Here is a 56,589-nt window from a genome sequence, read left to right as displayed (position 1 = left end):
TCCGGTGATGCTTGGCTTCGTCAACGGCCTGGCGATCGTCATCGCCCTGGCCCAGCTGGAGCATTTCAAGGCGGGTGAGCAATGGCTCAGCGGCGCGCCGCTGTGGCTGATGATCGGCCTGGTGGCGCTGACCATGCTGGTGGTGTACGTGCTGCCCAAGCTGACCCGCGCCGTGCCACCGGCGCTGGTGGCGATCCTCGGCGTTGGCGTGCTGGTGTACCTGCTTGACCTGCCGACCCGCACCCTCGGAGACATGGCGCACATCGCGGGTGGGCTGCCGGCGCTGGCCCAGCCGGATGTGCCCTGGAACCTGGAGACGCTGAAGATCATTGCCCCATACGCGGTGCTGATGGCCATGGTCGGCCTGCTGGAGACCCTGCTGACCCTGAACCTCACCGACGAGATTACCGAGAGCCGCGGCTACCCGGACCGCGAGTGCGTGGCCTTGGGGGCGGCCAACATGGTTTCAGGCTTGTGCGGTGGCATGGGCGGCTGCGCGATGATCGGCCAGACGGTGATCAACCTGAGCTCCAATGGCCGCGGCCGGCTGTCCGGCGTGGTGGCGGGGGTGATGATCTTGTTGTTCGTGCTGTTCCTGTCGCCGCTGATCGAGCGTATTCCGTTGGCGGCGCTGGTCGGGGTGATGTTCGTGGTCGCCCAGCAGACCTTCGCCTGGGCGTCCTTGCGCGTGCTGCACAAAGTGCCGGTCAGTGATGTGCTGGCGATCATCGCTGTGACGGTGGTCACGGTGTTCACCGACCTGGCCACGGCCGTATTGTTCGGTATCGTCATCGCAGCGGTGAATTTTGCCTGGCAGCATGCTCGGGAGCTGTATGCCGACAGCCATGAAGATGCCGAGGGGATCAAGCATTACCAAGTGCATGGCACGCTGTTCTTCGCCTCGGTCACGCCGTTTCTCAACCAGTTCGACCCGGCGGGTGACCCGGCCAAGGTTACCCTGGATTGCCAGCATGTGAGCTTTGTCGATTACTCGGCAATTGCCGCATTGAAGACCTTGCGCGAGCGCTATGCCAAGGCGGGCAAGCAGCTGCGGGTGGTGCACCTGTCCGAGCGTTGCAAGAAGCTGTTGAAGCGGGCTGGCGAACACCACTGAGTTCTTGATGGGGCAGTGCCGGCCCTATCGCCGGCAAGCCGGCTCCCACCTGGATTGCGGCAACTTTTAGAAGTTGGGCAAGACAGTTGCTCCACGGATTGCGCTGGCTTTCAGAAATCGGGCAAGAAGGTTGCTTCCACAGGTAAAGCGCAGCCCTGAAGCGCTGCGCGGTCGGGGTGGGAGCCGGCTTGCCGGCGATCGAGGGCGCAGCCCTCGCGCGGTTCACTCCCCGCGATTCTTCTTCACAATCCCGTCTGCAATGCTCGCCGGCGCCTCGGCATAACGGGTGAACTCCATCGTGTAGCTGGCCCGCCCCTGAGTCATCGAGCGCATCGAGGTGGCGTAGCCGAACATTTCTCCCAGTGGCACCTCGGCACGGATCACCTTGCCGGCGGGCGTCTCGTCGCCATCCTGGATCATGCCCCGGCGCCGGCTAAGGTCACCCATGATGTCCCCCTGGTATTCTTCGGGCGTGACCACCTCGACCTTCATCACCGGCTCCAGCAACACCGCCCCACCTTTTTGCGACAGTTGCTTGGTGGCCATGGAGGCGGCGATCTTGTAGGCCATCTCGTTGGAATCGACGTCGTGATACGAGCCGTCGTATACCGCAGCCTTGAGGTTGATCAGTGGGTAGCCGGCAAGCACGCCGTTCTTCATCTGCTCCTCGATGCCTTTCTGAATCGCCGGGATGTACTCGCGCGGTATCACGCCGCCAACGATTTCGTTGATGAACTCCAGGCCTTCCTTGCCTTCATCACCTGGCGCAAAGCGGATCCAGCAGTGCCCATACTGCCCGCGCCCGCCGGACTGGCGAACGAAGCGGCCCTCGATCTCGCAGGTGTTGCGGATCTTCTCGCGGTAGGCGACCTGGGGCTTGCCGATATTGGCTTCGACGTTGAACTCACGCCGCATGCGGTCGACGATGATATCCAGGTGCAGTTCGCCCATGCCGGAGATGATGGTCTGGCCGGTCTCCTCATCGGTGCGCACGCGGAACGAGGGGTCTTCCTGGGCCAGCTTGCCCAGGGCGATGCCCATTTTTTCCTGGTCGGCTTTGGTTTTGGGTTCTACGGCCACGGAGATCACCGGGTCCGGGAAGTCCATGCGCTCGAGGATGATAGGTTTGTCCATGTCGCACAGCGTGTCGCCGGTCGTCACGTCCTTCATGCCGATCAAGGCCGCGATGTCACCGGCGCATACGTCCTTGATTTCAGCACGTTGGTTGGCATGCATCTGTACCATCCGGCCAATGCGTTCTTTCTTGCCTTTGACCGAATTGAGCACTGCATTGCCGGAGCTGAGCACGCCGGAGTACACCCGGGCGAACGTGAGCGTACCGACGAAAGGGTCGGTGGCGATCTTGAACGCCAGGGCCGAGAACGGTTCCTTGTCGTCGGCGTGGCGTTCCAGGTGTTTATCTTCGTCGTCCGGGTCGGTGCCCTTGATTGCCGGGATCTCGGAGGGCGCTGGCAGGTAGTCGATCACCGCATCGAGCATCAGCGGCACGCCTTTGTTCTTGAACGAAGAGCCAAGGATGGTCGGCACGATTTCGTTGGCAATGGTGCGCTGGCGCAGGGCGGCCTTGATCTCCTCGATGCTCAGTTCCTCGCCATCGAGAAACTTCGTGGTCAACTCGTCATTGGCCTCGGCCGCCGCCTCGACCATGTGCGCGCGCCATTCGTCAGCCAGTGCTTTGAGTTCGTCCGGGATTTCTTCTTCGCGGTAGGTGGTGCCATGGTCGGCGTCGTTCCAGTAGATCGCCTTCATCTTCACCAGGTCGATCTGGCCGATGAAGTTCTCTTCGCTGCCGATGGCCAGCTGGATCGGTATCGGGTGGTGCCCCAGGCGCTTGTCGATCTGTTTGACCACGCGCAGGAAGTCCGCGCCCTGGCGGTCCATCTTGTTGATATAGGCCAGGCGCGGGACGTGATACTTGTTGGCCTGGCGCCACACGGTCTCGGACTGTGGCTCCACCCCGTCGGCACCGCTGAACACCACCACGGCGCCATCGAGCACGCGCAGCGAACGTTCCACCTCGATGGTGAAGTCGACGTGGCCGGGGGTGTCGATGATGTTGAAACGGTACTTGTCGGCGAACTGCTTGGTCGAGCCCTGCCAGAAGGCCGTGGTCGCCGCCGAAGTGATGGTGATGCCGCGCTCCTGCTCCTGGGCCATCCAGTCCATGGTCGCGGCACCATCATGCACCTCGCCCATCTTGTGGTTGACCCCGGTGTAGAACAGGATGCGCTCGGTGGTCGTGGTCTTGCCGGCATCCACGTGGGCGACGATACCAATGTTGCGGTACAGCTCGATGGGCGTTGTACGGGCCATGACACACTACCTGCGGATGAGCGGATTCTCCCAAGGTAGCAGAGCGGGAGAATCCTGCTTTACCGCCGGGCCGTCAGTCGGCCTGGGCTTGCAGCAGCCACTGGCCGTCCACTTCGCGGGCAAGGCCGCTGGCGGGCAGCAGGGCCAGCAGGCGCTCATGCAACGCCGCCTCGGTAAAAGTCTTGAGAGTGGCAAGGTCCAGGGCCCCGACCAAGGGCAGGTCAGCCTTGGTGTACGACAGCCAGGCTTTTTTCAGTACCTGCGCGACGTCGCTGCCGGCGGTGCTGGCGAAACGTCGGTGCCACTGGCCGCCCTCGAACATGAAACTGTGGGCGTGGGTATAGGTGCTTTCGTCGCCACCTTCGCTGCAGCGGTGGCAGCGGCACGGGCCTTCGCCAAACGCGTTGCGCAGGTAGCTGTTGAAGTCCACGACGGGCTTGAGGGTCAGGCGTTTGTCGACCTCGAACAGGTCGGCGATCAGGGGTTCTTCGGCGCTCACTCGGTGTCCTCGTGTGGTGTGGCGTGCATCGGCGCGCACCCTAACAGATCAAGCCGGGGGAGGCCATTAGAGACAACAGCGTACAGCTGCCGTAATCTACGCGCCCGCAAGCCTGCATCCAATACCGAGGTAACCCCGCTTGAGCACCCAGTTCCCGTACACCGCCACCGTCACCATCAGCGCCGAAGACCGTGGGGGCGATGTCGAGGCCTCGGAAAACCCCAGCATGCGTGTTGGCCTGGAAGCCGTGACCGAAACCCTGAAGAAGGTGCATTTCGTCGGCACGCTCGCGGCCCCGGAAAAACCGGCCACGCATATCTGCGTGACGCTTGAGAACGGCCTGACCTACTACGGTCCGATCGTCAACGGCCACGCCGAACTCGAAGGCGGCTGGATCGCTTTCGAGTCCGACATGCTGACCCCGCAGGAGCTGGGCCTGTAAGCCTCAGTTCAACTCCGCCAGGCACTGCTCGAAGATGTTCAACCCTTCTTCGAGCACCTCGGCTTCGATGGTCAGTGGGGCCAGCAGGCGAATGATGTGGCGCGCCTTGCCGCTGGGCATCAGCAACAGGCCTTTGGCCCTCGCCGCGTCCATGACCTTGGCCAGCTGAGCGGGGGCAGGGCTGCCGTCGGCATTGACGAACTCGATCCCGCGCATCGCACCGACGCCTGTCAGGCGCCCGATGAACGGAAAGCGTTGCTGCCAGCGTTCTACGTGGCTGACGATGGCCTGCTCCTGGCGCTCGCCCCATGTGGCAATGTTCTCATCCGTCATCTGCGCCAGGCTTGCCAGCGCCGCCGCACAGGCAATCGGATTGCCCGAATAGGTCCCGCCGAGGCCGCCCTTGGGCAGCGCCGCCATCAACGCCTGGCGCCCGACCACCGCCCCCAGCGGCAGGCCACCGGCAATACTCTTGGCCAACAGCAGCAAATCCGGCTCGATGCCCAGCCGCGGGAAGGCGAAGCGCTGCCCGGTGCGGCCGAAACCCGACTGGATCTCGTCGATGATGATCAGGATCCCGCGCTCGTCGCAGAACCGGCGCAGCGCCTGGGCAAAGGCCGGGTCCAGGGCGAGGAAGCCGCCTTCGCCTTGCACCGGCTCCAGGATGAACGCCGCCACGTCCTCGACCGCAAGCTCGACGCTGAACAGGCGGTCCATGGCCTGGAGCGCCTGCTCGCAGGTGACACCGGTGTCGGCGCTGGGGTAGGGCAGGTGGTAGACCGGCCCCGGCAGTTCACCGACCCTTTGTTTATAGGGCGCGACCTTGCCGTTGAGGTTCAGGGTGGCCAGGGTGCGGCCATGAAAGCCGCCATCGAAGGCGATGATGGCGCGCTTGCCGGTGGCACCGCGGGCGACCTTGAGGGCATTTTCTGCTGCTTCGGCGCCGCTGTTGGTCAACATGCCGGCCAGCGGGTAACTGACCGGCACGAACGCGCGCAGGTGCTCCATGAGCTCCAGGTAAGGGCCGTGAGGCGCCGCGTTGAAGGCATAGTGGGTCAGGCGCGTGGCCTGGGCCTGGATGGCCGCGACCACGGCCGGGTTGCAGTGGCCCAGGTTGAGCACGCCAATGCCGCCGACGAAGTCGATGTAATGTTTGCCGTCGGTATCCCAGACTTCGGCATTACGACCATGGGAAAGTGTAATCGGATGAACGATGGCAATGGATTGGCTGATACTTTCCAGATTCATGGGCACGCAGACCTTGTTCGAGTTTCTTACTATCGAAGCGCGTCGAAGTGCTATTCCACAAACGAATTATTCGATTGCGATCATTCCATGGATTCGCGAACTTGGTCAGTCTCCCTCTGCCACGCGCTCACCAATCCACTGCACGAAGGCCCTGATCTTCGGTACCTCTGCCGCGTGCTCGGCATGGGCGATGAAGTGCCGCCCATTGCTCGCCACCGGGTGGTCCCAGGCCACTACCAGCTTGCCTTCGCTCAACTCCTCGGCCACCAGGTAGCGCGGGATCAGGGCGATGCCGCAACCTGCGATGGCCGCACGGATGCACAGGTAGAACGTGTCGAACCGTGGCCCGTGGTAGCTGTTCTGGCTGTGCAGGCCCAGCCCCAGAAACCATTCGTGCCAGGCTTCCGGGCGAGATGCGCATTGCAGCAAGCGGTGCTCGGTGAGGGCCTGGGCACTGTCGAAGCGGTGCCTGGCCTGTAGCTGCGGTTTGCACACCGGCACCACTTCTTCGCTGAACAGTTCGATGCAGGTCGCCCCCGGCCAGGTGCCCTGGCCGAAAAAGAAGGCGATGTCCGCCTTGGCCTGCACCAGGTCGAAGGGCTCCAGCTCGTTGCGGATGTCCAGGTGGATGCGCGGGTAGCGGTCACCGAAGCCCCTGAGCCTGGGCACCAGCCAGCGAGCACCGAAGGTGGGCTGGGTGGCGATGCGCAGCACTTCGGTTTCGTCGCCATAGCTGAGGATGTAGCGGCTGGAAATGTCGATCTGGTTGAGGATCTTGTTCACTTCGGTCAGGTACAGGGCGCCGGCCGGGGTCAGGTGCAGGCGCCGACGAACGCGCTGGAACAGCGAGTGTGCAAGCAGTTCTTCAAGTTGCGCGACCTGCTTGCTGACGGCGCTCTGGGTCAGGTGCAGCTCTTGCGCCGCCCGGGTGAAGCTCAGGTGGCGGGCGGCCGCTTCGAAACACTGCAGGGCGGTAGTCGAGGGCATCAGGCGTTTGGACATGGCAGGCGCGTACCGAGCAAAAAAGGAAGAAGTTCATTCCATACTGGAATCATGTGCTTCGAAAAGGTCGTTTGTTGACCTCGCCCTATAGATTAATACTGACCTGGATCAACGATTACAACCGGTACTGCGAACAGGAGGAAAGTGCACCGCCGGCAACTGCAAAACAAGAAAAACAGCATCACGACTTAGAAGCATTCTGCTCCAACTTTTTCAGCCGTCCCTGGGACGGCCGACCCATTCGAGGGTTCTCCATGGCTTCGCTAGAAAACAAGAAACAGCGTTCCCTGCAGCACGGCCTGACCTCCCGTCAGGTGTCGATGATTTCCATCGCCGGCATCATTGGCGCCGGCTTGTTCATCGGTTCCTCAAATGCCATTGCCACCGCTGGCCCGGCCATTCTCATCTCCTACGCCATGACGGGCCTGTTGGTGTTGCTGGTGATGCGCATGCTCGGCGAAATGGCCATTGCCAACCCCAACAGCGGTTCCTTCTCGACTTACGCCTCCGAGGCCATCGGCCCCTGGGCAGGGTTCACCATCGGCTGGCTCTACTGGTGGTTCTGGGTGCTGATCATCCCGGTCGAAGCCATCGCTGGCGCTGACATCCTGCATGCCTACTTCCCGGCGGTACCGTCGTGGTTATTCGCCTTCCTGATCATGTTCGTGCTGTCGGGCACCAACCTGGTCAGCGTGAAGAACTTCGGTGCGTTCGAGTACTGGTTTGCCCTGGTCAAGGTGATCGCGATCATTGCCTTCATCGTGGTCTGCAGCCTGGCTGTGTTCGGCTTGTGGCCACTGGCCGAGGTCTCAGGGGTGAGCCGGCTCTGGGACAGCGGTGGGTTCATGCCCAATGGCTTCGGTACCGTGCTCGGTGGCGTGTTGATCACCATCTTCTCGTTCTTTGGCGCCGAGATCGTCACCATTGCCGCTGACGAGACCGCCAACCCGAAAGACAAGATCCGCCGCGCCACCAACCTGGTGGTGTACCGCATCGCCATCTTCTACCTGGCCTCGATCTTCCTGGTGGTGTCGCTGGTGGCCTGGAACGATCCGCAACTCAAGGCGGTGGGTTCGTTCCAGCGGGTGCTTGAGGTGCTGAATGTGCCCGGTGCGAAATTGCTGGTCGACCTGGTGGTGCTGGTGGCGGTCACCAGTTGCATGAACTCCGGCCTGTATACCGCTTCGCGCATGCTGTATTCCCTGGGTGCCCGTGGCCAGGCGCTGAGCATGACCAAACGTATTTCCGGTGCCGGCGTGCCGACCGTGGCGGTGGTCCTCTCGACCCTGGCAGGCTTTGCCGGCTGCTTCGTCAACTACGTGTTCCCCGGCAAGGTGTTCGGCTTCCTGCTGTCGACCACCGGTGCGATTGCCTTGCTGGTGTACCTGGTGATTGCCGTATCGCAATTGCGCATGCGGGCCCGTGCCGATCGAGAGGGGCGTGCGCTGGAGCTGAAGATGTGGCTGTTCCCCTGGCTGACCTGGCTGGTGATCGGCACTATCGTAATGGTGCTGGGCTATATGCTGTTCAGTGATGCGTACCGTTACGAGACGCTGATGACGGCCGGGGTGACCTTGTTCATCCTGCTGGTTTCGCTGACTCAGCGCGGTGCCAGGGCGGTGGCGCAGCCTGCCTGAACATTGGGGCGCTTTGCGCCCCTTTGCATTGGCGCATGCCAAGCGCGGCGCTACCATGCAGCTTGCATCCCTACCCATTGCCACACGTAAAGGACGCGTATGAACGAACAAGCGCTCTGCCTGCAGGCATTGGCCGCACCCGACGGTATTTGCTACGGCTGCGGCGTTGCCCACCCCAGCGGCCTGCATGTGCAAAGCCATTGGGACGCCGACGGTATCCACCTGGTGTGCCGCCACACGCCCGACGGCACGTTCACCGGCTGGCCGGGGCTGGTCTACGGCGGCCTGCTGGCGATGCTGGTCGATTGCCATTCCAACTGGACTGCCATGGCCTACCACTACCGGGCCGAAGGGCGTACGCCGGGCAGCCTGCCACGTATCGATTGTGTCACCGGCAGCCTGGGCCTGAACTACCTCAAACCCACACCCCTGGGTGTCGAGCTGCTGCTGAAGGCGCGTGTGGAAGGCGAAGTCGGGCGCAAGACGCGGGTCATCTGCGAGGTCTGGGCGGGGGATGTGCTGACAGTCAGCGCCGATTCGGTGTTCGTCCGTGTGGATACCGAAAAGCTCAAGCTCAAGGCCCATGGCCAAGTGAGCTGACAACGGCAGGTGATGGTCAGCCGCCCGTGATGTTACTAAAGTGACAGGTCCATTCCCTTGGCACAGGTTGACCATGACCGATCTCAGCGCATTTCCCGTCACACGCAAATGGCCCGCGCAACACCCCGAGCGCCTGCAACTGTACTCGCTGCCTACGCCCAACGGCGTCAAGGTGTCGATCATGCTGGAGGAGATCGGCCTGGCTTACGAGCCGCACAAGGTGAGCTTCGAAACCGACGACCAGCTCAGCCCTGAGTTCATCTCCCTCAGCGCCAACAACAAGATCCCGGCGATCCTCGACCCCGATGGCCCTGGCGGCCAGCCTTTGCCGTTGTTCGAGTCAGGCGCGATCCTGCAGTACCTGGCAGAAAAGAGCGGGCAATTGCTCAGCCATGATCCGGCGACCCGCTACCAGACGCTGCAGTGGCTGATGTTCCAGATGGGCGGCATCGGCCCGATGTTCGGCCAGGTCGGCTTCTTTCACTTCTTCGCTGGCAAGGAGTATGAAGACAAGCGCCCACGGGACCGCTACGTCAACGAATCCAAGCGCCTGCTAGGCGTGCTGGACCGGCACCTGCAAGGGCGGCAGTGGATGGTCGATGAGTACAGCATCGCCGATATCGCCATCTTCCCCTGGGTACGTAACCTGGTGGAACGCTATAACGCCAGTGAGCTGGTCGGCTTCGATCAGTTCAAGAACGTGCAGCGCGTGCTGAGCGGTTTTCTCGAGCGCCCAGCCGTTCAGCGGGGCCTGAAAATCCCAGGTTGATGCGCTGTGACCCGGTCAGTGAATTTCCAAGCCTGTCGAAAGGCTGCGTGCCAATGCAGGAGGCGTCGATGATCCGCTGCAAGCGCGAGGTGCCACGGCCACGGTTGGTTGAGCAAGGCGGTGTGTGATGCCCATTGAGCTGATACCTGCGACCGATGCCCACCGCACCTTCGCCCGTGACCTCACGCGCCGGGCCATGCTGGCCTACTATCGAGAATTCGATCTGTTGTGGATCGAAGAGGCGTTCGATCAGGCCTGGGATTGGCGGGAGCAGTGGCTGATCGTGGAAGGGGGATCCGTGCTGGGCTTCTGCAGCCTCAGCAAGGACCGCCAGGCATTGTTCATTCGCGAACTGCACCTGTTGCCTGAGCATCGCGGGCGGGGGGTTGGCAGTTGGGTACTGCAAGCGCTGGCCGATAAGGCGGCGCAGCAGAGGCTGCCATTGCTGCGCTTGATGGTGTTCAAGAGCAACCCGGCGCGGCGGCTGTACCAGCGCCAAGGGTTTGTCGAAATGGGCGAGGATGAGTGTTTTGTGCGTATGCAGAAGGTGATTGGCTGATCCGCGTCATATGTGTGTTGTAAAAGCCATGCAGATCAAGACTTACGGCGCTTGGTGGAGGCATGATACTGGCTTGCGACTCCGGCGTGCGATGGGCATAGTGACCGAGTAGTCTGCAAAGGCCCACAGGGTTGTGAGCAGTTTTTGATGATGGCTAGGGAAGCAGGAGAAACATCAGTATGAATGGGCTCGGTCCGCGTCTTAAGGAAGAGCGTGAACGGCTGGGGATGACCCAGCGGGTGTTTGGTGATATCGGCGGCGTCGAACCCAATGCCCAGGGCAAATATGAAAGTGGCGAGCGCACGCCAAGGCTCGATTACCTAGCTGCGCTGGCGGCCAGAGGCGTGGACGCGCTCTATGTGCTCAGCGGTGTTCGCACCCCCGCGCAACTGGACAGTCTGACGGCGGATGAAACCGGTTTAGTGGCTGCGTTCAGGCGCCTGGCTGCTGACGACAAAGCCGCGTTCGGGCATTTGCTGGAGCGCCTGTTGGGCGATGGAGGGCGCAGTGATGCGATGCGGCCGCAGTGGCGTGAGCGTAGGGCCTTCCCTAAGGAAGTTTTACGCTAGGCCCGTCTTGAAAAATTTTGTTAAGGTGGCGGGATCCAATCGCCCTGTTGACGAGGTGTCTGCTTGATTAGGGTCCTAGTGGTCGACGACCACGATCTGGTGCGAACCGGTATTACACGCATGCTGGCCGACATCGACGGCTTGCAGGTAGTGGGGGAGGCGGATTCGGGCGAGTCGGCGCTCAAGCTGGTCCGGGAGCTCAAGCCGGATGTCGTGCTGATGGACGTCAAGATGCCTGGCATTGGTGGCCTTGAGGCTACCCGTAAACTGTTGCGCAGCCACCCTGATACCAAGGTGGTGGCCGTGACCGTGTGCGAGGAAGACCCGTTCCCCACGCGCCTGATGCAAGCCGGCGCGGCCGGCTACCTGACCAAGGGCGCGGGGCTGGACGAGATGGTCCAGGCCATCCGCCTGGCGTTTGCCGGGCAGCGTTACATCAGCCCGCAGATTGCTCAGCAACTGGCACTCAAGTCGTTCCAGCCGCAAGGTTCGCCGTTCGACGCGCTGTCGGAGCGGGAAATCCAGATTGCCCTGATGATCGTTGGGTGCCAGAAGGTTCAGCTCATCTCCGACAAGTTGTGCCTGTCGCCCAAGACCGTCAATACTTACCGGTATCGGATCTTTGAAAAACTCTCGGTCACCAGCGACGTCGAACTGACGTTGCTGGCCGTTCGCCACGGTATGGTCGACGCAAGCCTCTGAACCTCATGTCCCAAGCTTTTGATGCCAGCGCGTTCCTGGCAACCTGCAGCGCTCGCCCGGGCGTCTACCGGATGTTCGACAGCGAGGCTCGGCTGCTCTATGTGGGCAAGGCCAAGAACCTCAAGAAGCGTTTGGCCAGCTATTTCCGCAAGACTGGCCTGGCGCCTAAAACGGCCGCGCTGGTGGGGCGCATCGCCCAGGTCGAGACCACCATCACCGCTAATGAGACCGAGGCGCTGCTGTTAGAGCAGAACCTGATCAAGCAGTGGCGGCCGCCTTACAACATTCTGCTGCGCGACGATAAATCCTACCCGTACGTGTTTTTATCCGACGGCCAATTCCCACGGCTGGGCATTCACCGCGGCGCGAAAAAAGCCAAGGGACGCTACTTTGGGCCATACCCCAGCGCCGGGGCCATTCGCGAAAGCCTCGGCCTGCTGCAAAAAGCCTTCTCGGTACGCCAATGCGAGGACAGCTATTACGCCAACCGCACCCGCCCTTGTCTGCAATACCAGATCAAGCGCTGCAAGGGGCCTTGTGTGGGGCTGGTCGATGCAGAGGAATATGCCGAGGACGTGCGCCATTCGGTGATGTTCCTCGAGGGCCGCAGCCAGCAGTTGGGCAATGAGCTCAATGCCGAGATGGAAAAGGCCGCGATGGCCCTGAACTTCGAGAAGGCCGCCGAACTGCGCGATCAGATCGCCTTGCTGCGCCGGGTCCAGGACCAGCAATACATGGAAGGCGGCTCCGGCGATGTCGACGTAGTCGCCGCATTCATCAACCCCGGTGGGGCCTGCGTGCACCTGATCAGCGTGCGCGGTGGCCGGGTGCTGGGCAGCAAGAACTTCTTCCCGCAGGTAGGCATCGAGGAAGAGGTGTCCGAAGTGATGGCCGCCTTCCTGTCCCAGTTCTATGTGGGCAATGCCGAGCGCGAATTGCCGGGCGAATTGATCGTCAACGTGGTGCACGAGGACTTCGCCGCAATCAGCGAGGCATTGCAAACCCTGCGCGGCCGTGAACTGACCATCAGCCACCGCGTGCGCGGCACCCGCGCGCGTTGGCAGCAACTGGCGGTGACCAACGCCGAACAGGCGCTCAACGCCCGCCTGGCCAACCGCCAACACATGGCAGCACGGTTCGAGGCCCTGGCCGAGGTGCTGGGCCTGGACGAAGTGCCGCAGCGCCTGGAGTGCTACGACATCAGCCACTCCAGCGGCGAGGCAACGGTCGCCAGTTGCGTGGTATTCGGGCCTGAAGGCCCGCTCAAGTCTGATTACCGTCGGTTCAACATCGAAGGTGTGACCGCCGGTGATGACTACGCCGCTATGCACCAGGCCCTGACACGCCGCTATGGGCGCATCAAGGACGGCGAGGGCAAGTTGCCCGACGTGCTGCTGGTGGACGGCGGCAAGGGCCAGCTGAACATGGCCCGCGAAGTGATGCAGGAGCTGGCCTTCACCGACCTGACCCTGCTCGGTGTGGCGAAGGGCGTGACCCGCAAGGCCGGTTTCGAGACCCTTTACCTCAATGACGTGGCCCACGAGTTCACCCTCAAGGGTGACAACCCGGCGCTGCACCTGATCCAGCAGATCCGCGACGAAGCGCACCGTTTTGCCATCACCGGGCACCGCGCTCGCCGTGGCAAGGCCCGCCGAGTGTCCAGCCTGGAAGATGTTGCCGGGGTAGGGCCCAAGCGCCGCCGCGACCTGCTGAAACATTTCGGCGGCCTGCAAGAGCTCAACCGCGCCAGTATCGATGAAATCGCCAAAGCGCCCGGCATCAGTAAAAAGCTTGCCGAGTCGATTTATGCCAGCCTGCATAGCGAGTAGAATGCCGGGCTCAACCCGCAGCCAGTCGTACCGATGAATATTCCAAACCTGCTCACCGTTCTACGCGTCCTGCTCATTCCGATCTTCATCTTGCTGTTCTATATGCCCTATCATTGGAGCTATATGGCCGCCAGCACGGTGTTCGCCATCGCCGCCGCCACCGACTGGCTGGACGGCTACCTGGCGCGTCGCCTGCAGCAGAGCACGCCGTTCGGCGCGTTCCTCGACCCTGTGGCCGACAAGCTGATGGTCGCCGTAGCCCTGGTGCTGCTGGTGCAGGTACACGCCAACTTCTGGCTGACCCTGCCGGCCGCCGTGATCATCGGCCGCGAGATCGTGGTGTCGGCCCTGCGTGAGTGGATGGCTGAGCTCGGGGCGCGGGCGCATGTGGCGGTGTCAAACCTCGGCAAGTGGAAAACCGCAGCGCAAATGCTGGCGCTGATCATCCTGCTGGGCAATCCGCCGCTGGTGACCTTCTGGGTGATTCTGGGCTACGGGTTGCTGTTGGTTGCTGCGGCGCTGACGCTGTGGTCGATGGCCCACTACCTGCTGGCCGCCTGGCCGCACCTGCGTGAAGGTTCGGAACAAAAATAAAACTTTTTTGAATCAAGGGGTTGACGCCGTTTTAGATATCGCTAGAATGGCACCCATCACGACGCGGGAATAGCTCAGTTGGTAGAGCACGACCTTGCCAAGGTCGGGGTCGCGAGTTCGAGTCTCGTTTCCCGCTCCAGTTATAGATCTACAGAGTTCCATGGAAGTCTGTAAGTCGTTGAAAAAAGGGCCGAAAGGCCCTTTTTTCGTTCCAGCGAAAACCACCGAAAACCGGGGGTAGCCGCGCATTTTAAGGCCAGATTTGAGGCCAGAATGGGATAGACCCCAATTCGGTTTATCGATGGAACAGGGTCGGTGACGAGATGAGCATTTGGCTTCCGGCAGGTTCAGGAGGTCACCATGGCTCTTTCGGAAATGGCGATTCGGCATGCCCGAGTCACCGGCAAGGACTACACGCTTGCCGACAATGATGGTCTGATACTTCACGTCACCGCCCAGGGCGCAAAGCTCTGGCACTTTCGCTTCTATTGGGAAGGCAAGCAGAAGCGGATGTCCTTCGGCAGTTACCCTCAAGTGGGGTTGCGTGACGCGCGGACACGGCGCGACGAGGCGCGAACACTGATTGCTCAGGGCACCAACCCCAGTGAACAGCGCAAGCAACAGCGGCAGGCTGTGCGTCTGTCCAGCGACCAGACTTTCGATGCCGTGTTCAACCAGTGGATCGCGTTCCGCAGGCTAAGTCTCAAGGAAGGGCGGCAAAGCACGCTGTCACAGATCCTGCGCATCTTTGCCAAAGACATCCAGCCCTACATTGGCGAGCATTCGATCCATGAGATCAATCGGCATGTACTCATGGATCTGCTCAGTCGTATCGAATGCCGGAACGCCTTCACGACTGCGGAGAAGTGCCGGACCTGGCTCAATCAGTTGTTCCGCTACGCACTCGTACGCATAGCGGGCCTTGAGCACAACCCTGCCGCAGATCTGGATGTGGTGGCGGTGCCCAAGCCGCCGGTGGAGCACAATCCCTTCCTGCGCATGGAGGAGCTTCCGCACTTCCTGGGCAAGCTGCGAGCGTTTCGCGGCTCGCAACAGACGCAACTCGGTATACGTCTGTTGTTGCTTACTGGGGTGCGTACCGGTGAGTTGCGTCTGGCGACGCCCGATCAGTTCGATCTGGAGCGCCGTCTTTGGATCATTCCGCCGGAAGTGGTCAAGCAGCTCCAGCTCAAGATGCGCAAAACGCGCCGGCAAACCGCGAAGGTGCCACCTTACATCGTTCCACTTTCTATCCAGGCGGCCGAGGTCGTGCGGCTGTTGCTGGATCAGGTGGTCCCGGCGCAACGGCATCTACTCACTCATCGAAGCGATCTGAGCAAGCGCATCAGCGAGAACACGCTGAACAGCGCGTTGCGACGTATGGGTTTTGCTGACCGGCTCACGGGGCACGGCGTGAGGGCGACGATCTCAACGGCGCTCAATGAGATCGGCTATCCGAAGGTCTGGATCGATGCGCAGCTTTCACATGCTGATACGGACAAGGTGAGTTCGGCGTACAACCATGCGGAGTACGTCGAGCAGCGGCGTACGATGATGCAGGACTGGGCCAATCGGTTAGACCTTTGGGTGCAGGGGCATGCCAAGGCGGCGAGCTCGCCGTTAACTATTCGGTTGGAAGGGGCATCGCAACTCTCGCTCGGGCTGCAGAGTTTGCCTCCCTCTCCTGTACGAAGTGCTATGAAGCCAGAATTGAATTCAATGTCCACTGAAGGCAGCAGGGCCCTAGCAGATCGAGTCGGTGCATCGGAAGCGTCTGCAGTTCGGCTGGTTTCTGATATCCAGCGGACGCGTGCGGAGATGCTTGAGATCTACGAAGCGGCGACCAATTTACCTCTCCTATCATTTGCACGCCTGGCTGGAAAGTCGCGAGATCAAATCAACCGTGATATCAAGGCACGACGTCTGCTGTCACTGAGCTTGGGCAATCGAGGCCAGCGTATTCCTGACTGGCAGTTGGATCCGCTGAAACACAAGCTGGTTCTCGCCATCTTCATGTCGTTGCCTCAGCTGGACGCCTGGGAGATCTATCGTCTGCTCAGTGAGCCACACAATTCGCTGAGAGGGCGTACACCGCTCGATGTTGTACAGCCGGGGAATTTTGAGAGCACCTTGTCCGCATTGAGTCGGGGACGACAATCGGCGTAGCTGGGCACTTGTCCATTCTCTCCTTGCATGGGGTGCAAGGGTCGAGTGATCGAATCACTCGGTCCCGACCCAAAACTCCGAAAAATCCAGTCACTTTGCGGTGACTGGATTTTTTATGCTCGTGCGCTTTTCGGAGATGGCGTTTTTGCCCCTCCGATGATTCTGATAACCGAGTCGTTTTCTGATTGTCTCGACCATGGGGTAACCATGTGCGTCGGGCGTTAACTCGTGAGAATTTGAATTTAATAGTCTGCTCATAGAATCAAACCGGACTCAGGGTTGGCTGTGGCGACAGTTCATGGCGGGCCGACAGCCGATGTGCGCTATATCCACAGTATTCGTGACGAAGATAGTCTTTCCGAAGCTCCAGCCGCACTGGCCTCTTCGCTTGCGGAGGAGCGAAGTTGTAATCTTGTTTGTCTGCAGCGGGGGACGAATCGAAAGCACCTTTTGGACAATACCTCGGTTGGGCTTCCGAAGTTGCTTCTGAACAGGGCTGCCGAGCGGTTATCGCGTCACCATGGCCGCTGGATGTGAAGGTGATCTACCGCTGGTTGGGACCATTCCTTCGGGTATGGGAGGCGGGTGCGACGGTCCTCAAAGCCACGAAGATGGACAACGGGGCAGTGGGTCGAGCGCTGGGTGATGCCCCGCAGTACGCACTGGCTGTGATCGTCTTCGGTGATCTCCTACTGACCAAGGGCGAAGGTCGTCATTCAGCGGCGGAAGAGGTGCTGGTGATTGGCCGGCGGAGAAGTTGCCTCGCTTTGTGAGCATGCGCATGCCCGCCTATCCCGTAATATACGTACCGGATCACGCCTAAACTATGAGCGTTCGACCATGCTTAAGTTTGGATGGATAGCGTGGATGCTCACCACCGCTGAGACGGAGCGGTAGGCTGATAAGTTATGGAGTGCGGCGTTTCGGCAGAAAGGTTTGTACCTAGTCTCATAACTAAATTTTGGAGAGTGGAACAGGCGCGGACTTCAGAGGGTTTGACTTTGATTTTCCAATACGTAGATACACTATTGGGGTATGAGGCAAAGCACAACGATGTCGAACACATCGTTGTGCTTTGCCAAGTCAGCTTGTGCGATTAGTGCATACTACCAAAGACTCAAAGTGTAGCCTAGAATCAGTCTATTTTCGTCGATGGCATTAGTCAGCCCGCCTCCTGATCGAAAGCTACCGTAACGCCATGTGAATGAAGCGTTTTTGAGTGGGCCGCTTTGCACAACATAGGCAAGATCAACGTTACTTTCTCTTTCTTTGCCGCTGCTCACCGCCGCTGTACGTACATGTGAAGCTTTCACATATCGCGTCATCAGGGTAAGGCCAGGTAGGCCTAATCCAGCGAAATCATAGTCATAGCGGTATTGCATAGCATCGGTGTCTGCTTTGGTGAATGCTCCTATTAAGGAAAGGTTGTTCGAGTAGGGGACTACACCAAGGTACGGGAAATCGCCATCGCCTGATAGGTTTTGATAGCCAACCGTAAACTTATGAGCTCCCCAGGAAAGAGTCTCAAACGCAGCGAAAAAATTGTTATTAATCTTTCCCTGATCGACGCGGCTACTGCTTGCTAGGTTTTTATCGCCGTAGTCTGCGGAGTGGAAATAACGCAGGTCTGATTTTAATGAGATAGCATCGGTTAAGCGTTTAGTGTGCACCAGTCCTGCGAAGTGTTGGCGATAAATATTATCTAGCTGTGATGCGTAGTAAGACAGTGACAGATCTGGGCTTTGATTAAAGCTACCCCCGGCGAAGTCAAGGTGTGCTGCTTCTACTTTGGCATATAGCAAGTCATCGTTGCTAGTTGAATCGCGTAGATTTTCTTTTTCAATTCTGCCAGCGTTTATCGTAAAGTTATCTGATTCTTTAGAGCTTAGCATTGTCCCGGAGTACGTGGAAGGGAGCATGCGGCTGTCACTAAAGTTGATGACTGGTAACTTTGGTTGCAGTGTGCCTACCAAAAAGTCGGTTTTGCTTGCTCGAATTTTTGCTGTGATACCCAATTCACTAAACGTATCTTCAGGACGACCGGATTGACCGTAGGGCAATAGACCGGTACCTCGACGATCAGGTGAAGAGTCCAGCTTTAGCCCTGTAAGTAATAGGGCATCAACACCAAAGCCAATCACACCGGGGGTAAAGCCTGAGTTGAAGCGCAAAATCATACTCTGCGCCCACTCTTCAGCCTTATTTTGAGAGGCATTTGTTTGGCGAAAGTCTTTGTTTATATAAAAATTTCTAAATTCCGCGCTCGCTCGGCTGTCATCGAGTAAGCCGGCGTAGGCCCCAGGGATGGTGTTGAGGATAGGTAATGCAAGAAGTGCGGCTGATACAATTTTTGCTGTCATGAAAATACCTTTTTATTGTTATGGCACTTATACAGTTCAGCTTTTTCCGATGGATCGCGCGAATAGCTTTGGAGTACGCGAGCGATTACCAGATAGCGAGAAAAATTCAACCTAACTCCGTGTTCGGTCTTCCTTCTGCAACACTTATTGACGCCAAGGCCCTGTGCGGTTGCTACCTTGCTCACCTAGCGATCCAGGGCAAGTGATGGAACGGCACCTCCTCCTAGGCACGACTACCGTCGAACCACTGGATCCAGGTAACGATTAACATGTTTACAATGTGGCGTCATGTTTTTTTTAGTCCCGGGAGGGCCAGTCGTTTTATCGCGAGAAATTTTCTTGGCGATTTCAGAGGGTTTGCGTTACGTCGGAAAAGGCGAAATCGTAGAGGGGAGCTTTTTAAAAAACCATATAAATCAGATAGATGGGTTTTAGCTCGGATTCGTTCGATGCCGACGCCCTCCATTTAGCGAGGCCTTGCCTAGCGGGAATGAGGCATTGAAAGCTGAAAGCCTCCATCCAAAAATTAGTGAACATGTTGACAAAATTTCGCCAGGGGTATTTCCTAGATGTGCCTAGGCGGCTCTCAGGAGTCACCCTGAATGCCCATTCGCTGGTGCAGCAGGGGTTACGTATGAACAACAACAAAAACACCCTAAGCGGAGTACACCAGATGGATAGTGCGTCCTATGCACAAGAAAGCCGTGCACCTGCAGAAGATCGTACTGCGCTTGATGAAGCCGTGAAGCGATCTTTCAGACACCTTCTCCCCCTGCTATTTGCTTGCTATGTGATGGCTTACATCGACCGAATCAACTTCGGTTTCGCAGCTATTACCATGAACTCAGACCTGGGTGTGACACTCACCCAGTTCGGCTTGGCAGGCACGCTCTTCTACGCTGCCTATTTCTTCTTTGAGATACCGAGCAACCTGCTGCTCGAGCGTTTTGGGGCAAGACGCTGGATTGCTCGTATCATGATTACCTGGGGCTTAGCCTCAATGGCGACGTGCCTAGCTACAGGCCCGTGGGGGCTTTACATCGCACGCGTGGTTCTGGGTATTGCAGAGGCAGGGTTTGTACCCGGCGTGCTGCTGTATCTGACTTTTTGGATCCCTGCCGCAAAACGAGGCCGCGCTAACGCACTGTTCATGATCGCTCAGCCCATGGCAATCATGCTTGGCTCGCCTCTTTCTGGTGCAATTTTGGCCGCGATGGACGGGTATCTCGGGATGAAAGGTTGGCAATGGATGTTCATTATTGAAGCCATTCCAACAATCATCCTCGGTCTGATGGTGCTTAAATATCTGCCAGATGGGCCTCATAAGGCTCGTTGGCTTACCCCAGCTCAGAGCAATGCCTTGATGGCCGAATTGGCATCGGAGCAAGTCACTGGCAAGGTCGAAACGAGTCGTGTCTCGATCAAGCCGCTCCTTAATGCACCGTTTGTGTTCACCTGCTTTGCCTATTTTTCCCTGGTAGCAAGCTTGAGCACGCTTGGTACTTGGTCGCCGTTGATCATTAAAGAAATTTTCAGCGGATCAAGCGTTTTAAACATCGGACTCGCTGCGGCTATACCAGGCCTTGCTGCAATTATCATGATGCCTCTACTCAGTGGGTCGTCGGATCGTCGTCAAGAGCGCGCGCTCCACTTCGCACTCGCTGCAATTCTGTCTGCCTTTGGTTGGTTCGCTACCACTCAGATTGGGAATCCAACCCTTCAGCTTATCGGCTTGATCGCAGCAACTGCAGGCGGGTTTTCTGCCATGCCTATCCTCTGGACTATTCCACCTACGATGTTGTCCCGGATCGCTCGTCCTATGGGCATCGCTGTTATTAGTAGCTGCGGGATCCTTGGCTCAGTAATCAGTCCAACGGCCAATGGAATGCTGCGCGAAGCTACCGGCAGCTACGTTGCCACAGGATGGTTAGGTGTGTTCTGGATGGTGACGACCGCTGTGTTGCTGGTGACTGCAGTTAAGTTGCAGCAGAGCATGAAAAAGTCGAATGCAGGTTGATAGCGATATGGCCGAAGTTTGCGCGTAAAGCCACTGGGCAAACAATGGTTGTGTCAGACTTTGATTGAGCGAGGATTATTTGTGAGCAGGTATTACGAGCATCCAGAGCGGTTCAGCGAGGAAGAATGGGCAGCTCGAGTGAAACTGGCGTCCTGCTACAGGATCTTTGATATGCTGGGTTGGAGTGAGTCCATTTATAACCACATCTCAGTCAAAGTTCCTGGTGAAGAAGAGTGCTTCTTGGTCAACCCATTCGGCCTTCATTATTCTGAGGTGACGGCCTCGAATCTCGTCAAGGTCGATATCGATGGGAACATAATCGGTCACTCCGACTGGCCGATTAATCCGGCGGGATTCACGTTCCACAGCGTCATTCACAAAGAGGTTCCGGAAGCACACTGTGTGATGCACATTCATACAACACCCACCATGGCTGTGTGCTGCAGTGAGCGTGGCCTGGAATTCACAAACTTCTATTCGGCGATGCTCTACGATAAGTTGGCATACCATGAGTTTGAAGGCATCACTCTGCATGCGGAGGAGGGGCGCCGAATTCTTGAGAGCAGCAATGGGAAGCCGATACTGCTTTTGAAGAATCATGGCCCGGTCGTGATGGGAAATTCAATTGCCAGCGCGTTTTCGATGCTTTGGCGGCTGCAGCGTGCGTGTGAAGTTCAGCTTGCAACGGCCTCGCTTGGCAGTGGCATTCCGATTAATCAGGACATTCTCCTGCAGTGCGCCAAACAAACGCTCAGCAATAATCCAAAGTTTGGCGCTGGTGAGGACGTTTTCGCAGCCATGATTCGTTTGGCTGATCGTATCGATACACGGTATAGACATTGATTCTTAAAAAATAATTGTTTGCAATTCCTGAGCTGGATTTTCAATTGAACAATTATACAGGGTCAGGAATTTATAATGACTGGCCTTTTTTCTTTTGCATCGGGGCTGACGGCCCTGTGCTAAGGGCTTGTGAGGTAGCGGGATCCTAGCCTGGTGATCCTGTGCCCGCTTGGCGGATTAGTGTGAAATCGGGGTTGATATGTTCGAAAAGTACAGAAATATTAATGATTTGCGCTGCGCGACCCGGCAGTTACTTCCCAAGCCGATTTTCGAATATATGGATGGCGGGGCAGAGGATGAGAGTTCTCTGCGGGCTAACGTCCAGGATTATGATCTCGTCAAACTTAAGCCGAAAGTTTTGAATGACGTCAGCCAGATTCAGCGGCGCGTTAAGCTGTTCGGCTCTGAGATTTCAGCGCCTATCATGATCTCGCCAACGGGTCTTTCGGGTTTGTACCATCCTGACGGGGAACTTGCTGTCGCTCGCGCTGCTGGTTCTATAGGCATTCCATATTCCCTTTCCACGCTTGGTACTTATTCTGTTGAAAAAGTTGCAGCCTGTAGTGCAGGTCCGAAATTGTTACAAGTTTACATTTTCAAGGATCGAGGTCTCACGCGTGAGCTGATCGGTAGGGCATTCGAGGCTGGCTACGATGGGCTGATCGTGACCTTGGATACTCCGGTTGGTGGAAATAGAGAGCGCGATTGGCGTAATGGCATGAGCGTACCTCCGAGATTAGGGTTTTCCAACATCATGAAGTTTGCCCTCCGTCCTTCCTGGTCACTGCCTGCGCTCAAGCAGCCCTATCGTTTCAAGTTCGGGAATTTCGAGCATGCTTCGATTTCTTCAGTTGGTGAAGGCCCGAGCGTCAGCAAGTTCGTGAACAGTCAGTTTGATCGCTCCCTAACCTGGAAAGACATCGAATGGCTGAAGGGGCTATGGGGGCGGTCGCTAGCGATTAAGGGAATACTATGTTCCGAAGATGCAGCTCAAGCTGTTAAGGCAGGTTCCGATACTGTGATTATTTCAAATCATGGGGGGCGGCAACTTGATGGTGCTGTTTCGCCAATCAGTCAAGTTGCGGCAGTGGCAGACGAGATAGGCGGTTCGGCAGCCATTGTATGTGATGGGGGCGTTCGTCGTGGCGCACATGTATTGAAGGCCTTGGCAATGGGAGCTACAGCTTGCTCAATCGGTCGCCCCTATCTTTATGGGCTGGCCGTTGGGGGAGAAGGGGGGGTTAGAAGAGCACTTTCTCTTCTTATAGAAGAGTTTGACAGAGCAATGACTCTATCGGGCGTCTCGGACGTCAAAGATCTCAATCGCTCCATCATCATCAAGTAGCGAGATCTGCCGAGTGTAATGCCATGATAAGCGTCGATCATCATTCGACGCGCGACGTACGCCCATTCACCTTGGGTCGGTGCTGAGAAATACAAGGCATGCACCGTAGACGTCTGGTATCAAGATCACCAGATTGTCGATGCAAGTGTGGAACAGAGGGCAGATTCGGTAGAGGTGTCGGATGCCGGGGCGTAAACGCCCCGGCGTTGTTACGAGAGATATTAGCGGTCAACCTCCTTGGATTGATCTGAAGACCAGCAAATCCTCAATGCCAAATTTGCCATTCTCACGACCGAAGCCAGAATCTTTCCATCCACCAAAAGGTGTTGCCAGGTTCTGAGGCGCACCGTTGATGATGACCTGGCCAGTCTGCAGCTGTTCGGCCACTTTATTCGCTCGATTCAAATCGCGTGACCAAACTGCACCGGAGAGACCGTAGTTGGTAGAGTTGGCGATTTTAATCGCTTCTTCTTCGGTATCGTATGGGAGCAGGCAAACTACAGGGCCAAAGACCTCTTGCTGGGCGATTTCAGATGCGGCGTCGACGTTGCTGACTATGGTGGGAGCAACGAAGTAACCACTCTCGAAGCCTGCCACGGGCAGCCCACCTGAAGAGCGAACGTCAGCGCCGGCATCGAGCGCAGCCTGGATCATGCGCTGTACATGGCGGAACTGCTTTTCGTTGGCAACAGGGCCCAGGCGGGTGCCCGGCTGGCAAGGATCTCCGAGCTTCCATTGCTTGGCTTCGCTAAGGTAGCGCTCAGTGATTTCACCAACGAGTTTACGTGGCGCAATAATCCTCGACTGGCTGACACAGGTCTGTCCAGAGTTAGCTAACGACATCCGCACAATGTGCGGCATGGCGGAATCGAGGTCTGCATCATCCAGCACTATCGCTGCCGACTTGCCGCCGAGTTCCAGGGTCAGGCGTTTGAGGCTTTCAGCCGCCTTCACCATGATGGCTTTGCCAACCGCCGTGGAGCCCGTAAAGCTCACGTGATTGATGTCAGGATGCGTGACAAGATACTCACCCACATCGGCGCCGCCCCAGACCATGTTGAACACGCCTGCCGGCAGTGAGGTATCGGCTACACATTCGGCAAAGATCTCAGCAACACCTGGACTGACCTCACTTGGCTTCAAAACCACCGAGCAGCCAGCAGCAATTACTGCAGCTACCTTGGCGACGATCTGATGCAAGGGGAAGTTCCATGGTGTCAGGGCTGCAACAACGCCTGTACCCACACGCTGAACGCGGCCATTTCCGATGGTCTCTTCCCAGGTAATCTGGTCAATGCCTTCGATCGCTAGCTCAATCCCCTTTGTTGCCATACCCAGCTGCATGCTCTGCCCTAGAAATTTCGGGCAACCGATCTCAAGAGCCAGAGCTTCAGCAATGTCCTCATTGCGAGCAGATAGTGCAGTTGAGAGCTCAGTGAGCGCTTTTTTTCGATCCGAAAGCGAACTCTGACTCCAGCCCTGTTGACCCTGCTTCGCGCTAGAAATGGCAAGATCGACGTCCGCCAGCGAGGAGAAGGTAACTCGACCGACAACGCGACCGAGCACGGGGGAGACCACATCATAGCCGGTGTTGCCGGAGCAGCGCGAAGCGCTGCCCTGGCTGAAAAACTTGTTGTATTCGATCATGAGAATACGGCCTTCAGGGGATTGGCTGGGGTGTTAGGAGCAACGACCCCACCGAGCGGCTGCAGACGCAGCAGATGCCATGGGCTTGGCATTACCCCTACTTTGACTTCGATCATCAGTGGGCCGTCTTTGCTGATCGACTCGCTGACTGCTTTGCCCAGATCTTCTGGGTTGTCCACCGAAACGAAGTCGACGCCAAAGGATTGAGCCAGCAAACCAAAGTCAGGGTTGGCCAGCTCTACCGCAACTTCGGCACCAAACTGACGTTTCTGGATAGCACGAACGTTCCCATAGTGGCCGTCGTTGAAAACGATCAGAGTAATTGGCAGGTTGTAACGGTTAGCAGTAGCGAGTTCCTGGAGGTTCCAGCCGAAGCCGCCGTCACCAGTGATCGATACGACGCGACGGCCACCGCCACCAACTGCGGCGCCTAAAGCAACCGGGAAACCGTAGCCCAGAGTGCCCTGGTAGCCTGGGCCAATGTAGGTGCGCGGCTCGTAAACTGGGAATGCGATACGTGCCAAGTAGCCGATTTGGGTCAGTTCGTTTACGAAGATTGCGTCATCAGGCATGGCGTTGCGTAGTTGTGCGACGTAGCTCGCCTGTGGTTGGATTTCTTCGATCTGCTGCGAGGCCCATTCTTTGACGGATAGAGCTTGCTCATTGGTCAGCGCTTTACGAGCGTTGATTAGGTTAGCAATCGCAGGAACCACATCACCCACATCAGCTTCAATTGCGACGCTAGGAGTACGAGGTGCTGTCATGTCATCGGCGTCGATGTTGACGAAGATGAACTTGGCTTTGTCCATCGGCCAGGATGTGTCGGGGCTCAGCACGTCCATGAAGCGGCTGCCCAGCACTACCACCAGATCCGCGTACTCGAACACGGCACGCCCAGCGAGAGAGTTCATCGCGAGAGGGTGGCGATCGCTGATGGCGCCGCGACCGTTGTCGCTCATAACCACTGGAGCGCCGACTTTTTCGGCCAGTGCCAGCAGGCCTTCACGCGAAGCGTCGGACAGCGAACCGCCACCCGCATAGATCACTGGCAGTTTGGCCTGGTTGATTAGAGCCACGGCGTCATTGATCAGCGTCTGATCCAGCTTCGGGATGGCCAGGGTTGGCACCGCCGGGTCTACCTCAGCCAGGTCATAGCTTTCTTGAAGGAAATCATGGGGAACTTCGACGCCAACTGGACGAGGGCGACCTTGGTTGATCTGAGCGAACGCCTCGTCCACAGCGCCAGGGATGTCTTCGCCTTTTGTAACGAGGGTGTTCCACTTGGTCAAGCCAGCAACAAAGCCGGTCTGATCTTTGATCTCGTGGAGCAGACCATAGCCTTTGCCGATGCCTTTGGAGCAGATCTGTCCGGTCAGGAACATGACCTTGGAGTTGGAGGCGTAGGCGGTCGACAGACCTGCGCCTGCGTTGAGAGCGCCCGGGCCTGGTACAACCATCGCGGTGCCGACTTTGCCGGAGGCGCGGAAGTAACCATCAGCCATGTAGGTCGTAGTTTGCTCGTGGCGGGGAACATACAGCTTCACCTCGCCATCCTTCTGGCGCAGGGCGTCTACCGCCCAGTCAAGCTGGATGCCAGGGATCATGAAGAGATCTTTGACGCCGTTACGAATCAGGCTTTCCGTAAAGATCATTCCACCAGTTTTTTTCATTGCAAGGCACTCTCTAAGTATCGATTGTTTTTAAGGTTGCGAGTTTTATGGAGGCTCATGATGCAGTCCCCATTTGGAGCGCTTAGAGGCCTGGTGGGTATGTTTAAATGCTTAGCCGCTCGGATTAAGAACGACATGGTCGCATGTACGGCTCACGGAAAGCACAGCGAAGCATAAACTACCCTGGTTGGCGTCTAATTTTTTCCAAGTCTTTCAAGAGCTCAAGTAGCAATTCGGCTTTCTTACGACCGTAACGCTCAAACAAGTCGTCATAAATAGCTTGAGTCGCATCCGCCGCGCGTTGGGCTACTTTGCGACCCTCAGCCGTCAACGAGACGTTATAGGCGCGCATATCTACTTGAGACTTTTGTTTCTCCATCCAGCCCAAATCGCTTAGGGCAGAAACAATTCGCGCCATGCTGACTTTATGAATACAGCTCAGTCGGCACAGCTCAGCGAAAGGTATCTCCTCATATTCAAACGTGATGCGCATCACTCGCCACTGCTGCTCTGTGACGTTCAGCTCTTGCAAGATAGGCGAGAAGTTTGAAACCACTGCATCCCTGGCACGTAGACACGCGAGAGCTAAAGAGTGCTCGGCGTATCTGAAGTCCAGATTCTGGTCTGTGGGTGACATGCTTTATCCTGGTTTTCAAGTTGTTTTCTGGTCGTCGGAGGACGTTCCTGTGCTGAATCGTACCGCAGCAGAAAAGTCAAGAAAACCAAGATGTCAGCGTTTATGAAAAGATTGTTTTCAGATCCTGGCTGCTGTCAGGCAGCTGTCCTTTTTTCGCCACGGCAGTGCCAACGTATTTTTTGGCGAGCATGAACGCGCGCGGGTCGCTGATCGAATCGACGGCCTGCAGTAATTCGCCCTTGAAATACCAGAAGCTTGCGCTTGAGCCATCCGGAGAGATCCGTGATACGACATGGTCGTGATCAAAGCTCAGGCCAGCGATTTGCATTTTGTAGCTGTATTGGTCTGACCAGAACCATGGCTTCGGAGCATAGGTGCCGGCGAGGCCCACGATGTCGCGGGCGGTCATGTCGGCTTGTTCCAGGGCGTTCTGAACGGATTCCAGTCGAATGGTTTTGCCGTGGAAATCGAAGCTCGTGCAGTCACCGATCGCGTAGATGGAGTCGACGGATGTGCGGCACTGCGGATCGACCTTGATGGCATCCAGAGCTAGCTCGACACCTGCGGCGCTAGCGATTTCGGCATTTGGAATGATGCCAATGCCGACGACAACAACGTCTGCCAGCAGCTCTTCGCCGGACTGGAGCAAAACGCTGGATACCGCTGCGTCCTGGATGTTGTAGCGTTCAACTTCAGCGCTTTCGAAAATCCGCACGCCACGCTTGCAGTGGAAATGGCGCACGAAGTCCGAGGTTTCCTTGCAGGCCACGCGTTGGAGAATTCGCTCAGCTCGCTCAAGCACTGCTACCTCTACTTCAGAGGCGCGAGCGACAGCTGCGATCTCGAGCCCGATGTAGCCACCGCCGATTATCACCATGCGCTTGCCAGGCTGCAGGTAGCTGTTCAGTGCATCCGCATCCTTCAGGTCACGGAACGTAAAGACGTTGTTGAGACCTTCACTGGGAAGCCCGGGCAAGGGGCGTGCGCGCGAGCCCGTAGCGAAAACAAGCTTGTCGTAGGGGAAGGATTGGCCATCCTGGGTAAAAACCTCTTTACGCTGAGGATCGACGCTCTCAACCTTGAGATTGAGATGAACGTTGATCTTTTCCTCATCGTAGCTGTTGGCAGGTCGGATAAAGAGGTCGTCAATAGGTGCAAGCCCATTAAGGTATTTCTTCGAGAGAGGAGGGCGTTGATAGGGATGAACTGCCTCCTCGCCTAGGATAGTGACCTCACCTTGAAAGCCGTGCTCCCTAAGGCGGAATGCACAAGTTGCTGCGGCTTGGCCTGCTCCGACAATCACAACTTTCATTTCTTATACTCCGGACAGCAAGTAGCTATCGTCAAATTCACCAAACATGACTTTGGCGCGGATCTCCCCAACGTATCCAATCTCCAAGAAGCCTGAGCCGGATTTGTTACCAGAGTCGAGAGATTCTGCGATTTCTTCAGCAAACATGCCCGCAGTCTCCCGGTCGATCTCCCATTCAAGGCGAAGCTCTGGTGATCGGTGGAGGATTAGGCCGCGAGTCTTGTGGTCGCCCACCAGTTTGATGGTGACATCGTGAGTTGCCGAGGTGACAAAGGCGAGCTCCTTGATATCTACATCGCGTGGGTTGATCGACAGTTCGTAGAAGAATTCTTGAAGCTGCGAGACATCGCTGCGCTCCCCTACAATTAGCAGCAATGGATGAAAGTCGCTCGGCATATAGTGGAAGCGCAGCATAGCTTTAGATCTCTTCTTCAGTTACGTGTTCGACGATGTCCTGGCTGTGAATAAGCTCGCGGCCATTGGAGTCTTCAACTTCAACCCACTGCCCATCGCCCATATTTTCAACGCAGACAACGTCGCGCCCGCCTTTGATGACAAGTTTGTCGCCTGGTTTGATTTCGTAGAGATTGATCATGGTCTTAGAAGAACGCCGTCAGGTTTTTAACGAGCAAAACGTTTTGGTCGAGAATGATTTCTCGCTCGAGCACACGCCAGCCATCTTCGGTCTCAACAAGGGTGTCGTACCGCTTGCCCACCATCGTGTTCACCTCGTACTCCACTCGGTTGAGGTAAACCATGAAGCGGCAGCTGGTTTTGACGGTGCGCAGGCCATTTTCAGCCTTGCTTTGCTCAAGCACGCGAACGTTGGTGATCAGGTGAGAAATTCGCGACAGCGGCTCTTCGGCGTAGTGGACACCAGTAAGGATCTGCTCCACCCGCTTGGTGAGCGTCCACTTACCTTCGTCGAACCAGCTGATGTCCGAGCCCAGCTTGGTATTCTCTTTCTCAGCATGCTGACCGAACTTGACGTTGCGACGCATTGGCATGAAGTACTTGATGTCTTCATGGAGAAGGTCAAGCCACTCGTTGTAGCGGCGCTCGTCCATGAGATCCGCTTCGTAGTAAAAGAAGCTGGCGATCTCTGGAGTGACGTCCAAATGCTCGGTCAGGAATTGTTTGGTGCTCATGAGTGTTTACCCAATGGAATAGAAGAGCCTTGGTGAGCGAAGCAGCCCACATCAATGATGGTGCCGCTGATCGCTTGGGCATCATCAGAAATGAGGAAGCGGATGGCTGCCATCATGTCTTCACCGGTGATCGCACGACCCGCCACTGATCCAACAAAGTTGGTTGGGAAGGCAGCGCCAGCTTCCTCGAGTCGGCCTCGAGTCATGCCGGCGTCGATGCCGCCACCACCGGGGATCACCATATTCACGCGGATTTTCTGCGAGAAATGGTCAAGTGCCAGGGCTGCGTTCAGGGCAACCAGGCCACCCTTGCTCGCTGAGTAGGCGGCCATGTTTGGCTTGCCCCAGCCTGCGCCGGATCCCACATTGACGATGCTTCCGCCACCTTGGTTTTGCATGTGAGGAATGGCTGCTCGTGCCATTAGGAATGGGCCACGCAGGTTGACTGCGAAAATTTTGTCCCAGAGCTCCGGAGCAGTATTCAGCACGGTACCCAGTGGGCCGATCGCGGCATTGTTTACTACCGCATCGATTCGCCCATAGGCCTCTAACGTCGCCTTTATAACGCGATCAACGTCTGCCTCGAGCGTGACGTCAGCTTCCAGTGCGATGAGAGGCAGCTCTTCAGTTCGAGCTTCCTGGTTCATCGCCTCGATGGTATTCGTCGCAATGCTGCCCGCCTGCTTTTGGCCAATGCCGAAAGCTAATACCCGGTAACCCGACCTGGCGAGGCCCATGGCAACGCCATGGCCCAGGCCGAAAGTGCCACCGGAAACGATGACTACTTTGCTCATTTCACTCGCTCCGGTTCTGGAAGCGCGGATCGTGCTCGCCGCTGAGTACGCTCCAGTCCTTCTCGAAGATGTAGTCCTGCCAACGGAGGTAGAAACCGCGAGCCATGTGCTCGGTGACGGAGGTGCTCACGTCGCCTTTGATTCGCAGGCCGTTCACGATTGGGTCGGTGGTGTTTTTGTTCAGCGACTGTTGGTAGTTGAACGGGTAGCGTTTGGAAATTGTGCCGCCGCACGCTTTCGTGGCGTACAGCCAGTTTTCCATGTCGTCCTGTTCGGTCATGCCGGCAGGGCCCGAGTAGCGCATGTAGTAGTGGCGCAGGAAGTCCTTGACCTTTTCAGGGGCATCGGCGTCCACCAGGAAGAAGCGCCATCCTTCGGTCTCATTCGGGCTGTGCGGGTGCCATACGCAGAGGCTGCGGGGCTGGGTGCCATGGAATGAAGTGTTTGGGAAGATCGTGCCAACGAATGGGCGCAGACGATAGGCATCGCCCTTGGCAGCTTTGCGCTTGTTAAAGTTGTCGCGGAAATACTGCTCAATTTCCGGATCATTTTTGAACTGCTCGACGTATTCCTGACCTTCAGGCTGAACAGCCGAGTGCACACCGTGGCCATGCGGGAAGCTGACCCATACGTGTTTGGAGAACTCCAGTTCGTTGTCGCGGCGACCTTTCACGCCCTGTTCGGCCGATGGGCCAATGCCGATTAGGTCAACCGACCGGTGGCTTGGGTTGTGGTAGGTATCGCCGAGGAAGTTCTCAGCAGCGTATTTCCAGTTGGCAGGGAAGATCCATTTGTGGACACCAACTACTTCCGAACCGCCTGGTCGACCATCGCGGTGATCCAGTGCCAGATCCAAGTGGGTGACCGCATCCCCCAGGTAGTCCATGAACTCCGGTGCTTCCGGATCCCACGTGGCCCAAACGGTGCCCTTGTAGATCGCCAGTTTGGCGACTTCAATCAGCGACCAGTCGGCTTTATCGAAGCAGTCGCCATAGATGTCCTTCGCCATCGGCACGCCACGCAGTTGGCCATCCGTCGAGAATGTCCAGCTGTGGTAAGGGCAGGTGAACAGCGAGGTGTTGCCGGACTCGTAGCGGCACACTTTCATGCCACGATGGCGGCAGGAGTTCAGGAATACGTGGACTTTCGAGGCCTTGTCACGAACCAGGAGAACCGACTCCTCGCCCATGCGGGAGGAGAAGAAATCGCCCGGGTTCGGGATTTGGCTTTCGTGACCAACAAACAGCCAGGCGCGAGCAAAAACCGTTTCCAGTTCTTTTTTGTAGATCTCTGCATCAGAGAAAATCTTACGATCGATAACGCCGTTTTCGACGTCAACAAATTTTCCTGTTGAAGCGATGATGTTCATTTGTCATGCCTATCGTGGATGAAATATTTAGGCTTTGCTCGACCAGTTGCTGATGTGTCAGGCAGCCACGCAACGATCACACCCTTAGCGCAATGCTGGGTGTTCAGAACGTTGATCAATCAAAAGCGCTGGGCTCAGCTTGATAACCTTTCCAGGCGGAGTGATCCGACTGTGGAAGGGCAGTGGCGCAGGCTGGCTTGGTAGCCAGCGGTTCGGGGGATGTCAGACAAACGCAACGGTTCATGGCAGTCCTTCCTGATTTTGAGGCCAGGATCTTGTTTTTTTGGTTCTGCTCGCCGCCTCACTCGCTTGAGCAGGTACGGCTTGATTCCGAGGCTATTCCTGCAAAGGTTAAAAGTCAACATGTTAACTATATTGACCTTTGGTTCAGTGGTGCTTTTAGGCGTTTACTGGCTGTTTGAAAAACTGCCGAAAGTCTCGCACTCATTGGCTTTCAGGCGTTTTTTGTGATGGTTTATCGGGGCGGGATGCGGTGAGACTGGAGAAAGAAAGAGGTGACAAATGGAGGGTAAAGGGGCTTGTCAGAACCTCGCGAATAGCGTTTACTTGGTTAACATGTTAACTGTGCAAGGGCGCAAAAATGACAAAAATTACATTCATTCAGCCTGATGGGATTGAAAAGCAGGTTGAAGCCGCTGATGGCCACTCACTGATGGATGCCGCTGTCCGAAATGGTGTGAAGGGCATGGAGGCCGAGTGCGGTGGTGCGTGTTCCTGTGCAACCTGCCATTGCTACATTGAGGAGCCATGGTTCGAGAAGGTTGGGCCTGCGGATGGTGACGAAGAGGGCATGCTGGAGTTCGCTTTTGAGGCGAAAGAAAACTCTCGGCTCGGTTGCCAGGTCAAGGTAAGTCCGAGTTTGGACGGCTTGGTTGTACGACTGCCTTCCAGCCAAGGCTGAGTCATCGTTGGCCGTAGCCTTCGCTATCGATTCAATACTGCTCATTGGGCCTGAATCAGTCGGCATAGATCTGTGCCGGAGATTCAGGCCCTTGATGTTTCAGGCTATATCGCATCGCGCTTGCGGAGACCGGTACCGCGCTCGAAATCCTGGCATGCTCTCTGTGGATCCAAATGTCTAACGCAACCTATCGAATTTCCCTAACACTCGCCTTGCTCCAGGCTCGAGCTTCAGCAATGAGCTTCTTCCGGCCTGTACTTAATGCGCATGGCGTTACCAGTCAGCAGTGGAGGGTAATCCGCGTGTTACATCAGAACGGCCAAACAGAGATCTATAGACTGGCTGAGCTGTCTTGTATTCTCCAGCCGAGTTTGACAGGGGTTCTGAAACGGATGGAGGCCCAGGAATTGGTGAGTCGGCAACGTTCGGAAGTCGATCAGCGATGTGTGCTGGTAACGCTTTCTGATCGAGGGCGGGCGCTCTATGGCCTAGTCGAGCAAGACATCAATCGGTGTTATGACCGACTGGAAATGGGGCTGGGGAGAGACAGTCTTCGTGATCTTTTGGATTTGTTAGATGAGCTGAAGAGAATCAGCCCCACCAACCAGGATTGAGGGGCTGCTCAGTTAGCGGTCTGGGCAGGGGGATTAGTAGACGCCACCGCTATTCTGATCTGGAAGCTGAGTGTCTTTGAAGCGTGTCACGAGTGTCTGCAGCCCGCGCATCAAAACAGTCGTATCCACACCTACCGCGACGAACGTGGCACCGAGTTCAAGATATCGGCGAGCAAGTTTTTCATCCGCGCTGAGAATGCCGGCGGCTTTCCCTGCCTTGCAGGTTCGAACGATCGCATCTTCGATTGCAGCCTGAACCTCGGGGTGACCAGGATTGCCTCGATACCCCATCGCTGCAGACAAATCGGCGGGGCCGATGAAGACGCCATCGACGCCCTCTACTGCAGCGATCGCATCGAGGTTCTCCAGACCCTCGCGATTCTCGATTTGCACCAGAAGACAGATCTCTTCGTCAGCTTTGTTCAGGTAATCTGGCAGAGTGTTCCAGCGAGAGGCGCGGGCGAGGGCGCTGCCAACCCCTCGGATGCCGGATGGCGGATAGGTAACGGCGCGCACGAGGTGTTGTGTTTGTGCTGCAGTCTCGACCATCGGCACCAATAAGGTCTGCGCCCCGATATCCAAGACCTGCTTGATTAGTGCGGTATCGCCAACGACCGGACGAATTACAGGTTGCGAGGGATAGGGCGCTACCGATTGCAGTTGACCTAGCAGCGATCGGATGTCGTTGGGTGCATGCTCTCCATCCAACAGAAGCCAGTCGAACCCTGCATTAGCAGCCAGTTCCGCGCAGTAGGCATCTGCAAGTCCGAGCCACAGGCCAATTTGTGGCTCCCCAGACTTCAGGCGTGCCTTGAATGTATTTTTCATCACCAGGGCTCCTGTATTTAAACGAAGCGGCAGGCAATGCTGCCCAGCATGTCGTAGTCGACGTGGAAGGTGTCGCCTGGGCGTGCAGCAACAGGCCGGGTGAACGAGCCGCCCAAGATGATTTGGCCGGGCTCAAGCGTAACGTCGTAAGGCGCCAGCTTGTTGGCGAGCCAGGCCACACCTTTGGCCGGATGGTTGAGAACGGCTGCACTCACGCCAGATTCTTCGATCACGCCATTTCGGTAGAGAACTGCAGGCACCTTGCGCAAATCGATGTCGGTTGGTCGGATGGGGCGCCCGCCCATAACCACACCAGCATTGGCGGCGTTGTCAGAGATGGTGTCGAATACCTTGCGAGTTACCTGCGTCTGCGGATCTACCTGGTGAATTCGCGCGTCGATAATCTCCAGGGCCGGGATCACCCACTCGGTGGCTTCTAGTACATCAAAGACAGTGCAGTTTGGGCCTTTGAGGGGTTTGCCCAAGATGAAGGCCAGCTCGACCTCTACCCGAGGAACAATGAAACGATCAAACGGAATATCGCTGCCTTCCTCAAAAAGCATGTCATCGAGGAGTGCGCCGTAATCAGGTTCGGTAATGTTCGAGGAAACCTGCATTGCTCGAGACGTCAGGCCGATCTTGTGACCTACTAGCTTGCGGCCGGCTGCAATCTTCTTGGCAACCCACGCACGCTGGATGGCGTAGGCGTCTTCAATAGTGATGCTCGGGTAATCCAGCGAGAACTGGCGCACCTGTTCACGAGTGCGTTCAGCCTGGTCGAGTCGCTCAGCGGCCTGCTGGATGAAAGTGTTGTCAAGCATGATGGTTTCTCTTTAGAAGGTGAGCATCGCGCGGCTGATGTCAGGCAGGGCGGTTGAAGAGGGGGTGCAAGGTGCTGTGCTTGGCATCGAACACTTGCTGAGTGCTCTCGTCGATTTGCAGGGTGATGCCGATTGGGCGCTCTTGCAGCACCCGGTCTAGGCGGTTTTTCAGTACCTGCAGCAGACTGTCACCAACGCTGTTATGCACCGTCGTACTGCGGCCGCTCCCCATGCGCAGGTTGGCATACAGGAAGCCATAGTCACCGCGTCCGTCAGCCACAGCGCAGTGGGCTGCCGGGTAGGCCAGCACACGGGTGCCGCCGGTGGGGAACACAGCTTTGCCAGTGTCGTCGCGCTGTTCGAGCATGCAGTCCGCCAAGGCGCGGCATAGGCCAGGAATGTCGGTATCGCGTTCCAGGTCGGAGGTGTAGAGCAGAACCAGGTGGGGCATGACGTAGTCCTCGTCAAGGCAGCGACCTGCCGTCCTCACAGACAGCAGGTGCGGACAGGTTACAAGCGGCTGGTTGATACCACTGCGCCCGGGTTGGCAGCTTGTGCTTGCGGAATGGCCGAGCCATCCTGCGGGGTGACCGGGAAGATGGCATTGATCTGACCGGTGCCTGAAGAGCCGAAGTAGGGCGTCACGACTTCTGCGTGGCCGTCGTATTTAGACCAGCCAAGAGCACCAAGCAGCATTGCGGTGTCGTGCATAAAGCCTTCGCCGTGCCCCTTGGCCGCGTACTCTGGCAGCATTCCGCAGAACTCATCCCATTCAGCGTTCTCCCACATCTGCACTACACGATGGTCGAGCGTTTCCAGGAATGGGCTCCATACCTTGGTTGCAAAGTCCGGCGCCTGGCCGTTTTGAGCGAAGCGGTGCGAGAGCGAACCGCTGGCGAGGAACGCCACCGTGCCATCGTAGTGATCCTCAACCGCCTTGCGCATGGCCCAGCCGAGGCGGGCGCTGTCGGCAAGATAGTGGAAGGTGCAGAGGGCCGAGACCGAGATCACCTTGAAGTGTTGGTCTTGGTTCATGTAGCGCATCGGCACCAAAGTGCCGTACTCAGGGCCCAAGGTGGTCGCATGGTGGGCCATGGTCTCGACACCGAAGCGATTGCATTCCTCGGCCAGGAGCTTGCCGAGCTCGGTGTTACCGGGGAACTCGTATTCCATATTGCTGATGAAATGCGGCAGCTCATTGCTTGTATACCGGCCTTTGAAGTGCGGCCCGCAAAGCACATGGTAGCCAGCATTGACCAGCCAGTGAGTGTCAAACACAACGATGGTGTCCACACCCAGCTCACGGCAGCGGCGACTAATTTCATAGTGCCCATCGATCGCGGCTTGGCGGAAGCCTTGGCGCGGCCCAGGGAGCTCGGACAGGTACATGGAGGGGACATGAGTGATCTTGGCTGCGAGTGCCAGCTTGCCCATGATGAATCTCCTTCTTGTTGTGAGGCCACTGAGCCGGCACGTTGGCGATCCGTCAGAACTGCCTCAATTGCCGGCCCAGTGGAAAAAGTCACACCCCCCAGCGCGGGATGTGGTGGCTACCCATCGAGATGCAAACGTTCTTGATCTCGGCAAAAACCTCAAAGCTGTACTGTCCGCCTTCGCGGCCTGTGCCGGAACCCTTCACGCCGCCGAATGGCTGACGCAGGTCGCGCACGTTGTGGCTATTGATGAACACCATGCCAGCTTCAATGCCACGTGCAAGGCGGTGGGCCTTGCCGATGTCTTGAGTCCAGATGTACGAAGCCAAACCGTACTCGGTGTCGTTAGCCAGGCGCAGAGCTTCTGCCTCATCCTTGAATGTCATCAAGCACACGACCGGGCCAAAGATTTCTTCTTGGGCGATACGCATCATGTTGTCGACATCCGCGAAAACAGTCGGCTGTACAAATTGTCCTTTGGCCAAGTGCGCCGGGAGGTTTGCAGGGCGTTCCAGTCCACCTGCCACCAAGCGCGCACCCTCATCGAGGCCGATTTGGATGTAGCCGGTCACCTTCTCATAGTGCTGCTGGGTGATCATTGAGCCAACCTGGGTTTTCGGGTCGTTTGGATCGCCGACAATCAGGCGTTTGGCGCGGGCTGCAAACTCTTCGACAAAGCGTGGATAGACGCTTTCCTGGATGAAGATGCGGCTGCCGGCGGTGCAGCGCTCACCGTTCAGCGAGAAGATGGTGAACAGTGCAGCGTCCAGCGCGCGTTCCAGGTCGGCGTCTTCGAAGATTATTACCGGCGACTTGCCGCCCAGTTCCATCGAGTACTTTTTAAGGCCTGCGGTCTGCATGATCTTTTTGCCGGTGGCGGTGCCACCGGTGAAGGAAATGGCACGCACATCTGGGTGGCGGACCAGAGCGTCGCCAGCTGTAGCGCCGTAGCCCTGGATCACGTTCAGCACGCCGTTGGGGATGCCGGCTTCGACGGCTAGGCGGCCCAGTTCGTTGGCGGTCAAAGGCGACAGCTCGCTCATCTTCAGTACTGCAGTGTTGCCCAGCGCAAGGCACGGCGCGGTCTTCCAGGTCGCCGTCATGAAGGGCACGTTCCACGGCGAAACCAGTCCGCACACACCCACTGGCTGGTACAGGGTGTAGTTGAGCATCTGATCGTCGACCGGGTAAGTGTGACCGTCCATGCGGGTGCACACTTCGGCGAAGAAGTCGAAGTTGTGCGAGGCGCGCGGGATCAGCACGTTCTTGGTCTGATGGATCGGCAGGCCGGTGTCGAGGGTCTCCAGTTCGGCTAGCTTCGGCACGTTTTGGTCGATAAGCTCACCGAGCTTGCGCATCAGCCGGGCTCGTTCCTTGGCCGGCGTGTTGGCCCACTTCGGGAAGGCCTCCTTCGCAGCAGCTACGGCTTGGGCGACTTCTTTGGCACCGCCGCTGGCCACTTCGCAGATGGCGTCGCCGGTAGCCGGATTGTAGTTGACGAAGGTGTCTTTGCTTTCGACCTCACGGCCATTGATCCAGTGCTTGATCATGCTGTTCATGCCTTGTTGTTCTTGAAGAAATTAGCTTCGCTGACGATACGGTTGACCAGGCGCCCAACGCCTTCTACTTCCACCACCACTTCATCGCCCGGCACCACATCGGCTAGTCCTTCAGGTGTGCCGGTGGCGATCATGTCGCCCGGCTGCAGGGTCATGAAGCTGGAGAAGTATTCGATGAGGTGTGGGATGTCGAAGATCATGTCCGCCGTTGTACCTTCCTGCTTCAGCTCGCCGTTGATCCAGGTGCGAAGCTTGAGGCTGCTGACGTCCGGCACATCGGCTGCGTCGACGATCCACGGCCCGACCGGGGTGGTGGCGTCGCGGTTTTTTACCCGCAGGTTGGGTCGGTAGTAGTTTTCCAGGTAGTCACGGATGGCGTAGTCGTTGCACACCGTGTACCCGGCGACGTACTCCATTGCGTTCTCGCGCTTTACGTTCTTCGCCGGCTTGCCAATGACAGCAACCAGTTCGCACTCGTAGTGCATGTACTCGACGTTGTCCGGGCGCCAAGTGACCTGGTTGTGGCCGGTGTAGGTGCCCGGCGACTTGATGAATGCTAGCGGCTCGGTGGGCGGGGCGAATGCTAGCTCACGAGCATGGTCGGCGTAGTTCAGGCCCAGCGCGAACATGTTGCCGGTTGCAGGTGGTAGCCAAGTTACTTGATTCTCCTCGAGCACTTTGCCATCGGCGAACCGCACCCGATTTCCATCGATCACCTCGACGTGATGACGTTGCCCATCCACTTGAACGTGAGCGTGTTTCATGCGCTTTCTCCTTGTTCCGCTACTACGGTGTTGCTCAGGCGACCAAGGCCAGTGATTTCAACCTCAACAACATCACCGGGTTGAACATCAACTCGACCCTCTGGCGTGCCAGTGATGAGTACATCACCTTCATCAAGCGTCATGAACTCGCTCAGCTCTGCGATCAGGCGGGCGACGGAGCGCACTTGGTTGGCAGTGGTGTTTTCCTGCGCAATCTCACCATTCACATAGAGCTTGATGGTGAGGTTTTGAGGGTTCGCAATCTCATCGGCAGGAACAATGTCTTCACCTAGCGCGCAGAAACCATCACGGCATTTGGCTTTCACCGCAGGGCGGTAGTAGCTGTCTTCGGGGAGGCTGAACTCATTGACAATCACGTACCCCGCAACGTGCTGGAGGGCTGCTGTTTCGGTTACTCGGCTCGCACGTTTCCCGATGACGACTCCCAAGGCTGGGCCTGGCTGCAAGCGCTCCCCGGTAGGCTGCACCACCACGGCACGATGAGCGTTGCGCGTGTTTGGCGTCTTGATGAACAGCACCGGCTTTTTAGGCGGCTGCCTGTATGGAGGGTTTTCGAAGTCCTCAAGATTTTGCTCAAGCAGGCCTTTGTAGTTGAGCGCGATCCCGAAGAGGGTTCCATTCGCTCTAGCGTGCGGAATAGGGGGCATCAAGTAGCTCCTGGTGAGGCTGGTCGCAAGGTTGGAGCGGCGACCAACAAGGTAAACATGTTTCCTTTATAGTTAATATGTTAATAATGGTCAAGCGTCTGCTCGCTACGCTATCTGCGATTTCACACTGAGGCTGCGCTAAGCCCCTTCAATGTTTGGCTAGCCGTGGAGGGGTGGGCAATGGTTCAGGGGCTGCAGGAGAGGGTTGCACACGGGGGGAGACTTGCCTAAGCTGTGAGATATTTAGTTCACATGAATACTATATGTCTAGCCCAAGACCTTCGCTTACGCTTGCACTCCTGCAGGGGAGGGAGGCTGCAATGGCCTTCTTCCGACCTGCTCTCAATGCGCGAGAGCTCACCGAGCAGCAGTGGAGAATCATCCGAATCCTTCGGCAGCAGGGGGAGTTGGAGAGTCACCAGTTGGCGAGGCTGGCCTGCATTCTTAAGCCGAGCATGTCAGGTGTTCTCGCTAGGCTGGAGCGCGATGGTTACGTGCGGCGATGGCGGTCGACGGAAGACCAGAGGAGGGTTTTTGTTGGGCTCACTGATCAAGGCCAGCAGAGGTTTGTTGAGATGTCGGGTGATATGGAGCGTAATTATCGCCGCCTAGTCGATCAATTTGGTGAGGAGAAGCTAACCCAGTTGTTGTCCCTCCTAGATGAGTTGAAATCTGTATCGCCGTAAGTCCCCTGTCTCTCTCTTCTCTCGGTGTCGGTGATGTGCAAGCATGCCGTCGCCGCTCATCTCTCTGGTAAGCATCCCCTTTGGCAGCCTTCCTCGCCCCCATCCTGCAGGGGGTGTTGATGCTTGTTCGTCTGTCGGTTTGATTGACGATAGAGATTCAAAAGCTCATGTAAACATGTTGACTATGGTGCTCGCTGGTCACATCTGTGCCTGAACGTACCTAGGTGCCCCTTGCGCAGCTGCGTTCCATGAGCCATTCATTTTTGCGGGCGCCTCATGAGGTGGAGATAGGAAATTTCAATTTGCTGACTCTTGCGCGAGGAGTGGAAATCGCGTTTACTAGGTTAACATGTTAACCATGTGGTGGCGGTCATCCATATGAGCCTAGAGGCGCGACCATCCGGGGGGCAGTGTCATCCTCACCACGGGGGGGGGCGTCATCGACTAAGGGCGCGAGTTCGCTGGTCGTTTTAATGCCTTTTGGATCAGAGCTTGATGTTCGTGGGTTGTGACTACTTCTGCGGGCGAGGCGGGCGAGATCCAAAAGACAGGACACGCACTGCGACTGCGCCGACGGGTGCTGGCTCGAGATGGATTCATCCGTGGTTGAGCGCCTCAGAGTAGGTGTGTACTAGTGGTCAATTTTTAAAAGAAGAACAAGATATGAACCAAGTTATTGCTGGAGATCGGGCCTTCTGTGAGGACGCAAACTGCATCTGGCGTAAGGCATCTTTGCGGTTGCTACCTCTATTGATCGTCTGCTATCTGTATACGTTTATCAACCGCATTGACATCGCGTTTCCTACTGATGCCTGGGTGGTTATATCTTTCGTCTTTGCTCTTGGTGCGGGGGCGTGCGCTGCGCGCTTGATGTCTTGGCGGCTTCCTATGACCTTTATAGCTCCGGTTTTGCTTGTGGGCGGTATAGGGCTGACCAGTAGTTTTGGGGGCATGACTTCCTTTCTAGTTACTTATTTAATGGTTGTCTGGGATACAGCACACAGCTCAGCGCTCACCTTATAGTTGTTGGGGCGCCGATTTTGCTCCTGCCGGAATAGTGCTCGCTAATGCGAGAGATTGAAATCAAAGCTGAAGTCATATCCGAATTTTGCTGATCCATGATTTGGGAGGCAGTACCGGTGGTCTCTTTGCACCTGCATCATTTGAGTTTTCACGCTTCTCAGGTGGTGTAGGTGTTTTTTTATTAGTGAATTCATTTTTTTTGCACTTTCAAGGTGCGTTGATGTACCGAAATGATCGCATCTCGGTCGAGCGCTTGGCCCAGGACGAGGCCTGAACTCAGCTTATAACCTTGATGGCACTATGAGCGTGCGCTCTTGCAAAGTAGTGCCCAAAGGTGGGGCGTTGAAGGGGATTGACGTTCAATTATAAGTAGGTAGGCTAACTAACAAATACAACGTAAGCCGTAGAACAACAGCAATCCGGAGAATAATGTGAACACAACATCTGGGCTTAAGCCGTGGCGGGTAATCCTCGCAGCTACTATAGGGAACGCGCTCGAATGGTACGACTTTATCGTTTACGGTTTTCTAGCCGCGACGATTAGCAGGCTCTTTTTCCCTACTGATGATCCGTCAGCTGCACTCCTGCTCGCAACATTAAGCGTGGGGATTGGTTTTGTCGCCCGGCCTTTGGGGGCTATCATCCTGGGCTTGTATGCTGACCGGTATGGGCGGAAGCGCGCATTAAACGTCGTAATTCTCTTGATGTTCATTTCGACTGCAATGATTGCCTTCGCCCCTACCTATCAGCAAGCTGGAATCTGGGCTGCGATCCTAATTGCCGTGGCGCGCTTGATTCAAGGCTTTTCTGCAGGTGGTGAGTTTGGAAGTGCTACATCCTACTTGATTGAGAGTGCGCCTGCTCATCGGCGAGATTTCTACGGTAGTTGGCAGATGTTCGCTCAGGCGTCCGGCGCCTTATTGTCGACTATTGTAGGTGTGATGCTATTCGAGGTTTTCACGCAGGAGACAATCGATAGTTGGGCTTGGCGCTTGCCATTCCTGGTAGGTCTGCTTATTGGCCCGGTAGGCTTGTATATCAGGCGCCATCTGGATGAACCTGAAGAGTTTAAAAAGGTGCAGGGTGTTAAGGTACCATTGAACCAAGTGTTCCGGCTGTACCCCGCGCAATTGAGTGCCGGCACAATTGTAAGTGCTGCTGTAAACGTAATGTCGTATGTCATTATCACTTACCTTCCACTTTATGCGAAACAAACGCTTGGTTTGAATCAGAGTGAAGCATTCAAGGCTCTATTGATCGCAGTGCTTCTCCGAATGGCGCTAATCCCGCTGTTTGGCATGTTGAGTGATCGAGTTGGGCGAAATAAGGTGTTGGTGACGGGTCTTGCCCTATTTGCTATTACAATTTATCCAGCCTACGGATATATCATTCAGAGTCCGAGTTTTATGTCTTTGGTGGTAGTTGAATGCTGGTTTGCAGTTTTGATCGCGGCTGTATACGCCCCCAGCCCCACATATCTTTCTGAGCTCTTCCCTGTTGAGGTTCGGGGGATTGGACTTTCAATTGCGTACAACTTGGCTGCTACCGTGTTTGGAGGATTCTCTCTCTTCTTTGTTACATTGATTCAACAGTGGACTAATAGTCCGCTGGCGCCTGCTCACTACTGCGTGGTCTTCTTCGTCATGGCGGCTGTTGCAATAGTAATCACAAAGCCCAAAACCAGTCATGTGGGTGAACAGGCAAGGCCGCTAGAGGGAAAAGCTGCTTAAGCTAGTTAGTTGAGTCGTGGCGGGGCTATTTTAGACCGCTACGATGCATGTTGAGTTCTATCTTAGTTTATCGAAGATAATAAGAACGCTTTTAGTCTGTAATTGTACTTGCTGCGATTGTCAGCTTTATGCCTGTGCTTCCTAAGTATGTGCTGAGTGAGGTTTACAGTGAGTTCAGGAACAGACAGATTTCGGGGTATTACCTCCGATAGCGGTTCGATTGCAGTTTTGATGACTATGTGTGTTGCGCTGATGGTATCAATGTTCAATGCGTCAATGATTGGTGTTCTGCTTCCAGGTATTGCAGATTCAACTTCTGCTAGTCCTACTGACTTACAGTGGGTTGCAACAATTTATATGCTTGCGCTTGCTGCTTCACTAATGCCCGGATCGGCAATTGGTAAGCGTTATGGGCGACGGTTAGCGTTGCTTGCGGGACTTCTGCTTTTTTTGGCGGGGGCTTTTTTATGCGCGGTGGCGGAAAAGTTAAGTTGGTTACTGTTTGGGCGTCTAGTTCAGGCCGTCGGCGTTGGCATATACATGCCGCAAACGTTAGCGATTCTGGTTGTTGAATACTCCGATCTAAAGCGACGGGCTCGAGCTATCGGTGTTTGGTCAGGCGTGGCAAGTATAGGGCTGGTTGTAGGCCCTCTTGTCGGTGGTATCGCAGTGATGCTGGTAAGTTGGCGGGCTGGCTTTTTCTTGTCAGTGGTGCTGTGTTTTTGCGCCTTGATATCTGCATGGAGGTGGCTGTCGAAGGAGCGTCATGGTCGACCCAGTAGCGCGAATTCTTTCGATTTATTAGGAACTTTGTTTAGTGTCCTCTGGTTATCCTGCCTGGTACTTGCCGTCAACGAGTCTAGTAGGCAGGGGTGGGGCTCAGACGTGGTCGTGCAAGCGCTTATTGTGGCAGTCGCTGGATTGATGTGCTTCTTGGTCACGGAGAATTGGAAAGCTGATCGAGGCATCGAAGTACTTATGCCGCTTGGAATATGGTGCAATCGAAGATTTGTCATGGCTAATATCGGTGGTGCCGCGTTCTTCATGTCATTGTTTGGGATTTTATTTTTTTATCCGATATTTTTTTATGTTGAGCTTGGATATCACTCCGTTGCAGTTGGCGCTGCCTTCATACCCATGACATTAATGATGGCTTTATCCGCATCTGTAGGTGGTAGGCTTATGGCGCGCGTAGGGATCTTCAAGGTGTTTATTTTAGGGGCTGTCTGTGCTTCGTTGTCCTTGTCGCTTCTTTCTATTGCAACGTATTATAAATCAGAGGTTTTAGTTGAGCTGCTATTAGCGTCCGTAGGCGTCGGGTTCGGACTTCTAAGCGCATCAACCAGCAATGGGGCTGTTTCGAGCGTCGCTCCTTTGATGAGTGGGCTAGCGTCGGGTGTTCACACGACATGTAGGCAGGTTGGAAGTGCGTTAGGTATTTCTCTTTTGGGAGTATTCGTGCATGGGGAGGGAAAATCCATGGGTGCCGGATATTTCGCAGAAGGTTTAGCTACAGCAATGCAATTTTCGGCTGCAGTAGTGTTCTCTATCGCAATCTTGACTTGGCAGTTGTTACGAGAGCGATGAGGTAATTGCGTGGTGCTTGAAGTTTAATTTAATAATAATTTCAGAGGTCAACTTTGATGAAAGGCTTCAAAAATTGTGTGCTATTGATGATGCTTGGCTCCGGTGCTGTATTCGGTGCTGACGGAAGCGGGTCTGTGATTGAAGACATTAAGTTGAGCATACTTTTGCGTAATGCTGTTTTTGATCGGGACTTTAAAAATGGTGTACAGGACAGGCGCGAGTGGGGGCAGGCGGCTATTGCAAAATTCACATCAGGATATACTCCAGGATTGATTGGTGTATCGGCTGATGTTTTCGGTATGTATGCTATTCGGCTTGATGGCGGTGGTGGGCGTACTGGCAGTAGCTCCATCGATATGTTCAAGCAGGACAGCAGCGGTAATCCGGCTGATGATTTGGCACGAGCGGGTGCTGCCGTCAATCTCAAACTGTCGAATACGGTCATCAAGTATGGTGATCAGATGCCTGACTATCCGGTTCTGAGTTATTCAAATACCCGCCTGTTACCTGAAACTTATACAGGTGTTTCAGTTAACTCCAAGGAAGTTCAGGGGCTGGAGCTAAACGCTGCTCACTTTACCGCTGAGGTTCGAAAGGGGGCAGAGGGGCATGACAGTGCTGGGCTAAAGCAGATCGATCTGCTCGGTGGTACTTACGCATTGGCTGATAATCTGCAGGCGACTGCATACCAATCTTGGGATAGAGGCTATTTCAAGAAGTCTTATGGGGCTGTTTTTTATACACAACCTCTGGACAAGAGCTCCTCTATTACATTCGATTTGCGTGGTTACCATACCTCGTTGAATGATGACTACGCCGCTCGCTTGGGGAGAGGAGATGAGAATACTATATGGAGCTTGGCCACGACTTATAAGCTGGGTGGACATTCGCTGATCTTGGCGTATCAGAAGAGCAGTGGTAGCGTCGGTTATCCCTATGGTGGATATCAGAGCCTTGGTCGTCCAGGCGATGGTGGTTCAACATTTCTGCTAGCGAACTCGTTCTTCTCAGATTTCAATGCTGAGGACGAATCGTCTTGGCAGCTAGGATATGGTTATGATTTTGCCGCGATAGGTGTGCCAGGGCTTTCATACCGTTTCGCTTACGTGATGGGTGATAACATCCGTACTCCGACTGGAGATGGGGACGAGCGTGAGTTGTTCAACCAGGTAAAATACGTTGTCCAAAGCGGCAGTATGAAGGACTTGAGTTTTAAAGTTAGAAACTCAATTGTACGTGTTTCAAGGAATGCCGCCGCCTATAATGTCAGCGCGAACGAGGTTCGAGTATATTTAGAATATCCAATTAATATTTTCTAATACAGTTGCTTGGCGCCGCTTTGTGGCGCCAAGCAGGATGGGAAATCAGCACTTCGGAGCCCCCATCAGCTTATCAAGAAGCGTCAGGGTTGATTGTAGATTATCCAAATCTGCATCGCTCAACGATCTGAACCGTTGCTTGAGTGCTTGATTGCGTTTTGTTCTAACTTCCTCGCACATAAGCTTACCAGCGGTCGTCAAGCAAATTGGTTTTCCTTTGCCCGACCCTTGGGGGCGTGCAATCCAGTCTGACTCTTCCATCCGAGAAAGAATCTGACTCATGGTTGGTGTTCTGATTCCCTCTGCCGCTGCAAGCTCGCTCACCGTCATGGGGGAGACTTGCAGCAAGCTGAGTACAGCGCCCTGTGTCGTTGTAATCGGCAGCGCTTCCGCTTCCCGTCGCATAATTTGGCTTATGACTAAAAGTCTCTTGCGGGTTTCATCGATTAATCTGATTTGCTCAGAATTCAAGCTTTTCTCTCCAGTGTAATGGGTGTATAGTTAGTCTAGCTAACAAAAGTATTCAATCTCATATCATCGCATAATCGATGACTGAAATGAAGATCCTGGTTCACTGATGATCCATTGGCTTACGCTTTTGTCTGCTTTCTGCTCAGCACACAAAAATCTAATCCTGCTGGAGGATTTCGCATGCTCGAAGTGCTTAAAGAATTGCCAAGCGACTCTGTGCTCGGCTTGATCAAATTGTTTGCCGCCGATCCCAATGCCAATAAAATCGACTTGGGGGTAGGTGTCTACAAAAATGAGCAGGGCAAAACGCCCGTCATGGCTGCGGTCAAAATGGCTGAAGCTCGGATCCTCGAGACGGAAAACTCTAAAACCTACTATGGATCGGATGGAAATAGCGCTTTTCTGGAGGCGATCGCGCCACTGGTATTTGGGCCTTCGACGGAACTCGCTGATCGAATCGTTGGTTGTCAAACGGTGGGGGGGACTGGAGCTTTGCAACTGGCCGCGAAGCTAGCTATCAGTTGTAAAAAAGATGCGGCCATCTGGGTGGGCACGCCTACCTGGCCCAATCATCTACCTTTGTTTGCAGCCGCTGGCCTTGAAATAAAGACTTACGATTATTATGATGTTAAGTCGCAAAGAATAAATTTTTCAGGCATGATCAACGCTCTGCAAACCGGTCAAGCTGGAGACGTAGTTCTTCTTCACGCGTGCTGCCACAACCCTACAGGCGCTGACCTTGACCTTGAAGAGTGGGCAGAAGTGGCCAGTTTGATTGCGGAAAAGGGCATGGTGCCACTAATTGATTCAGCCTATTTGGGGTTGGGCGATAGTTTGGAGCAGGATGTAGCGGCAATTCAATTGGTTATGTCAAGAGTGCCTGAGACACTCATTGCATTTTCTTGTTCCAAAAACTTTGGATTGTATCGTGAGCGTATAGGTGCTTTGTTTGTAATTGGGAAGGATGGTCATTCTTCTTCGGCTATTAGGTCTCATGTACAATACCTTGCGCGGACTGTCTACTCGACGCCGCCTAACCATGGCGCTGCCATTGTAACCTCGATCCTAGGCGAGCCTGCCCTCAAAAAACTTTGGCTTTCCGAACTTGTTGACTCAACTCAACGCATCAATGATATGCGTCAACAACTTGCCTCTTATGGTTCTGTGGGTGGGATTGATTTAGTCGCACTCGGAAAACAGAAAGGAATGTTTGCACTTTTGCCGCTTTCGGTCGAGCAAGTTAACGCATTGAAGGAAGGCTTCAGTGTCTATATGGCCCCCTCAGGTCGTATTAATTTAGCTGGATTGAGTCGTGAAAACATCCCGTACTTCGTAAGTGCCTTAGGCAAGGTGCTTAACGGATAATGGAAGGGCTGGGCAGTTGTGTTGCAACTGCCTAGCCTTTCTTGGGCGCTCGAAGCCGTGCGTCCTACCGACCCTCCCCGGCGTCGTAGTATAATTTGGCTGGGCAATTTACTTTCGAGCCAGGAGTTCTGTCGCTCGCAGTGCAGCTTCCTGTGCGCACTCTGCATCAACAGATTCTGAGGCGCCAGATACCCCAATCCCTCCTATCGCTTGATCTTTCATTAATATTGGCTCGCCGCCTCCAAACAGAGCAATGTTTGTCTGCGCTGGAAGGCCCTGCTTGACCTCGTCAGAGCACTTTTGAAGTCGTTCTTTCCAGAGTTTGGTAGAGAATCCAAAACCAACTGCTGTTCTTGCTTTTTTCAGGGCGATCTCGGCACACTGGGGAGGTGCTCCATCCATATGAGCCATGTGTATCATGTGTCCACTCGCATCAACTATTGCGATGCTGACTCTAATGTTGAGATCAGATGCTTTACTCAGCGCAGTATCTAAGCAGTGTCTAGCTAAGCTGAGTGTAATGGAGCTTTGTAAACGAATAAATGATTCCATTAAGTTTGCCTTAAGTAGTCGTGATTTTGTGACGGCTTTTCCATGTCGAACAGCGCTGCCTTCTAGACGCTCTCTAGGAGTTAAGATTCGCTAGGGAGGCCTAGCTCTCTTGCTAGCAAAAGATAGCTTTTCAGCCGTTCCTCAAACCTATAAGTGACTGTGACTATGCCAATCTCCTCGCACGCGTAGTCGCTAGCGATATATTGAATTTTCCTCCGGCAGGTTTCAGGAGAGCCGACTACCATCTCCTCGAGTGTACTATCAAACTCGAGACGCTCATCTGAGCTCATAAGATGATATCTTCGCCAAACTTCTGAGGGATCCAGCAATGGCTCCCGAGGTGCCCTCCCTGACATCAGCTTTCGATATGCAGCAGTTCCGGCAATAAATTGTGCCTCCTCATCGGACTCTGCGCAGATCACGGCCAGCGCGATTAGCCGTGGGGGAGGAGTAAGAGATCCTGATCGCAGATACGCCTCGGAGTGATGATTAAATATTGCAGGTGTACATGACCTCGGAGCGATGAATTTCGCAAGTGCCAGACCCATGCCGAGCTTCCCAGCTAGCGCTGAGCTTCCACCACCCGACCCGAGCATCCAGAGCGAAGGCATGGTTGATGGATTAGTCCCGCATGCAAGTGCTGCATAAGGATGGGTGTTTGGGAAAGCGCCCCTTAGAAATGCACAGAGCTCCTCTGCTTGCTGAGGGAAATGATCGTGCTCCAGTACGTTGCCTGGGGCCGCCAGGGCAATTGAACTTAAATGGCTTCCTCCAGGTGCCCGGCCAATGCCTAGGTCGATACGGCCTGGAAAAAGGCTACCGATTAGAGCGAAGGTTTCTGCCACTTTGTAAGGGCTGTAGTGCGTCAGCATCACGCCACCGCTACCTACACGAATTCTTCTTGTTGTGCTGGCGATCCTGGTGAGGAGGATTTCCGGTGCCGCGCCGGCGAACTGGTTGCTGTTGTGGTGCTCGGCAACCCAGTAGCGGCTGTAGCCCCAGCTATCGCACTTGATGGCGAGCTCAACCGAGGTGCCTGGAGCACTGGCAGCGGTGCGGTTTTCGTGGATAGGGGTTTGATCAATCACGGTCAATTTCAACACTGTACTTGGTTCCGTTCAGGTCAGATGAAGTAGGTCAGGAGTGCAGTCAGGTAATGAGGGTGACATAAGGTAAACATATTAACGTTATTTTGGCCGGGAAGGCGATGGTGAGCTCATCGCGTAGATAGGTTAGACAGATGACATAGGGTTATACCTACTCATGACGTCTCATGTGGAAACGAGCTGTACCTGGCTACAGGCCTCGGCCTTCTGGGGTGTTGAGGGTGAAATGTAGCTGTCGAAACGGTGGCATCCGGGTTGGTTGTCCTAGAGGGTTTGCCAGAGCGCTTGCGCTTGACTAGCAAGCTAAAGCCCCTATAAGGTTAACATGTTACCTATATTGGGCCGCTCCCGCGACCTTTCGTTGCTCTTGCGTCCCGTTTGGTCGAATGCATGGTGACCCTGACAAAAAGCGGGGCTGCGTTGGTTGAGGGCTGCTGAAGAAAATTACCCTGAAAAATTAGTTGGTCGACACGTTATGAATAAAAGTCTCCGATTTACCCAAAAAGTGATTTTTTCCGCTACATTGATTGTCGTGGTTACATTCTTGATGTTTACTTTATACAATGATTTATTACAGCGAAAAGCGATTCGAGAGAATATCGAAAGTTATCTCCTTGAGATAGGTAATAGCACGTCGGAAAATATAAAGAGCCAGCTTGAAAGTCGTATTCAATTGATCCAGAACGTGGTGCAAAACATCGGTGCGTTCCCGGGCTCCGCGAATGCCGCTACTCTTCTGGATCAGCAAGCTCTGCTCTCGGGCTTTCGAAATGTTTACCTGGGTTACGTCGACGGCGGTTTTACTGTACGTCCGCAGATCAAGATGCCTGAAGGTTATGATCCACGTGGTCGTTCTTGGTACAAGGAAGGCATGCTCGCCAATGGGCCGATCCTAACGGAACCGTACAAACTAAGTACCGGCGAGATGGTGATCTCTGTAGTGGCCGCCGTCGGAAGCAACGTCGGAGTAGTGGGTGCTGATATGACACTCACTGGCTTGAGTGAAATTATCAACTCGCTGGATTTCGGCGGCATGGGCTATGCCTTCTTGGTCAACGATCAAGGTAAAATCCTGGTGCACCCAGACACTACTCTAGTGATGAAATCCCTATCAGACTTGTTTCCACAGAACACTCCGCGCCTGAATAAAGATTTGAGTGAAGTCCAGTTCAATGGTCAAAATCGACTGATGACCTTCACTCCAGTCAGCGGGCTGCCTTCAGCCAACTGGTACATCGGCCTGTCTGTCGACAAGGACAAAGCCTATTCGATGCTAGGCAAATTCCGAACTTCAGCTGTGATTGCCACAGTGATTGCCGTGATCATCATCATTGCCTTACTTGGCCTGTTGGTCCGTACTCTGCTACTGCCCCTGCGTGCGATGACTAGCGCCATGGAGGACATCGCCGAAGGTGAAGGCGACCTGACAAAGCGCCTAACCATTCAAAGTCAGGACGAATTCGGTATTCTAGGTAGCGCTTTCAACCGTTTCGTAGAACGTATCCACACTTCGATCGGCGAGGTTTTGTCGGCCACCGAGCAGGTAACTGAAGTTGCCCAGCGAGTATTGAGCGCTTCCAATTCCTCGATGGTCAACTCCGATGAGCAGTTTAATCGTACCAATAGCGTCGCTGCAGCGATCAATCAACTTGGCGCTGCTGCTCAAGAGATCGCGCACAGCGCCGCTCAGGCTTCTCAGCAAGCAACTGCAGCACGACACTTGGCGGAAGAGGGGCAGCAAGTAGTAGGCCGCAGTATTGCCGCGATGAGCCGCTTGTCGAACTTAATATGCTCCTCCAGCCAGCATATCGAAACACTTAATAGCAAGACGGAAAATATTGGTCAGATCCTCGAAGTGATCACCAGTATCTCACAACAGACTAACCTGCTTGCACTCAACGCAGCAATCGAAGCTGCGCGTGCCGGTGAAGCCGGTCGTGGATTTGCTGTGGTTGCTGATGAAGTGCGCAACCTCGCTCACCGTACTCAAGAGTCGGCTCAGCAGGTGCAGAATATGATTGAGGAGTTACAATTCGGTGCCCGGGAGTCGGTTGATACCATGGGGCAGAGCCAACGCCACAGCCAGGAAAGCGTCGAAATTGCTAACCGTGCCGGCGAGCGCCTGGGTAGCGTGACCCTACGAATCAGTGAGATCGATGGCATGAGCCAATCGGTTGCTACCGCCACCGAGGAACAGACCGCCGTGGTCGAATCGATCAATAAGGATATCAACGACATTAATATGCTCAACCACGAAGGCGTCGAGAACCTACAATCGACGCTGCGCGCCTGCTCTGAGCTTGAGCAGCAGGCCAGCCGTTTGAAGCGTCTTGTAGGGAGCTTCCGTATTTGATCCCGCCTCTATGTGATAAGCGAATAAGCTGGTGCAAGATGTCAATCCACTGCAACTCGTCAGATTAATGGACGGTAATTGCCGGGGCTGGTGACGGTAGCTCTGGCCAAGATTGGGCTGTCTGGCAGCTGAATCCGCTTAAGCACAAGCTGGCTCTCTCAATCTTCAAAGCGTTGCCTCAACCGGACGCTTGGGAAATCTAACGTCTGCTTAGTGAACCACACGATATGCTGAGAGGGCGTACACCGATCGATGATGTGCGATCGGAGAATTTCGAGGCCACCTTGCCGTATTAATGCGAGCCAACAATTAGCATAGCTGGTCTGTTGGACCGTCTATGCTTGCATGGGGTGCAAGGGGTCGAGTGTTCGAATCACTCCGTCCCGACCAAAAAACTCCGAAAAATCCAGTCACTTAGCGGTGGCTGGATTTTTTTATGGGCGGTGAAAAATCCAGGTCACGCAGAAATACCCCTACTTATACCCCTACTCGGAGAAAGCGCTAAATCCGCGGCAAGCCTGAGCGCTCTAAATCCCAATGAACAACTGCGTGCGGACGGTGCGTGGCAGCCTGGCATGAACCTCCAGCAGTGCTCTGTCCACGAGCACCTCTTCATGGGGACATCTCAAAGCCAGTCCGCTATGAGTTACCTTGATGCTTTCATTCAAAGGGACTAATACTAAAGGACCGCTACGAAGATGATGGTCATGCAGACACGCTTTGTTGTGATTCCCACCATGCCACAAGAGAAAGAGCAGTTTCCTCGCCGTATCGGCGTCCCAGCCGTCCTTGGTGCTGGGTACGATCTCTACGATACCTATGGCAAAACACGGCTGGTTTTGAACTACCCCACCCAAGCGGAGTTCAGAGTACGCCTGTGCAAGTCGGAATACCCAGGAAGGTGCTGAAGGGAGTCGTCTGGTAGGGCACGGGTGAGGCCAGTGCTTTCACATTCTGCTCGGCAAAAGAAAGCCCGCTGCTAGGCGGGCAAGGTCTATCACGTAGGGATGACATGATTGTCCCTATGGAGCCGTGAAAATTGAGTGAAAGAAAAGTCCTCGCTATGTGATCCGAATTAGCCAGGCTCATTCTGCCTGCTCTGGCTCAGCGTCTATTCCATAGCAGCAAGTAACTCCACCAGTTTACCCTGCGGACCGATCACCATCAGGTCGGCATCCATGTGGACCGGATCGTCAGTACACGGCAAGTGATGCCGGTAAGGTTTGCTGCCAAGCCAGTCGGCCCTTGGATTACAAGCACGAGGTTGGGGCATGCGGTTCATCTATGATTCTGAGTTCGAATCACTACGCTTCCGCCACTAATTTTCGTTAAAGCCCTGATTTTTCGGGGCTTTTTTGTGCCTATGTGTTTTTGGTCCCCCATCTGGTCCCCCATAATTAGTTTGGCTTTTGCTGGCTTACCGCGGATTGTGATGGACTGCTGTTTTCATGGGACCTAATGATTCACGCTAGGACGAGGCGATTTTTCGAAGGCAGCGGAGGAGGGCGATATGCTTGGGTCTTGCCTGCAGCTATCGACCCGGCACCTGACCATAGGGGCCGCTTCGCGACCCCATCGCTAACACGCGCGGCTCCCAAGGGAGGAGGCGGAGGTCTACTAAGATGGTGACATCCACTGCGCATTTGGGGATCCTGAAGCTTGGATCGGGCGTGTGGGACCGGTTCAACTTGGCTAGGAAACGGTCTTAAAGGGCGGCTGGACTATTAGCCGAGCCGGCCATGGCGTTCGAGTATTCGCATCAAAACGCTGTTCGCATGACTGAAGTTCTCGCGCTGATCGCGAAGCTCATAGGCCCATTTTGCGCCGTGGAAGAGATTGTTGCGTAGGCGCCAGACGATCATCAGGAGAGCCAACATTCGGTCGCGTGGGGTGTCGTTCACCCCTTCAATAACCGCCTGAACGAGATCACGGTGGTCTGAGGGCCGGAGTTGAAGGTGAGGGAAATGGTGAGTAAGTTCACCATCGGCATAGTAACGACTCCGAAAGTAGGCAAGCTCCGCCTTGTAGAGCTCAGCTCCTAGCGTTCCGTCCAAAGTCCAGGCATCGATTCGTTCGCGGATGCGATCAGACCGGGCATAGTTCTCCATGATCTGTGCCTCGAAAAGACTCCAAAGAAAGGCGAAGTCGAATATGACGCGGCGATCAAGATCTGGTAGACGCTGAAAGCCGGGGGCCCGGGCTTCAAGCCATTGTTCACTTACACTAAGTTCCCTGTCAGTCATTGCTCAGTCGTCCAAGTCTTCGTTGCGTGGGTCCAAGTCCGAGAAGTCCGTTAGCGTGTCGCAATTCAGACAGTGATACATCTGCGATGCATCTTGAAAGTGCATGCCGCACAGGCAGCCGCAGAAGGGGCAGCACTCATAGATTTCAAGGTCGCCCCATTCCCATACCCCAAGATACTCCGGCACAGCGTCACGGTCATAGCCAATGACCTGGAACGCATCCGCGTTCTTGGCGACAAATCCATCTCGGCCAGCGCGCATAAGAATGGGCAAAATATCTGAAGGTTCGATCGCGAACCACTCGCCGCGCGCGCGGGCCGATTTGAAATGTTGATGGAGCTGGCGTTCCAGCTCAAAGGCGTTGGCGACTTCGATCCATCCGAGCAGTTTCAGATAAAGAGGGTTACCGGTCTGGAGATTGCGCTTGCGCTCTGCGATGTTCTTCGCCACTCCTATCTTGATAGGAGAGCATCCGTTTTCATCTTCGCCAATGAAATAGACCGGCAAATTCTTTCCCCTAGGCTTTCAAGAGAGACGGTCGAGCAGCATGTCGACCATTTCTTTGTTCGAGCAGGCGACAATGTCGAGCGGACGGTTTTCCTGCCGCATGAGCGCGATTAGGATACAGGCTGTGAAGGCCCAGAATGATGAATCGGCTGGCAAGCTGTAGCCACGGATCATTGCTGTGAGCCGTTCGGAAATCGGTGGGTAATCGCTATTGCCCCAATGTGCATGGGACGGCGTCATCGCATGAACGATGACGGCGGCGAGCGTGATGCCCATCGCACGCTTCTGCTGGACCTGGGCGAAGTCGTGTCCGTGTGTTTTCGCATAGGCGGCGAGCTCGCTCATCATGAAAGTGCGGGCATAGGTGTCACAGGCGATTTCCTCTTCAGGTCGTGAGGAGGGCGCACTTTTATCGGCGCAGAACATGACGTGCTGGAATTCGTGTAGCAGCGCGAAGGCCAAGGCGAGCGCAATAAGGTCGAATGCCGCCATGTGCTGAATGTTGTCCAAGCCATCACGGTCGGCGCTCGGCAGGGGGATGTCCGACGGCCACACTATGTCGGAGGTCTGTTCGGCTGTGATGAGCGACTGGGCGGCGGCGATGAGCTGCTTGTAGTCAAATTCATACTGGCCGCGTTCTTCATCGACACTGAGGGTTTGGTCGAGCGGTAACCCGCTGGATGTCGCGACAACCAGTGCCGGTGCGTAGACTTCGATGGCCCGCCACGAGCTGAAGCCCAGCAGCCAGAACAGGTCGATCGTCTTAGTGTCGAGCTGAATACGTTTCCCGTTGGCATTCATCGTCACACCCTTTCTACTTGGCGCGATCTCGACGGCATGGCCGTATTGGCTCCAAAGACCGCTGATTTCGTCGGCCCGTTCAGGCACGGCGCCGCGGAGGAGATGTAGGATGATCGTCCGATTAGATGGCTTATTCGTCATTGTCGTTGTCTATTTTATGCTCGTGGGGGGCAGGTGGTTGGCGACGGTCACGCGGCTTGCTCGTCACAGCGGGTTTGCCGTCCATCTGTAGATGAGTGATCGATGAGATGACTGAGTTCGCCCAAATCGTGCTGCATTCGATGTCGCCATCGCGTTCAAACCAGTGGGTCGTGCCGGGGAGGAGATCAAAAGGGATGGGATGTGTTGCCAATGGATTGTGAAACACTTCCAGTTCCTGACACCAAGCTTCGCCCCACGGCCAGAGTGCTTGGTATTCGGCACTGTCGACGGCAAGGTTGAAATCGATAGGCTCTAATGCGCCAGGAGTTCGGTCGAAGAGAATGCCGCGTCTGATCATTGTCAGCCCGGGCGGTCGCCATCCTGCCAAGAAACCCATGCGGTTGAATTTGGCGAGCGTTGCAGAATTACTGAAGATGACGGCCGAGAGGTGTGCGAAATTTGGGTCGCGGAAGAGCCCAGCAGGAATGCTGTGTTGGCCCGTCAGATTTGCGATCGGCACTCCAATCGCGCGACGATCAGTGCCATCTCCAGTGACTTCCGCGCGTAAACCGTAAAGGTAGGTGGGAAGAGCCTCGCGGCTCCAAACCATGGAGCCGAAATCATGGAAGTCGGCGATCGCTAAGGCGAACGGCTGTCCTTTTACATGGTCCAGTTCATGATAGTTTCGCTGGAGCTTGCCGCGCAGTGTCTTTGCGAATCGTTCCGCCGGGTTGCCTGTCAGCCGTTCAATGCGATCCTTTGGGGCATGAACCCATTTTCCGATGCCGCCGGCGCGTGGCAGCATGGAGTTTGCTGTAACTGCCTCAATCCAGCATACGTTACCTTCTTTCTCGATCAAGAAGTCGGGAGAGGCATGGTCTTGTCGGACGTTCAAACCCTGCTCACGAAAGCAGCTGAAAAGGTAGAGCTCGAACAGACGGGACGCGAAGTTGTTGGTTTGAAAATCCGAGACGAAATTGGCGTCGGGGTTGGGAAGCGCGAGGTAGCATTCTCCGACCGCCATGAGCGCCGGCAGATGGTTGACCGTGGTTGTCAGCAGCTGGAACTCTGGAGAAGTCCCACGCGGCCCCGGCTTCAGCAAATGCGGGCGACGTCTGACTCCTGGCGGTAATGGTTCCGGTGGATCACTGGCACGCATAGCGACGGTGAGTCGCTCAAGTGCAGCCTCGGGTGTGGAGTAGGGCCCGCTTTCATCTACTTCGACCCAACAGTGGTCGATGCGGCGGCGCATGGCCAGATATGTGAAAGTTCCTGTGTCCGGATCAAGAAGAATGCAGCCAGTTACACCACCAGTTGCGGCCTGATAGGCACTGAAAATATGTGCTGGGTCGAAATTGGGACCGTGTTCGAGCGAGAGGGCATAGAGCTCGAATTGGCGCTGGCTGATTAAGGTGAGAAGTCTCGTTTCGCCGGTTGTGGACATGGTCGGCCTCTTAGCCTTGTATGTAGCAGATACGCGAATTCAAATTCCTCTTCACAAAGACTCTGTTGCGGCAAGGATGTCGGTGGACCTTCAGCTGTCGATCTGGCAGATGGTCACGAACTCACGGTCCCAGACGCCTCAATTCACGTTCAATGGCGCCTATGCCACCTGCATGCGGCCGTTTGGTAGAAGAGTGTGGTTCATCCTTGATTCTAGGCATAGGGCAGTTGCTGCTGGTATGGCAGAGTAATAGCCCGCTTAGGTGGCGGCAATCTACCAAGCGATGTGTTCACCTTCACACCGGCAGTTACCAGCACAATTCACAGGAGTGCCCTCACTTGTTCGTTCGCCCTGATCGGTACCAGTCAGTAGTAGCCACAGTAGTCGCCGAAGAGCCGCGCTTGGACGTCGCGGTAGCGTTCTGGGGAGAAGGCGCTGATGTACAC

The 56,589-nt window shown here is 55.5% G+C and carries 51 protein-coding genes, 1 tRNA gene and 2 pseudogenes (2 of these 54 running past the window's edge); 26 read left to right on the top strand and 28 right to left on the bottom strand.

Going from position 1 to position 56,589, the window contains the following annotated elements; genetic code table 11:
• On the top strand, positions 1–1,114 hold the 3' portion of the coding sequence (locus ABRP30_RS18310; protein WP_349975100.1) for a SulP family inorganic anion transporter. 329 nt of this gene lie to the left of the window's left edge; the window shows 1,114 of its 1,443 coding nt (coding positions 330–1,443); its start codon lies beyond the left edge, outside the window; its stop codon occupies positions 1,112–1,114.
• A 222-nt stretch (positions 1,115–1,336) separates the two neighbouring features.
• On the opposite strand, the gene fusA is transcribed toward ABRP30_RS18310, so the two are convergent.
• Together fusA and ABRP30_RS18300 are read right to left on the bottom strand one after the other, a co-directional pair.
• Positions 1,337–3,448: an elongation factor G gene (fusA, locus tag ABRP30_RS18305; protein ID WP_349975099.1), complete on the bottom strand. Its 2,112-nt coding sequence runs from the start codon at positions 3,446–3,448 to the stop codon at positions 1,337–1,339.
• Between the two features lie 73 nt (positions 3,449–3,521).
• Positions 3,522–3,947, bottom strand: a complete 426-nt coding sequence (locus tag ABRP30_RS18300; protein ID WP_349975098.1) for a hypothetical protein — start codon at positions 3,945–3,947, stop codon at positions 3,522–3,524.
• A 139-nt stretch (positions 3,948–4,086) separates the two neighbouring features.
• Here ABRP30_RS18300 and ABRP30_RS18295 point away from each other — a divergent pair, with 139 nt between their 5' ends.
• A complete protein-coding gene (locus ABRP30_RS18295) occupies positions 4,087–4,389 on the top strand; it encodes a hypothetical protein (protein ID WP_241805399.1) in 303 nt (100 codons plus the stop codon).
• 3 nt (positions 4,390–4,392) lie between these two features.
• Here the strand turns inward: ABRP30_RS18295 and ABRP30_RS18290 are convergent, their stop codons facing one another.
• Both ABRP30_RS18290 and ABRP30_RS18285 read right to left on the bottom strand, forming a co-directional pair.
• Positions 4,393–5,637 (bottom strand): aspartate aminotransferase family protein, encoded by a 1,245-nt coding sequence (locus tag ABRP30_RS18290; RefSeq protein WP_349975097.1) that lies wholly within the window; start codon positions 5,635–5,637, stop codon positions 4,393–4,395.
• Between the two features lie 105 nt (positions 5,638–5,742).
• The gene (locus tag ABRP30_RS18285; RefSeq protein ID WP_349975096.1) at positions 5,743–6,639 is read right to left on the bottom strand and encodes a LysR substrate-binding domain-containing protein; all 897 of its coding nucleotides are present in this window, start codon (positions 6,637–6,639) and stop codon (positions 5,743–5,745) included.
• A 254-nt stretch (positions 6,640–6,893) separates the two neighbouring features.
• On the opposite strand from ABRP30_RS18285, the gene ABRP30_RS18280 reads away from it, so the two are divergent.
• From ABRP30_RS18280 to ABRP30_RS18235, 10 genes are all read left to right on the top strand, one after another.
• Positions 6,894–8,276, top strand: a complete 1,383-nt coding sequence (locus ABRP30_RS18280) for an amino acid permease (protein ID WP_349975095.1) — start codon at positions 6,894–6,896, stop codon at positions 8,274–8,276.
• Between the two features lie 99 nt (positions 8,277–8,375).
• Positions 8,376–8,876 carry a PaaI family thioesterase gene (locus ABRP30_RS18275; RefSeq protein ID WP_241805395.1) on the top strand — a complete coding sequence of 167 codons (501 nt, stop codon included), beginning with the start codon at positions 8,376–8,378 and terminating at the stop codon, positions 8,874–8,876.
• Positions 8,877–8,949: 73 nt separating this feature from the next.
• Positions 8,950–9,645, top strand: coding sequence for a glutathione S-transferase N-terminal domain-containing protein (locus tag ABRP30_RS18270; RefSeq protein ID WP_349975094.1), 696 nt, complete (start codon positions 8,950–8,952; stop codon positions 9,643–9,645).
• A 127-nt stretch (positions 9,646–9,772) separates the two neighbouring features.
• Positions 9,773–10,204 carry an N-acetyltransferase gene (locus ABRP30_RS18265; RefSeq protein WP_267817161.1) on the top strand — a complete coding sequence of 144 codons (432 nt, stop codon included), beginning with the start codon at positions 9,773–9,775 and terminating at the stop codon, positions 10,202–10,204.
• A 179-nt stretch (positions 10,205–10,383) separates the two neighbouring features.
• Positions 10,384–10,773, top strand: a complete 390-nt coding sequence (locus tag ABRP30_RS18260) for a helix-turn-helix domain-containing protein (RefSeq protein ID WP_241805392.1) — start codon at positions 10,384–10,386, stop codon at positions 10,771–10,773.
• Positions 10,774–10,836: 63 nt separating this feature from the next.
• On the top strand, positions 10,837–11,475 hold the full coding sequence (gene uvrY / locus ABRP30_RS18255; protein ID WP_012315215.1) for a UvrY/SirA/GacA family response regulator transcription factor: 639 nt from the start codon (positions 10,837–10,839) through the stop codon (positions 11,473–11,475).
• Between the two features lie 5 nt (positions 11,476–11,480).
• Entirely contained in the window at positions 11,481–13,304 is a 1,824-nt protein-coding gene (gene uvrC / locus ABRP30_RS18250) for an excinuclease ABC subunit UvrC (RefSeq protein WP_241805391.1), read from the top strand.
• A gap of 33 nt (positions 13,305–13,337) precedes the next feature.
• Positions 13,338–13,898 carry a CDP-diacylglycerol--glycerol-3-phosphate 3-phosphatidyltransferase gene (gene pgsA / locus ABRP30_RS18245; RefSeq protein WP_174142233.1) on the top strand — a complete coding sequence of 187 codons (561 nt, stop codon included), beginning with the start codon at positions 13,338–13,340 and terminating at the stop codon, positions 13,896–13,898.
• 63 nt (positions 13,899–13,961) lie between these two features.
• Positions 13,962–14,037, top strand: a tRNA-Gly gene (locus ABRP30_RS18240).
• 221 nt (positions 14,038–14,258) lie between these two features.
• Positions 14,259–16,064: an integrase arm-type DNA-binding domain-containing protein gene (locus ABRP30_RS18235; protein ID WP_349975093.1), complete on the top strand. Its 1,806-nt coding sequence runs from the start codon at positions 14,259–14,261 to the stop codon at positions 16,062–16,064.
• A 1,106-nt stretch (positions 16,065–17,170) separates the two neighbouring features.
• On the opposite strand, the gene ABRP30_RS18230 is transcribed toward ABRP30_RS18235, so the two are convergent.
• Positions 17,171–18,424, bottom strand: coding sequence for an OprD family porin (locus tag ABRP30_RS18230; RefSeq protein ID WP_349975092.1), 1,254 nt, complete (start codon positions 18,422–18,424; stop codon positions 17,171–17,173).
• Positions 18,425–19,058: 634 nt separating this feature from the next.
• On the opposite strand from ABRP30_RS18230, the gene ABRP30_RS18225 reads away from it, so the two are divergent.
• The 3 genes from ABRP30_RS18225 (at position 19,059) to ABRP30_RS18215 (ending at position 22,629) form a co-directional block, all read left to right on the top strand.
• A complete protein-coding gene (locus tag ABRP30_RS18225; RefSeq protein ID WP_349975091.1) occupies positions 19,059–20,441 on the top strand; it encodes an MFS transporter in 1,383 nt (460 codons plus the stop codon).
• Between the two features lie 81 nt (positions 20,442–20,522).
• Entirely contained in the window at positions 20,523–21,284 is a 762-nt protein-coding gene (locus ABRP30_RS18220; RefSeq protein WP_349975090.1) for a class II aldolase/adducin family protein, read from the top strand.
• Between the two features lie 199 nt (positions 21,285–21,483).
• On the top strand, positions 21,484–22,629 hold the full coding sequence (locus tag ABRP30_RS18215) for an alpha-hydroxy acid oxidase (RefSeq protein WP_349975089.1): 1,146 nt from the start codon (positions 21,484–21,486) through the stop codon (positions 22,627–22,629).
• 228 nt (positions 22,630–22,857) lie between these two features.
• Here the strand turns inward: ABRP30_RS18215 and ABRP30_RS18210 are convergent, their stop codons facing one another.
• The 9 genes from ABRP30_RS18210 to ABRP30_RS18170 form a co-directional block, all read right to left on the bottom strand.
• Positions 22,858–24,276 carry an aldehyde dehydrogenase family protein gene (locus tag ABRP30_RS18210; protein ID WP_349975088.1) on the bottom strand — a complete coding sequence of 473 codons (1,419 nt, stop codon included), beginning with the start codon at positions 24,274–24,276 and terminating at the stop codon, positions 22,858–22,860.
• Positions 24,273–25,946 (bottom strand): thiamine pyrophosphate-dependent enzyme, encoded by a 1,674-nt coding sequence (locus ABRP30_RS18205; protein WP_349975087.1) that lies wholly within the window; start codon positions 25,944–25,946, stop codon positions 24,273–24,275. The genes ABRP30_RS18210 and ABRP30_RS18205 overlap by 4 nt, the downstream gene beginning before the upstream one ends.
• Positions 25,947–26,124: 178 nt before the next feature.
• Positions 26,125–26,583, bottom strand: coding sequence for a MarR family transcriptional regulator (locus ABRP30_RS18200; RefSeq protein WP_349975086.1), 459 nt, complete (start codon positions 26,581–26,583; stop codon positions 26,125–26,127).
• Positions 26,584–26,683: 100 nt separating this feature from the next.
• Entirely contained in the window at positions 26,684–27,895 is a 1,212-nt protein-coding gene (locus tag ABRP30_RS18195; protein WP_349975085.1) for an FAD-dependent oxidoreductase, read from the bottom strand.
• A 3-nt stretch (positions 27,896–27,898) separates the two neighbouring features.
• The gene (locus ABRP30_RS18190) at positions 27,899–28,309 is read right to left on the bottom strand and encodes a hypothetical protein (RefSeq protein WP_349975084.1); all 411 of its coding nucleotides are present in this window, start codon (positions 28,307–28,309) and stop codon (positions 27,899–27,901) included.
• Positions 28,310–28,313: 4 nt separating this feature from the next.
• On the bottom strand, positions 28,314–28,490 hold the full coding sequence (locus ABRP30_RS18185) for a hypothetical protein (protein WP_349975083.1): 177 nt from the start codon (positions 28,488–28,490) through the stop codon (positions 28,314–28,316).
• 4 nt (positions 28,491–28,494) lie between these two features.
• Positions 28,495–29,043, bottom strand: coding sequence for a 3-phenylpropionate/cinnamic acid dioxygenase subunit beta (locus ABRP30_RS18180; protein WP_349975082.1), 549 nt, complete (start codon positions 29,041–29,043; stop codon positions 28,495–28,497).
• Positions 29,040–29,837 carry an SDR family oxidoreductase gene (locus ABRP30_RS18175; RefSeq protein ID WP_349975081.1) on the bottom strand — a complete coding sequence of 266 codons (798 nt, stop codon included), beginning with the start codon at positions 29,835–29,837 and terminating at the stop codon, positions 29,040–29,042. The genes ABRP30_RS18180 and ABRP30_RS18175 overlap by 4 nt, the downstream gene beginning before the upstream one ends.
• A gap of 1 nt (position 29,838) precedes the next feature.
• Positions 29,839–31,206, bottom strand: coding sequence for an aromatic ring-hydroxylating dioxygenase subunit alpha (locus tag ABRP30_RS18170; RefSeq protein ID WP_286113681.1), 1,368 nt, complete (start codon positions 31,204–31,206; stop codon positions 29,839–29,841).
• A gap of 601 nt (positions 31,207–31,807) precedes the next feature.
• Between ABRP30_RS18170 and ABRP30_RS18165 the strand changes: the two genes are divergently transcribed.
• Positions 31,808–32,128, top strand: a complete 321-nt coding sequence (locus ABRP30_RS18165) for a 2Fe-2S iron-sulfur cluster-binding protein (RefSeq protein WP_286113682.1) — start codon at positions 31,808–31,810, stop codon at positions 32,126–32,128.
• Between the two features lie 173 nt (positions 32,129–32,301).
• Complete coding sequence (gene hpaR / locus ABRP30_RS18160; RefSeq protein WP_349975080.1) at positions 32,302–32,742, top strand: homoprotocatechuate degradation operon regulator HpaR; 441 nt, start codon at positions 32,302–32,304, stop codon at positions 32,740–32,742.
• A gap of 33 nt (positions 32,743–32,775) precedes the next feature.
• On the opposite strand, the gene hpaI is transcribed toward hpaR (ABRP30_RS18160), so the two are convergent.
• The 7 genes from hpaI to ABRP30_RS18125 form a co-directional block, all read right to left on the bottom strand.
• Positions 32,776–33,570, bottom strand: coding sequence for a 4-hydroxy-2-oxoheptanedioate aldolase (gene hpaI, locus ABRP30_RS18155; protein ID WP_349975079.1), 795 nt, complete (start codon positions 33,568–33,570; stop codon positions 32,776–32,778).
• Between the two features lie 17 nt (positions 33,571–33,587).
• Positions 33,588–34,391 (bottom strand): 2-oxo-hept-4-ene-1,7-dioate hydratase, encoded by an 804-nt coding sequence (gene hpaH, locus ABRP30_RS18150; protein WP_349975078.1) that lies wholly within the window; start codon positions 34,389–34,391, stop codon positions 33,588–33,590.
• Positions 34,392–34,431: 40 nt separating this feature from the next.
• Complete coding sequence (locus ABRP30_RS18145; protein WP_349975077.1) at positions 34,432–34,842, bottom strand: 5-carboxymethyl-2-hydroxymuconate isomerase; 411 nt, start codon at positions 34,840–34,842, stop codon at positions 34,432–34,434.
• 59 nt (positions 34,843–34,901) lie between these two features.
• On the bottom strand, positions 34,902–35,825 hold the full coding sequence (gene hpaD, locus ABRP30_RS18140; RefSeq protein ID WP_349975076.1) for a 3,4-dihydroxyphenylacetate 2,3-dioxygenase: 924 nt from the start codon (positions 35,823–35,825) through the stop codon (positions 34,902–34,904).
• A gap of 88 nt (positions 35,826–35,913) precedes the next feature.
• Complete coding sequence (gene hpaE / locus ABRP30_RS18135; RefSeq protein ID WP_349975174.1) at positions 35,914–37,374, bottom strand: 5-carboxymethyl-2-hydroxymuconate semialdehyde dehydrogenase; 1,461 nt, start codon at positions 37,372–37,374, stop codon at positions 35,914–35,916.
• Between the two features lie 5 nt (positions 37,375–37,379).
• Entirely contained in the window at positions 37,380–38,147 is a 768-nt protein-coding gene (locus tag ABRP30_RS18130) for a fumarylacetoacetate hydrolase family protein (protein WP_349975075.1), read from the bottom strand.
• Positions 38,144–38,815: a fumarylacetoacetate hydrolase family protein gene (locus tag ABRP30_RS18125; protein ID WP_349975074.1), complete on the bottom strand. Its 672-nt coding sequence runs from the start codon at positions 38,813–38,815 to the stop codon at positions 38,144–38,146. The genes ABRP30_RS18130 and ABRP30_RS18125 overlap by 4 nt, the downstream gene beginning before the upstream one ends.
• Positions 38,816–39,078: 263 nt before the next feature.
• Between ABRP30_RS18125 and hpaR (ABRP30_RS18120) the strand changes: the two genes are divergently transcribed.
• From hpaR (ABRP30_RS18120) to ABRP30_RS18105, 4 genes are all read left to right on the top strand, one after another.
• Entirely contained in the window at positions 39,079–39,501 is a 423-nt protein-coding gene (gene hpaR, locus ABRP30_RS18120) for a homoprotocatechuate degradation operon regulator HpaR (protein WP_349975073.1), read from the top strand.
• A gap of 1,454 nt (positions 39,502–40,955) precedes the next feature.
• Positions 40,956–42,254 carry an MFS transporter gene (locus tag ABRP30_RS18115; RefSeq protein WP_349975072.1) on the top strand — a complete coding sequence of 433 codons (1,299 nt, stop codon included), beginning with the start codon at positions 40,956–40,958 and terminating at the stop codon, positions 42,252–42,254.
• Between the two features lie 168 nt (positions 42,255–42,422).
• Positions 42,423–43,841, top strand: coding sequence for an MFS transporter (locus ABRP30_RS18110; RefSeq protein ID WP_349975071.1), 1,419 nt, complete (start codon positions 42,423–42,425; stop codon positions 43,839–43,841).
• A gap of 56 nt (positions 43,842–43,897) precedes the next feature.
• The gene (locus tag ABRP30_RS18105; RefSeq protein ID WP_349975070.1) at positions 43,898–45,160 is read left to right on the top strand and encodes an OprD family outer membrane porin; all 1,263 of its coding nucleotides are present in this window, start codon (positions 43,898–43,900) and stop codon (positions 45,158–45,160) included.
• 45 nt (positions 45,161–45,205) lie between these two features.
• On the opposite strand, the gene ABRP30_RS18100 is transcribed toward ABRP30_RS18105, so the two are convergent.
• A complete protein-coding gene (locus ABRP30_RS18100) occupies positions 45,206–45,631 on the bottom strand; it encodes a MarR family transcriptional regulator (protein ID WP_349975069.1) in 426 nt (141 codons plus the stop codon).
• A 180-nt stretch (positions 45,632–45,811) separates the two neighbouring features.
• On the opposite strand from ABRP30_RS18100, the gene ABRP30_RS18095 reads away from it, so the two are divergent.
• Positions 45,812–46,996, top strand: a complete 1,185-nt coding sequence (locus ABRP30_RS18095; RefSeq protein ID WP_349975068.1) for an amino acid aminotransferase — start codon at positions 45,812–45,814, stop codon at positions 46,994–46,996.
• Between the two features lie 108 nt (positions 46,997–47,104).
• On the opposite strand, the gene ABRP30_RS18090 is transcribed toward ABRP30_RS18095, so the two are convergent.
• Positions 47,105–47,548: a heme-binding protein gene (locus ABRP30_RS18090; RefSeq protein ID WP_349975067.1), complete on the bottom strand. Its 444-nt coding sequence runs from the start codon at positions 47,546–47,548 to the stop codon at positions 47,105–47,107.
• Between the two features lie 80 nt (positions 47,549–47,628).
• Positions 47,629–48,651, bottom strand: a complete 1,023-nt coding sequence (locus ABRP30_RS18085) for an MsnO8 family LLM class oxidoreductase (protein ID WP_349975066.1) — start codon at positions 48,649–48,651, stop codon at positions 47,629–47,631.
• Positions 48,652–49,129: 478 nt separating this feature from the next.
• Here ABRP30_RS18085 and ABRP30_RS18080 point away from each other — a divergent pair.
• The 3 genes and pseudogenes from ABRP30_RS18080 to ABRP30_RS18070 form a co-directional block, all read left to right on the top strand.
• Positions 49,130–50,101: pseudogene (locus ABRP30_RS18080) on the top strand (cache domain-containing protein); the annotation flags it as partial.
• A gap of 141 nt (positions 50,102–50,242) precedes the next feature.
• On the top strand, positions 50,243–51,007 hold the full coding sequence (locus tag ABRP30_RS18075) for a methyl-accepting chemotaxis protein (protein ID WP_372490500.1): 765 nt from the start codon (positions 50,243–50,245) through the stop codon (positions 51,005–51,007).
• A gap of 701 nt (positions 51,008–51,708) precedes the next feature.
• Positions 51,709–51,943: pseudogene (locus ABRP30_RS18070) on the top strand (hypothetical protein).
• 788 nt (positions 51,944–52,731) lie between these two features.
• Here the strand turns inward: ABRP30_RS18070 and ABRP30_RS18065 are convergent.
• The 4 genes from ABRP30_RS18065 to ABRP30_RS18050 are packed head-to-tail and all read right to left on the bottom strand — an operon-like array spanning position 52,732 to position 56,143.
• The gene (locus ABRP30_RS18065; RefSeq protein WP_349975064.1) at positions 52,732–53,250 is read right to left on the bottom strand and encodes a hypothetical protein; all 519 of its coding nucleotides are present in this window, start codon (positions 53,248–53,250) and stop codon (positions 52,732–52,734) included.
• 3 nt (positions 53,251–53,253) lie between these two features.
• Positions 53,254–53,757: a GIY-YIG nuclease family protein gene (locus ABRP30_RS18060; RefSeq protein WP_349975063.1), complete on the bottom strand. Its 504-nt coding sequence runs from the start codon at positions 53,755–53,757 to the stop codon at positions 53,254–53,256.
• An 18-nt stretch (positions 53,758–53,775) separates the two neighbouring features.
• Entirely contained in the window at positions 53,776–54,699 is a 924-nt protein-coding gene (locus tag ABRP30_RS18055) for a phage exclusion protein Lit family protein (protein ID WP_349975062.1), read from the bottom strand.
• Positions 54,689–56,143, bottom strand: coding sequence for a hypothetical protein (locus ABRP30_RS18050; RefSeq protein ID WP_349975061.1), 1,455 nt, complete (start codon positions 56,141–56,143; stop codon positions 54,689–54,691). Before ABRP30_RS18050 ends, ABRP30_RS18055 begins: the two co-directional genes overlap by 11 nt.
• Before the next feature lie 401 nt (positions 56,144–56,544).
• On the opposite strand from ABRP30_RS18050, the gene ABRP30_RS18045 reads away from it, so the two are divergent.
• On the top strand, positions 56,545–56,589 hold the beginning of the coding sequence (locus ABRP30_RS18045; protein ID WP_349975060.1) for a phospholipase D family protein. It continues 933 nt past the right edge of the window; only the first 45 of its 978 coding nucleotides appear in the window; its start codon is at positions 56,545–56,547; its stop codon lies beyond the right edge, outside the window.

The sequence above is a fragment of the Pseudomonas sp. WHRI 8519 genome, from assembly GCF_040224055.2.
GTDB lineage: Bacteria > Pseudomonadota > Gammaproteobacteria > Pseudomonadales > Pseudomonadaceae > Aquipseudomonas > Aquipseudomonas putida_X.
This window is presented reverse-complemented; position numbering and strand designations above follow the sequence as displayed.

What these genes read in the sequence shown, in the direction of transcription:
- fusA (WP_349975099.1), bottom strand. Translation starts at nt 3,448, where the DNA reads ATGGCCCGTACAACGCCCATCGAGCTGTACCGCAACATTGGTATCGTC.
- ABRP30_RS18290 (WP_349975097.1), bottom strand. Translation starts at nt 5,637, where the DNA reads ATGAATCTGGAAAGTATCAGCCAATCCATTGCCATCGTTCATCCGATT.
- ABRP30_RS18285 (WP_349975096.1), bottom strand. Translation starts at nt 6,639, where the DNA reads ATGTCCAAACGCCTGATGCCCTCGACTACCGCCCTGCAGTGTTTCGAA.
- ABRP30_RS18280 (WP_349975095.1), top strand. Translation starts at nt 6,894, where the DNA reads ATGGCTTCGCTAGAAAACAAGAAACAGCGTTCCCTGCAGCACGGCCTG.
- ABRP30_RS18275 (WP_241805395.1), top strand. Translation starts at nt 8,376, where the DNA reads ATGAACGAACAAGCGCTCTGCCTGCAGGCATTGGCCGCACCCGACGGT.
- ABRP30_RS18270 (WP_349975094.1), top strand. Translation starts at nt 8,950, where the DNA reads ATGACCGATCTCAGCGCATTTCCCGTCACACGCAAATGGCCCGCGCAA.
- ABRP30_RS18265 (WP_267817161.1), top strand. Translation starts at nt 9,773, where the DNA reads ATGCCCATTGAGCTGATACCTGCGACCGATGCCCACCGCACCTTCGCC.
- ABRP30_RS18260 (WP_241805392.1), top strand. Translation starts at nt 10,384, where the DNA reads ATGAATGGGCTCGGTCCGCGTCTTAAGGAAGAGCGTGAACGGCTGGGG.
- uvrC (WP_241805391.1), top strand. Translation starts at nt 11,481, where the DNA reads ATGTCCCAAGCTTTTGATGCCAGCGCGTTCCTGGCAACCTGCAGCGCT.
- pgsA (WP_174142233.1), top strand. Translation starts at nt 13,338, where the DNA reads ATGAATATTCCAAACCTGCTCACCGTTCTACGCGTCCTGCTCATTCCG.
- ABRP30_RS18235 (WP_349975093.1), top strand. Translation starts at nt 14,259, where the DNA reads ATGGCTCTTTCGGAAATGGCGATTCGGCATGCCCGAGTCACCGGCAAG.
- ABRP30_RS18230 (WP_349975092.1), bottom strand. Translation starts at nt 18,424, where the DNA reads ATGACAGCAAAAATTGTATCAGCCGCACTTCTTGCATTACCTATCCTC.
- ABRP30_RS18225 (WP_349975091.1), top strand. Translation starts at nt 19,059, where the DNA reads ATGAACAACAACAAAAACACCCTAAGCGGAGTACACCAGATGGATAGT.
- ABRP30_RS18215 (WP_349975089.1), top strand. Translation starts at nt 21,484, where the DNA reads ATGTTCGAAAAGTACAGAAATATTAATGATTTGCGCTGCGCGACCCGG.
- ABRP30_RS18210 (WP_349975088.1), bottom strand. Translation starts at nt 24,276, where the DNA reads ATGATCGAATACAACAAGTTTTTCAGCCAGGGCAGCGCTTCGCGCTGC.
- ABRP30_RS18205 (WP_349975087.1), bottom strand. Translation starts at nt 25,946, where the DNA reads ATGAAAAAAACTGGTGGAATGATCTTTACGGAAAGCCTGATTCGTAAC.
- ABRP30_RS18200 (WP_349975086.1), bottom strand. Translation starts at nt 26,583, where the DNA reads ATGTCACCCACAGACCAGAATCTGGACTTCAGATACGCCGAGCACTCT.
- ABRP30_RS18195 (WP_349975085.1), bottom strand. Translation starts at nt 27,895, where the DNA reads ATGAAAGTTGTGATTGTCGGAGCAGGCCAAGCCGCAGCAACTTGTGCA.
- ABRP30_RS18190 (WP_349975084.1), bottom strand. Translation starts at nt 28,309, where the DNA reads ATGCTGCGCTTCCACTATATGCCGAGCGACTTTCATCCATTGCTGCTA.
- ABRP30_RS18185 (WP_349975083.1), bottom strand. Translation starts at nt 28,490, where the DNA reads ATGATCAATCTCTACGAAATCAAACCAGGCGACAAACTTGTCATCAAA.
- ABRP30_RS18180 (WP_349975082.1), bottom strand. Translation starts at nt 29,043, where the DNA reads ATGAGCACCAAACAATTCCTGACCGAGCATTTGGACGTCACTCCAGAG.
- ABRP30_RS18175 (WP_349975081.1), bottom strand. Translation starts at nt 29,837, where the DNA reads ATGAGCAAAGTAGTCATCGTTTCCGGTGGCACTTTCGGCCTGGGCCAT.
- ABRP30_RS18170 (WP_286113681.1), bottom strand. Translation starts at nt 31,206, where the DNA reads ATGAACATCATCGCTTCAACAGGAAAATTTGTTGACGTCGAAAACGGC.
- ABRP30_RS18165 (WP_286113682.1), top strand. Translation starts at nt 31,808, where the DNA reads ATGACAAAAATTACATTCATTCAGCCTGATGGGATTGAAAAGCAGGTT.
- hpaR (WP_349975080.1), top strand. Translation starts at nt 32,302, where the DNA reads ATGTCTAACGCAACCTATCGAATTTCCCTAACACTCGCCTTGCTCCAG.
- hpaI (WP_349975079.1), bottom strand. Translation starts at nt 33,570, where the DNA reads ATGAAAAATACATTCAAGGCACGCCTGAAGTCTGGGGAGCCACAAATT.
- hpaH (WP_349975078.1), bottom strand. Translation starts at nt 34,391, where the DNA reads ATGCTTGACAACACTTTCATCCAGCAGGCCGCTGAGCGACTCGACCAG.
- ABRP30_RS18145 (WP_349975077.1), bottom strand. Translation starts at nt 34,842, where the DNA reads ATGCCCCACCTGGTTCTGCTCTACACCTCCGACCTGGAACGCGATACC.
- hpaD (WP_349975076.1), bottom strand. Translation starts at nt 35,825, where the DNA reads ATGGGCAAGCTGGCACTCGCAGCCAAGATCACTCATGTCCCCTCCATG.
- hpaE (WP_349975174.1), bottom strand. Translation starts at nt 37,374, where the DNA reads ATGATCAAGCACTGGATCAATGGCCGTGAGGTCGAAAGCAAAGACACC.
- ABRP30_RS18130 (WP_349975075.1), bottom strand. Translation starts at nt 38,147, where the DNA reads ATGAAACACGCTCACGTTCAAGTGGATGGGCAACGTCATCACGTCGAG.
- ABRP30_RS18125 (WP_349975074.1), bottom strand. Translation starts at nt 38,815, where the DNA reads ATGCCCCCTATTCCGCACGCTAGAGCGAATGGAACCCTCTTCGGGATC.
- hpaR (WP_349975073.1), top strand. Translation starts at nt 39,079, where the DNA reads ATGTCTAGCCCAAGACCTTCGCTTACGCTTGCACTCCTGCAGGGGAGG.
- ABRP30_RS18105 (WP_349975070.1), top strand. Translation starts at nt 43,898, where the DNA reads ATGAAAGGCTTCAAAAATTGTGTGCTATTGATGATGCTTGGCTCCGGT.
- ABRP30_RS18095 (WP_349975068.1), top strand. Translation starts at nt 45,812, where the DNA reads ATGCTCGAAGTGCTTAAAGAATTGCCAAGCGACTCTGTGCTCGGCTTG.
- ABRP30_RS18090 (WP_349975067.1), bottom strand. Translation starts at nt 47,548, where the DNA reads ATGGAATCATTTATTCGTTTACAAAGCTCCATTACACTCAGCTTAGCT.
- ABRP30_RS18075 (WP_372490500.1), top strand. Translation starts at nt 50,243, where the DNA reads ATGGTCAACTCCGATGAGCAGTTTAATCGTACCAATAGCGTCGCTGCA.
- ABRP30_RS18065 (WP_349975064.1), bottom strand. Translation starts at nt 53,250, where the DNA reads ATGACTGACAGGGAACTTAGTGTAAGTGAACAATGGCTTGAAGCCCGG.
- ABRP30_RS18055 (WP_349975062.1), bottom strand. Translation starts at nt 54,699, where the DNA reads ATGACGAATAAGCCATCTAATCGGACGATCATCCTACATCTCCTCCGC.
- ABRP30_RS18050 (WP_349975061.1), bottom strand. Translation starts at nt 56,143, where the DNA reads ATGTCCACAACCGGCGAAACGAGACTTCTCACCTTAATCAGCCAGCGC.